Origin of the sequence: Desulfosporosinus lacus DSM 15449 (assembly GCF_900129935.1) — a bacterium.
In the GTDB taxonomy this organism is placed as follows: Bacteria; Bacillota; Desulfitobacteriia; order Desulfitobacteriales; family Desulfitobacteriaceae; genus Desulfosporosinus; species Desulfosporosinus lacus.
Genome location: NZ_FQXJ01000025.1, coordinates 1 through 57,671, shown reverse-complemented (window position 1 = coordinate 57,671; position 57,671 = coordinate 1). Strand labels below are relative to the sequence as shown.

The 57,671-nt window shown below is 42.0% G+C and carries 54 protein-coding genes and 1 riboswitch (1 of these 55 running past the window's edge); of the genes, 29 read left to right on the top strand and 25 right to left on the bottom strand.

Going from position 1 to position 57,671, the window contains the following annotated elements; genetic code table 11:
- Window positions 1-206 carry the 5' portion of a hypothetical protein gene (locus tag BUB11_RS23030; RefSeq protein WP_073032595.1) on the bottom strand. Its footprint begins 139 nt before the window's first position, so 206 of the gene's 345 nt are visible here — the first part of the coding sequence; the start codon lies at window positions 204-206; the stop codon falls past the left edge of the window.
- Between the two features lie 65 nt (window positions 207-271).
- Complete coding sequence (locus tag BUB11_RS23025; RefSeq protein ID WP_073032593.1) at window positions 272-610, bottom strand: hypothetical protein; 339 nt, start codon at window positions 608-610, stop codon at window positions 272-274.
- A gap of 207 nt (window positions 611-817) precedes the next feature.
- On the opposite strand from BUB11_RS23025, the gene BUB11_RS23020 reads away from it, so the two are divergent.
- Window positions 818-1,849 carry a CsxC family protein gene (locus BUB11_RS23020; RefSeq protein WP_073032592.1) on the top strand — a complete coding sequence of 344 codons (1,032 nt, stop codon included), beginning with the start codon at window positions 818-820 and terminating at the stop codon, window positions 1,847-1,849.
- On the opposite strand, the gene BUB11_RS23015 is transcribed toward BUB11_RS23020, so the two are convergent.
- The 7 genes from BUB11_RS23015 to BUB11_RS22985 all read right to left on the bottom strand — a co-directional run bounded on the left by BUB11_RS23015 (window position 1,844) and on the right by BUB11_RS22985 (window position 10,494).
- Complete coding sequence (locus tag BUB11_RS23015; protein WP_073032590.1) at window positions 1,844-5,122, bottom strand: glycosyltransferase; 3,279 nt, start codon at window positions 5,120-5,122, stop codon at window positions 1,844-1,846. The two genes, BUB11_RS23020 and BUB11_RS23015, sit on opposite strands and share 6 nt — an antisense overlap.
- Window positions 5,119-6,183, bottom strand: coding sequence for a polysaccharide biosynthesis protein (locus tag BUB11_RS23010; protein WP_073032588.1), 1,065 nt, complete (start codon window positions 6,181-6,183; stop codon window positions 5,119-5,121). The genes BUB11_RS23015 and BUB11_RS23010 overlap by 4 nt, the downstream gene beginning before the upstream one ends.
- Window positions 6,170-7,084: a dTDP-4-dehydrorhamnose reductase family protein gene (locus BUB11_RS23005; RefSeq protein WP_073032586.1), complete on the bottom strand. Its 915-nt coding sequence runs from the start codon at window positions 7,082-7,084 to the stop codon at window positions 6,170-6,172. Before BUB11_RS23005 ends, BUB11_RS23010 begins: the two co-directional genes overlap by 14 nt.
- A 97-nt stretch (window positions 7,085-7,181) precedes the next feature.
- Window positions 7,182-7,868 (bottom strand): sugar phosphate nucleotidyltransferase, encoded by a 687-nt coding sequence (locus tag BUB11_RS23000; protein WP_073032584.1) that lies wholly within the window; start codon window positions 7,866-7,868, stop codon window positions 7,182-7,184.
- A gap of 17 nt (window positions 7,869-7,885) precedes the next feature.
- Window positions 7,886-8,872, bottom strand: a complete 987-nt coding sequence (locus tag BUB11_RS22995; protein ID WP_073032582.1) for an SDR family NAD(P)-dependent oxidoreductase — start codon at window positions 8,870-8,872, stop codon at window positions 7,886-7,888.
- Window positions 8,873-8,945: 73 nt separating this feature from the next.
- Complete coding sequence (locus tag BUB11_RS22990) at window positions 8,946-10,067, bottom strand: glycosyltransferase family 4 protein (RefSeq protein ID WP_073032581.1); 1,122 nt, start codon at window positions 10,065-10,067, stop codon at window positions 8,946-8,948.
- A 190-nt stretch (window positions 10,068-10,257) separates the two neighbouring features.
- On the bottom strand, window positions 10,258-10,494 hold the full coding sequence (locus BUB11_RS22985) for a hypothetical protein (RefSeq protein ID WP_073032579.1): 237 nt from the start codon (window positions 10,492-10,494) through the stop codon (window positions 10,258-10,260).
- Window positions 10,495-10,658: 164 nt separating this feature from the next.
- On the opposite strand from BUB11_RS22985, the gene BUB11_RS22980 reads away from it, so the two are divergent.
- The 5 genes from BUB11_RS22980 (at window position 10,659) to BUB11_RS22960 (ending at window position 17,564) form a co-directional block, all read left to right on the top strand.
- Window positions 10,659-11,660 (top strand): glycosyltransferase family protein, encoded by a 1,002-nt coding sequence (locus tag BUB11_RS22980; protein ID WP_073032577.1) that lies wholly within the window; start codon window positions 10,659-10,661, stop codon window positions 11,658-11,660.
- A 91-nt stretch (window positions 11,661-11,751) separates the two neighbouring features.
- Window positions 11,752-13,308, top strand: a complete 1,557-nt coding sequence (locus BUB11_RS22975) for a YncE family protein (RefSeq protein ID WP_073032575.1) — start codon at window positions 11,752-11,754, stop codon at window positions 13,306-13,308.
- 130 nt (window positions 13,309-13,438) lie between these two features.
- A complete protein-coding gene (locus BUB11_RS22970) occupies window positions 13,439-15,211 on the top strand; it encodes a hypothetical protein (RefSeq protein WP_073032573.1) in 1,773 nt (590 codons plus the stop codon).
- A 202-nt stretch (window positions 15,212-15,413) separates the two neighbouring features.
- Complete coding sequence (locus BUB11_RS22965; protein WP_242947706.1) at window positions 15,414-16,379, top strand: CgeB family protein; 966 nt, start codon at window positions 15,414-15,416, stop codon at window positions 16,377-16,379.
- Between the two features lie 189 nt (window positions 16,380-16,568).
- A complete protein-coding gene (locus BUB11_RS22960; protein WP_073032570.1) occupies window positions 16,569-17,564 on the top strand; it encodes a glycosyltransferase family 4 protein in 996 nt (331 codons plus the stop codon).
- A 159-nt stretch (window positions 17,565-17,723) separates the two neighbouring features.
- Here BUB11_RS22960 and BUB11_RS22955 read toward each other — a convergent pair whose 3' ends face one another.
- Together BUB11_RS22955 and BUB11_RS22950 are read right to left on the bottom strand one after the other, a co-directional pair.
- Complete coding sequence (locus BUB11_RS22955) at window positions 17,724-17,948, bottom strand: hypothetical protein (RefSeq protein WP_073032568.1); 225 nt, start codon at window positions 17,946-17,948, stop codon at window positions 17,724-17,726.
- 181 nt (window positions 17,949-18,129) lie between these two features.
- A complete protein-coding gene (locus BUB11_RS22950; protein ID WP_073032566.1) occupies window positions 18,130-18,816 on the bottom strand; it encodes a DUF6385 domain-containing protein in 687 nt (228 codons plus the stop codon).
- 147 nt (window positions 18,817-18,963) lie between these two features.
- On the opposite strand from BUB11_RS22950, the gene BUB11_RS22945 reads away from it, so the two are divergent.
- From BUB11_RS22945 to BUB11_RS22905, 9 genes are all read left to right on the top strand, one after another.
- The gene (locus BUB11_RS22945; protein WP_073032564.1) at window positions 18,964-20,952 is read left to right on the top strand and encodes a TPR domain-containing glycosyltransferase; all 1,989 of its coding nucleotides are present in this window, start codon (window positions 18,964-18,966) and stop codon (window positions 20,950-20,952) included.
- Window positions 20,936-22,696 (top strand): tetratricopeptide repeat-containing glycosyltransferase family 2 protein, encoded by a 1,761-nt coding sequence (locus tag BUB11_RS22940; protein ID WP_073032562.1) that lies wholly within the window; start codon window positions 20,936-20,938, stop codon window positions 22,694-22,696. The genes BUB11_RS22945 and BUB11_RS22940 overlap by 17 nt, the downstream gene beginning before the upstream one ends.
- On the top strand, window positions 22,693-24,228 hold the full coding sequence (locus BUB11_RS22935) for a glycosyltransferase (protein WP_073032560.1): 1,536 nt from the start codon (window positions 22,693-22,695) through the stop codon (window positions 24,226-24,228). Before BUB11_RS22940 ends, BUB11_RS22935 begins: the two co-directional genes overlap by 4 nt.
- Window positions 24,228-25,877, top strand: coding sequence for a glycosyltransferase (locus tag BUB11_RS22930; protein ID WP_073032601.1), 1,650 nt, complete (start codon window positions 24,228-24,230; stop codon window positions 25,875-25,877). The genes BUB11_RS22935 and BUB11_RS22930 overlap by 1 nt, the downstream gene beginning before the upstream one ends.
- A gap of 136 nt (window positions 25,878-26,013) precedes the next feature.
- Window positions 26,014-26,208 carry a sulfur carrier protein ThiS gene (gene thiS / locus BUB11_RS22925; RefSeq protein WP_073032558.1) on the top strand — a complete coding sequence of 65 codons (195 nt, stop codon included), beginning with the start codon at window positions 26,014-26,016 and terminating at the stop codon, window positions 26,206-26,208.
- A gap of 3 nt (window positions 26,209-26,211) precedes the next feature.
- Window positions 26,212-27,015, top strand: coding sequence for a sulfur carrier protein ThiS adenylyltransferase ThiF (gene thiF / locus BUB11_RS22920; RefSeq protein ID WP_073032557.1), 804 nt, complete (start codon window positions 26,212-26,214; stop codon window positions 27,013-27,015).
- A 31-nt stretch (window positions 27,016-27,046) separates the two neighbouring features.
- Window positions 27,047-27,799 (top strand): thiazole synthase, encoded by a 753-nt coding sequence (locus BUB11_RS22915; protein WP_200797978.1) that lies wholly within the window; start codon window positions 27,047-27,049, stop codon window positions 27,797-27,799.
- A gap of 2 nt (window positions 27,800-27,801) precedes the next feature.
- Complete coding sequence (gene thiH, locus BUB11_RS22910) at window positions 27,802-28,956, top strand: 2-iminoacetate synthase ThiH (RefSeq protein ID WP_073032553.1); 1,155 nt, start codon at window positions 27,802-27,804, stop codon at window positions 28,954-28,956.
- A 9-nt stretch (window positions 28,957-28,965) separates the two neighbouring features.
- Entirely contained in the window at window positions 28,966-29,547 is a 582-nt protein-coding gene (locus BUB11_RS22905) for a thiamine phosphate synthase (RefSeq protein WP_073032552.1), read from the top strand.
- Between the two features lie 501 nt (window positions 29,548-30,048).
- On the opposite strand, the gene BUB11_RS22900 is transcribed toward BUB11_RS22905, so the two are convergent.
- The 7 genes from BUB11_RS22900 to BUB11_RS22870 form a co-directional block, all read right to left on the bottom strand.
- On the bottom strand, window positions 30,049-30,354 hold the full coding sequence (locus tag BUB11_RS22900) for a hypothetical protein (protein WP_073032599.1): 306 nt from the start codon (window positions 30,352-30,354) through the stop codon (window positions 30,049-30,051).
- A 181-nt stretch (window positions 30,355-30,535) separates the two neighbouring features.
- The gene (locus BUB11_RS22895) at window positions 30,536-31,552 is read right to left on the bottom strand and encodes a DUF6385 domain-containing protein (protein WP_073032550.1); all 1,017 of its coding nucleotides are present in this window, start codon (window positions 31,550-31,552) and stop codon (window positions 30,536-30,538) included.
- Window positions 31,553-31,633: 81 nt separating this feature from the next.
- Window positions 31,634-32,689 carry a DUF6385 domain-containing protein gene (locus BUB11_RS22890; protein ID WP_073032548.1) on the bottom strand — a complete coding sequence of 352 codons (1,056 nt, stop codon included), beginning with the start codon at window positions 32,687-32,689 and terminating at the stop codon, window positions 31,634-31,636.
- Window positions 32,690-32,903: 214 nt separating this feature from the next.
- Entirely contained in the window at window positions 32,904-34,118 is a 1,215-nt protein-coding gene (locus BUB11_RS22885) for a CapA family protein (RefSeq protein ID WP_073032546.1), read from the bottom strand.
- Window positions 34,119-34,613: 495 nt separating this feature from the next.
- Window positions 34,614-35,360, bottom strand: a complete 747-nt coding sequence (locus BUB11_RS22880) for a UPF0280 family protein (RefSeq protein WP_073032545.1) — start codon at window positions 35,358-35,360, stop codon at window positions 34,614-34,616.
- Window positions 35,361-35,762 (bottom strand): NIL domain-containing protein, encoded by a 402-nt coding sequence (locus BUB11_RS22875; RefSeq protein WP_073032544.1) that lies wholly within the window; start codon window positions 35,760-35,762, stop codon window positions 35,361-35,363.
- Between the two features lie 5 nt (window positions 35,763-35,767).
- A complete protein-coding gene (locus BUB11_RS22870) occupies window positions 35,768-36,964 on the bottom strand; it encodes a homocysteine biosynthesis protein (RefSeq protein ID WP_073032543.1) in 1,197 nt (398 codons plus the stop codon).
- A 133-nt stretch (window positions 36,965-37,097) separates the two neighbouring features.
- Window positions 37,098-37,230: riboswitch (SAM riboswitch) on the bottom strand.
- Window positions 37,231-37,539: 309 nt separating this feature from the next.
- Between BUB11_RS22870 and BUB11_RS22865 the strand changes: the two genes are divergently transcribed.
- The 3 genes from BUB11_RS22865 (at window position 37,540) to BUB11_RS22860 (ending at window position 38,900) form a co-directional block, all read left to right on the top strand.
- Window positions 37,540-38,100: a peroxiredoxin gene (locus BUB11_RS22865; protein ID WP_084110481.1), complete on the top strand. Its 561-nt coding sequence runs from the start codon at window positions 37,540-37,542 to the stop codon at window positions 38,098-38,100.
- A 70-nt stretch (window positions 38,101-38,170) separates the two neighbouring features.
- Window positions 38,171-38,302 carry a hypothetical protein gene (locus BUB11_RS28890; protein WP_282434044.1) on the top strand — a complete coding sequence of 44 codons (132 nt, stop codon included), beginning with the start codon at window positions 38,171-38,173 and terminating at the stop codon, window positions 38,300-38,302.
- A gap of 259 nt (window positions 38,303-38,561) precedes the next feature.
- A complete protein-coding gene (locus BUB11_RS22860; protein WP_073032541.1) occupies window positions 38,562-38,900 on the top strand; it encodes a P-II family nitrogen regulator in 339 nt (112 codons plus the stop codon).
- Here BUB11_RS22860 and BUB11_RS22855 read toward each other — a convergent pair.
- The 3 genes from BUB11_RS22855 to BUB11_RS22845 form a co-directional block, all read right to left on the bottom strand.
- The gene (locus tag BUB11_RS22855; protein WP_073032540.1) at window positions 38,897-40,159 is read right to left on the bottom strand and encodes an ammonium transporter; all 1,263 of its coding nucleotides are present in this window, start codon (window positions 40,157-40,159) and stop codon (window positions 38,897-38,899) included. The genes BUB11_RS22860 and BUB11_RS22855 overlap by 4 nt on opposite strands.
- 222 nt (window positions 40,160-40,381) lie before the next feature.
- Complete coding sequence (locus BUB11_RS22850) at window positions 40,382-41,281, bottom strand: DMT family transporter (RefSeq protein WP_073032539.1); 900 nt, start codon at window positions 41,279-41,281, stop codon at window positions 40,382-40,384.
- Window positions 41,282-41,556: 275 nt separating this feature from the next.
- The gene (locus BUB11_RS22845) at window positions 41,557-42,870 is read right to left on the bottom strand and encodes an N-acetylmuramoyl-L-alanine amidase (protein WP_073032538.1); all 1,314 of its coding nucleotides are present in this window, start codon (window positions 42,868-42,870) and stop codon (window positions 41,557-41,559) included.
- Between the two features lie 153 nt (window positions 42,871-43,023).
- Between BUB11_RS22845 and BUB11_RS22840 the strand changes: the two genes are divergently transcribed.
- The 9 genes from BUB11_RS22840 (at window position 43,024) to BUB11_RS28885 (ending at window position 51,991) form a co-directional block, all read left to right on the top strand.
- Window positions 43,024-44,178, top strand: a complete 1,155-nt coding sequence (locus tag BUB11_RS22840; RefSeq protein ID WP_073032537.1) for an ABC transporter substrate-binding protein — start codon at window positions 43,024-43,026, stop codon at window positions 44,176-44,178.
- Window positions 44,179-44,196: 18 nt separating this feature from the next.
- Window positions 44,197-45,078, top strand: coding sequence for a branched-chain amino acid ABC transporter permease (locus BUB11_RS22835; protein WP_073032535.1), 882 nt, complete (start codon window positions 44,197-44,199; stop codon window positions 45,076-45,078).
- Window positions 45,079-46,020, top strand: coding sequence for a branched-chain amino acid ABC transporter permease (locus tag BUB11_RS22830; RefSeq protein ID WP_073032533.1), 942 nt, complete (start codon window positions 45,079-45,081; stop codon window positions 46,018-46,020). It abuts the gene before it with no gap.
- Complete coding sequence (locus tag BUB11_RS22825) at window positions 46,017-46,778, top strand: ABC transporter ATP-binding protein (RefSeq protein ID WP_073032531.1); 762 nt, start codon at window positions 46,017-46,019, stop codon at window positions 46,776-46,778. The genes BUB11_RS22830 and BUB11_RS22825 overlap by 4 nt, the downstream gene beginning before the upstream one ends.
- 2 nt (window positions 46,779-46,780) lie before the next feature.
- The gene (locus BUB11_RS22820; protein WP_073032529.1) at window positions 46,781-47,497 is read left to right on the top strand and encodes an ABC transporter ATP-binding protein; all 717 of its coding nucleotides are present in this window, start codon (window positions 46,781-46,783) and stop codon (window positions 47,495-47,497) included.
- 138 nt (window positions 47,498-47,635) lie between these two features.
- Window positions 47,636-49,798: an LUD domain-containing protein gene (locus BUB11_RS22815; RefSeq protein WP_073032527.1), complete on the top strand. Its 2,163-nt coding sequence runs from the start codon at window positions 47,636-47,638 to the stop codon at window positions 49,796-49,798.
- Window positions 49,799-49,803: 5 nt separating this feature from the next.
- Window positions 49,804-50,820 (top strand): LUD domain-containing protein, encoded by a 1,017-nt coding sequence (locus tag BUB11_RS22810; RefSeq protein ID WP_073032526.1) that lies wholly within the window; start codon window positions 49,804-49,806, stop codon window positions 50,818-50,820.
- 25 nt (window positions 50,821-50,845) lie between these two features.
- Window positions 50,846-51,541, top strand: a complete 696-nt coding sequence (locus tag BUB11_RS22805) for a FadR/GntR family transcriptional regulator (protein WP_073032525.1) — start codon at window positions 50,846-50,848, stop codon at window positions 51,539-51,541.
- Window positions 51,542-51,862: 321 nt separating this feature from the next.
- Entirely contained in the window at window positions 51,863-51,991 is a 129-nt protein-coding gene (locus BUB11_RS28885) for a hypothetical protein (RefSeq protein WP_282434043.1), read from the top strand.
- 101 nt (window positions 51,992-52,092) lie between these two features.
- Here the strand turns inward: BUB11_RS28885 and BUB11_RS22800 are convergent, their stop codons facing one another.
- Entirely contained in the window at window positions 52,093-52,818 is a 726-nt protein-coding gene (locus BUB11_RS22800) for an SGNH/GDSL hydrolase family protein (protein ID WP_073032524.1), read from the bottom strand.
- A gap of 617 nt (window positions 52,819-53,435) precedes the next feature.
- Between BUB11_RS22800 and BUB11_RS22795 the strand changes: the two genes are divergently transcribed.
- A complete protein-coding gene (locus tag BUB11_RS22795; protein WP_084110479.1) occupies window positions 53,436-53,948 on the top strand; it encodes a CBO0543 family protein in 513 nt (170 codons plus the stop codon).
- A gap of 448 nt (window positions 53,949-54,396) precedes the next feature.
- Here BUB11_RS22795 and BUB11_RS22790 read toward each other — a convergent pair whose 3' ends face one another.
- A complete protein-coding gene (locus BUB11_RS22790; protein ID WP_073032523.1) occupies window positions 54,397-54,573 on the bottom strand; it encodes an aspartyl-phosphate phosphatase Spo0E family protein in 177 nt (58 codons plus the stop codon).
- A gap of 163 nt (window positions 54,574-54,736) precedes the next feature.
- Here BUB11_RS22790 and BUB11_RS22785 point away from each other — a divergent pair, with 163 nt between their 5' ends.
- Window positions 54,737-54,931 (top strand): hypothetical protein, encoded by a 195-nt coding sequence (locus BUB11_RS22785; RefSeq protein WP_073032522.1) that lies wholly within the window; start codon window positions 54,737-54,739, stop codon window positions 54,929-54,931.
- A 478-nt stretch (window positions 54,932-55,409) separates the two neighbouring features.
- Here the strand turns inward: BUB11_RS22785 and BUB11_RS22780 are convergent, their stop codons facing one another.
- Together BUB11_RS22780 and BUB11_RS22775 are read right to left on the bottom strand one after the other, a co-directional pair.
- Complete coding sequence (locus tag BUB11_RS22780) at window positions 55,410-56,771, bottom strand: permease prefix domain 1-containing protein (RefSeq protein ID WP_073032521.1); 1,362 nt, start codon at window positions 56,769-56,771, stop codon at window positions 55,410-55,412.
- A complete protein-coding gene (locus tag BUB11_RS22775; RefSeq protein ID WP_073032520.1) occupies window positions 56,764-57,120 on the bottom strand; it encodes a PadR family transcriptional regulator in 357 nt (118 codons plus the stop codon). Before BUB11_RS22775 ends, BUB11_RS22780 begins: the two co-directional genes overlap by 8 nt.
- Window positions 57,121-57,671 lie beyond the last annotated feature (551 nt).

Genomic DNA, 57,671 nt, shown 5'->3' with positions numbered 1-57,671 from the left:
TAGTTTCTCTGAGCAACGCTGCCTGCAGTAAGCGTAAACGCTTCTTGTACATACATCACTTTTGTCGTCCCACTTTGAAAGAATCCTTCAATTAAAACATCCACAGTAACAGTGTCATCATTCGAGATGTTTACCGAGAGTGTGGAACTCGGTCTAACACCCGCAACCGGGGTGTTGTCAAATAAGCCCGTTGTTAAATTAGGCATATTTCTTCTAACCTCCTTGAATATGGTTTATATATTGTATTGTACTTGTCCGGTTTTGTTACCATTTAGGGGAGTGCTTTGGTTACTTCCAAATTAACTGAAGAAAGAATTCCAGTGTCATTTTTACTCCATACAGAGACTTCTACTGCCTGAGAGCTAACAAAAAATATGAACTCAAAGGAATTAAATGGGATAAAATAATTCTTCAAGACCACCGTTCCTGTTGTAAGAGTAAAAAACTCTTCTACATACTTCACTCTTCTGGTTTTGTTCTGGAAGAATCCTTCAATTTGAATTGCTACTGTAGAAGTATCATCATTCGAAATATTTACCGAGAGCGTGGAATTCTGACTAACGCCCTCGACCAAAGCGTTATCCAACAAACCCGTTGTAAAATAAGGCATATATTTTCATACCTCCTAAATTATGGGTTAACTTATTGTATTGTTCATGTCCTAAATTTGTTACCTTTAGTAAGGTTAATCCTGGTACAAATTCGGTTGTTGTACATATTCTATTTGTATAAAATGGATTACCTTGATTAGATAAATTTAGGTCCTGTATAAAAAGTAGATTATGTCCTATTTTGATATCAGAGAGGAAGATGAAAAGTGTCTTATCTGAAAAATTGCTCTCATCAATGGACTCAACACGCTCCTTTTGTCCCTACCTGGGTTCGAGAGACTCCATCTCCAAAGGTGTGCCCTCAACCAATTCCGCCAGTCTCTCCAAATCCGATTTTTCCAAGTACTGCAACACTTCAAATATGTACCCCTTTACAATTTGAGAAATTAGGTCCAAATTCAGTCTTGGTTACGGTATCGATCCCCGCGGAGTCGATCATCACTTTACCCACAAAGGCACTAGAAATTAAAATGATTAGAAAGAACCTAAAAATAACGCAAAGCCGCTTCTTTAATTGCGTCCCATCAGAACCTGGAATACCACGCGATACTCCCAAGTTGTTTCTCGGAGGTCTTGTGCGCAAGGATATTCAATATTCAGAAGTGGTACACCAAACTTCGACCACGGTAGCAGGCGTTATAAAAGATTTCGTAGTGGATATACCCATTTCATGTGTCATCGACCTGGGCAGGCACCTTATTTTTCCGCCTATCCATTATAATCAACAGACAGAATACGGCTTTGCTAAATCCACGCCTCTTCCTTCAGGTTTTTCATCCAAAGACCATATGTTATCAAGCGACCTTACAGAGTTTAATACCTTGAGTCAGCAATTTTATAACCAATTACCAACCTGCGAACTGCTCTACAGTCAAATCAATGAGATGGACGATGCACTTGACCGACTACCGCTTCACGGTGGACCCTTTGAAGAATGTACTTTTACAACTCTGCAAGAAAAGATGATCATTTTGATCCAACTCCGACTCACCTTCCCAACCCGAATTAATCCGCATAATCATTGCGACCATGACAAGGATCATAAACACAATAGAGATGATAAGCATCGTAACCATGACAAAGAATGCAAGTATTGCCATCCTAAGAAAGATAGATGCATCGATTCCAAAGTAGTGTTTAATAGAATAAGTGCTATACTAGCGAAGCTTACTCAAATAATAAAGGGGCCACATGTGGCCCCTTTATTATTTGAGTACAAAAGCATGCTTTTATTATAGTTTTCCCCACTCTTTTCCTTCGTTTCTGACAATTTTACCAATTCTAGAGAAGTACAGATTTTTATTATAGTCCCATTCTGGAGGGCCTCCACCCTTATAATAACCGTCTGCTCTCGGATGGTACAAATGGGCGGTTGTAGCATCTGTCCGACAGTAATGACAACCATTTGCCAATAATCGGTCGATAAAATCCCGGTCATCATAAGCAATTCCTGTAAAATCTTCATCATAGCCCCCGATCTCCATGAATTGAGTGCGATGTAAGGCCATCAGAAACGGCATTCTAGTATCTAAATCTATACAACTGTTAAATGCAGCCATGTCAAAAATTCCGTTATTTTTGTTTATACTCTCCAGAAGATCCCCATTCCGATCATCTTTTCCTACTGGAATGCCCAATAACTTAGGATTATCTAAAATAGGCTTGGTAAGCCTAGCAATAGTATCGTCAACGTGAAGCATCTCTGCACAACACATGACTAAAATATCCCCCGAGGATTGCTTCACCCCAATATTAATTGCAAAGCCGGGTACTCGCCAAACCGGGTCGCCCAGAAGATTCCTTTGTCCTGTAAAAATATACTTCAAATTGAGCTTCTCTTTGAACTCGTCGCAGATTTCCTCAGTTTCATCTTGCAACCCATCATTAACGACAATTGTTTCAAACTCAAAAGGCATTGTCTGCAGAGATAATGAGTAGAGCCCCCACCTTAACAGATGCGTTCTCTGATAAGTCGTTATAATTATTGATACTTTATGCAGCTTTTCTTTTATCGCATTAGTTTTTTTAATCATAAGTTCTTTGAAGACATCTTCCAGTAACTGCTGCCATCTTTGCATCGAATCCTGTGGAGAAAGCTTCTTCTCCATTATAACTTGCCTCGGAGTAAACGTTAGTTTAGGTAACTCTTGAAGAGCCCCTTCGAAATCCTCCCCAAATATACCACAATGAGCCTGATCCTCTGAGCTAAAATCTTTAAAAATACCTATTCTTCTCATAATTAAGGGCACATCACATAAACAAGCTTCAATAGCCGCCTGGCATTGGTTTTCGATTGGTGAAGCATTGATAAGAAAATCGGCACAGTTTAAAAGTTTAACAAGCAGAGTTCGAGGTACTCCAATAAAGAGTCTTACATTGCTGGCGATAAAAGATCCAATGTTTTTAGAAACTAAAATCCAAGTTATTTCAGGATGACCTGCTATGCAAGCCCGAACTTGGCTCCACCCGTTGCTCTCAGAAAAGTCCCCGACAAAAATCCCTATTCGACCTGGGCCAAAACCAAATTCCTGGCGAACCTCCTCTTTATTCATCGGCTTAAAAAGTTCCAAATCAACCCCACCAGAAGTTATCTCAAAATCATACTCTGGATAAGACAGTGCCGTTTGGATAGAATTCGCAACCAATTTATCTGCCTGACGTAAATTTTTCTCTTGCTGTGCATTTGGCATACCCATGGATCTTAAATCGTCCTGCAAGAATGCTATAGTGTAGCGTGATTCATCGACTGTATTCATAAATGTTGCATTTTGAAGAATCACTTCTACGTTTGGATAATGTTCTTTAATATATCTACGAGCATTTTCTGAATAATCTCCCTCGGACCCAACAATATCCCTGTCTATCCTCACTGACGCAGGTAAGAATTCACTGATAAAATCCCAAAATAACGTTGCCTCGATTGATCCTGCGATACGATCATGACAGACCGCAACCTTTATTTCCTTTGCTTGAGTTACTGCGGTTTCCGTACTATCCAGTTCTCCCCACTGAAAATGATAAGCTAGACTGTTAAATACCGTTTGATGCCTTATTCCTATGGTCTGAAGTTTCAGCATCAAGACAGTATCCCCTGATATACACGCTTCTCCCCGTCGGGCAATTACGGGATTATTAAAATCGCTTCCTAGTACAACCTGTCCTTCCGGATAGCCCCCCACCTGTTCAAAATGTTCTTTCCGGATTAAGAGGGGCATAAATAGACCGCCATCTAATAATTTAGGCTCTGCCAGATCATGTGCATACTCTTGAAATTCGCTTTCTCGATAGGACGAATAATTCCTGCCAAAATCTTTTTCCACACCGTATTGACCACTGCGCAACTTCCCGGATTCTACTAATCGGGAGGTAACACAGTTATCCCCGTTATAAGCCTGCCACAGATTATCTAACCACCCTGGCGTAAAGGCCATATCCGAATTTATGAAAACAACAAAATCTCCTTGAGCCTTGCTGGCCGCAAAATTATAAGCACGGTAAACATTATTGACGTACCATTCCTGTTGCTGCTGGGAGGTATTTGTGAAGATATAATGAGGTATATAGTTTTCACTTAAATAACTAAGCACCGTAGGATTGGCATCATTGGCGACAAAGAAAAATTCTTTATCCGTCATATCCGTATATTTATAGACCTGCTCGTAAGCAAATTTCAGCCATTCTACACTCTTATAGACTAAACACACAATGGAAAATCTAGGCCTGAACACTTCTTCCCGGTATTCTTCCACATAAGCTAAGGACTCTGCAAAGGTCAAAGGTTTGGGCTCGTTGTCATCAAGGTAGAGACCCTCAGGAATGAGTTCTTGGCGAACTTTTTCTACAACGAGCTTTTCCTCGCTAATTAAGCGATCAAGCATATCATAACCGCGTTGTCCGTGCGACCTGTAAACTAGATATTTATAAGCTAAACGTTGCTTCGAAGAAAAACCATAGTGCAATACTTGAACATCAAGGGTCCAGATCGCCTTACGAATTGTCGATGGAAAAAGGGGTTGGTGCAGTCCAGGCTTTGTATCATTAAAGCAGATACCGGGCACAACTCGCCAAAATCGGCAAAACCAACCCTTATCATATAAACTGTCTAACCTTTGCCAAGAATAGCTTCGCCAAAGGTTTATTTCATGCATGTTCACAGCATCTGCCTGATTTTGGTCACAAAGTGCGCACAATTCCTGAAGCTTTTCAGCAGCATAAGCTGTTAATACCTCGTCTGCATCCAACCACAAAATAAAATCCGGATTCAACTTTAAAGCTTCTTGGAGCAGAAGTTGCTTATGACTTCGTTCATTGACAAAATCATTTTTGATTCCTCTAAGGACATGCGGGGTTTGTTTAAGCATATATTCATAGCTACCGTCTGTGCTGCCGTCATCATAGACAACTAAATCACTCACTGCGGGTAAAACATGCTTTACGAATCGTTCTAAATTATCTTTAGAAAGCTCATTATAGATTTGACAAATACAAGCAATTCGATATATTTGCTTCATCGTAAAAATTCCTCAGTTTCTCCATTTTCTTGATCTACCATCAAACCATGTTTATGCAACAGGGCTACTGTCTCTTCATAAGTCATGAGCGAATCACCCGAACTATACTCCTTGGACATGGCCTGCAGACCGGGTTCCGCTTCAACCAGTTCTGGAAGCATTGGCTTAATTGCATAATAATCGCCACGATCATAGGTTCTCCAAGCCTCTTCTTCTGAAATCATAATTTCGTGGACCTTTTCTCCAGGGCGAATTCCCGTGTAGGTTATGACAATCTTCCGATCTTCCATCAAGGCTTTCGCGACATCTTCTATCAAAGCTGCAGGAATTTTGGGAATGAATATTTCCCCGGGCTTCGCGCCTTTTAGGACAGCAAAAATGGTATCCACTGCGCTCTCTAAAGGCAACAAAAATCTTGTCATTTCCTTAGTTGTGATAGTAACCGGCCCGCCATGCTTGATTTGTTCATGAAACAAAGGAATTACCGAGCCTCTGGAGGCCAGCACATTACCATACCGTACACAAATAAACCTCGTCTTGGGCAAAGTCACATTGGCTGCGATAAAAATTCGCTCTTGCAAGGCTTTCGATATCCCCATGGCATTAACTGGCTTGCACGCTTTATCTGTAGAGACTCCTACTACGGTTTCAATTTTAAGGTTATTTTCACGAATGGCTCTGATGATATTTTCCGGCCCCACCACATTGGTCTGCACCGCTTCAAAGGGAAAATATTCGCAAGAAGGGACTTGTTTAAGAGCCGCGGCATTAATCACGATATCCGCTTCCCTTAACACAGCGCAGACGGAATGATAATCACGGATATCCCCTATTCTAAACTCGATTAAGCGAGCAAAATTGTCGTAGATCACTTCATCAGTAACGTTTTGTTTATGCTGGTATTCAACCCGCATAGCGTGTTGCTTTGCTTCATCCCGCGAAAAGATAATGATTTTCTTAGGGGAACCTAGTTCCTTACTCAAAAGCCGCCGGGTTAACACCTTGCCGAGCGAACCGGTGCCACCCGTAATTACAATTACTTTGTTATCAAAAATCTTCATTTTTATCCCCCTTGGCCTTACTGTTTTGATAGGGGCCTTGCAAATAGTCCAGATGCATTCCTCGGACTAAGTCTAGCCATGCAGGTGGATTATAGCCCGTTTTGGAGCGGAAGCGCGTTGAATCTAACGATCGATCAAGTCTAATACTGTCCTCTGGTTCTATTTCCACATTTTTTCCGTACTGAACCTTGATTAGTTTGAGCAACTCGTATTTGGAAATCGGATTAGATGATACGTGGTAAAGCCCCATCATTTCTGAATGAGGGATAACATAATCACGAATAATGCGAGCTAATTCAATGGTCGGAAAGCCGGAATAGATGACCTCCCGGAACCCTCTAACCTTTGCTTTTTGACTAAGAAACCATTCAACTAAACCATAGTTTCCTTTTAATTCATGCCCAATAATTGACGTACGCAGGGTAACACAATGGGGATAAGTTACTTCACCGAGAAGTTTTGTTCTGCCGTATAGATCATCGACATTAGAAACATCCCCCTCCAAATATCCACCCTTTACTCCATCAAAGACACAATCTGTACTGACATGAATCAAGCGCGAACCTGCAGTACTGCAAAGCATTGCAATTCTGTGAGGTAAAAGTGCGTTAGTCGTAATCGTCGCCAGCGGTTCTTGGGCCTTTGGCACCTGCTTTATCACTCCGATACAATTCACCACTAGGTCTGGTGAGACATCCGAGAAAACCTTTGTCAGGCTGTCTGAATTCAAAACATCGATATCTTTGTAAACCTTATTTAGCAAATCCGTCGGTAACCAACCGAAAAAGTCCTTTGCCGAGCGGACTGTAGTATAGACATCTAGCCTAGCGTCTTCTGACAGACAACGAAACAAGGTATGCCCTAACATCCCTGACCCTCCCAAGATCAATACCTTTTCCATGCCCCTATTCACACCTTTCAGGGGAAGGCCCCGTTTCTTTTCCTTTTTTTCTTCTTTATCTTAGAACGAAATCTCTAACTGTTACTTCAAACTCCTTTTAAGGGAGCTCCTTAAACACCTCTTTCGCCTTTTCAAGATCAGCAGGTGTCCCAATATCAAACCAAAGATCATCACTTTCATAGCTTACGACATTTGCATGTTTCGAAAGAAGAGATTGGACTAAATCAGGCATATCAAAGCGTTCATTCTCCGGAATTAAGGAAAGAATTCGCTTATTTATAACGTATATCCCCATGCTGGCCCAATAGTTAAGAGTTGGTTTTTCCGAATAAGCGGTCACTTGACCATCCTTTATCTCTAAGACTCCAAATGCTGAATAAACGGCCTTCTTGTGTACAGCGACCGTCATATCTGCTTGCATAGCGACATGGTACTCATACAGCGCTCGAAAATCCAAAGTAGTTAATTCATCACCATTGACCACTAAAAAATCATCTTTTAAATTAGGAACAATTTTCAAAGGACCTGCCGTACCTAAAGGGGCAGTTTCAATAGAATAACGAATATCGAGGCCAAAATGACTGCCATCCTGGAAGTAAAGCTTGATGAAATCTGCAAGATATCCTAAACACATTATTATTTCATTGACTCCCGCGCATTTTAGTTGATGCACAAGAATATCCGCTATCGGTTTATCCCCAATGGGAAATAGGGGCTTGGGCAAAATTCGGGTATAAGGATCTAGTCGTGACCCTCTGCCTCCCGCTAAAATAATAGTTTGCATAATATCCCCCTTACCTTTTAAATCTGGTATTTCCCAATCTGAAAACGATTCATATGGCTGGCAATCCAAGCAACCGTTCTCTTGACCCCTTCTTCCAGAGACACCCGAGGTTCCCACCCGATCGTCTCTTTAGCTAAGCGATTATCGGCTAAAAGACGGTTAACCTCGCTCCGGCTCGGGCGTACTCGCGCCTCATCCACTACGATTTCTGCCGTACTCTGAACAATTTTTATAATAATTTGGGCTAACTGGCCAATCGAAATTTCCCTTCCTGAACCAATATTTATAACTTTTCCAAACCCTTCTTTACTCTGGGCTGCTTTCATAAAGCCATCTGCTGTATCTGCGACAAACGTAAAGTCACGCATGGTTTCTGTGTTGCCAAGACGTATTTCTTTACAGGCCAAGGCCTGAGTAATCAACGTCGGTATGACGGCTCGAGCAGATTGTCGCGGTCCATAACAATTGAATGGCCTTACGGTTACTACCGGCAAATCGAAAGAAGCGTAAAAACTCTCCGCTAACATATCTGCCCCGATCTTGCTTGCCGAATATGGAGACTGACCTTGAAGTGGATGAGACTCGTCAATAGGGACATAGAGTGCAGATCCATAGACTTCACTTGTTGAAGTGTGTACAACTCGCTCCACTCCATGATCGCGTGCTGCTGTCAAAACATTAAAAGTTCCCATAATGTTTGTTTCAACAACCTCGCGAGGATTTTTATAGGAATATGGAATTCCTACTAAAGCACCTAGATGAAAAACAGCGTCACACCCCTTAACCGTTCGTTCGATGACATCTGCATCACGTAAATCTCCGGCAATTATTTCGATTTGGTCCAGTAATTTTGGTTCTAAATCCTCAAGGTTCCCACGTCCATCTCTAGAATTATATCGAATAAAAACACGAACTTTTGCTCCCGCATTGACCAAGGCCTCCGTCAAGTGGCTGCCAATAAATCCTCCTGCTCCTGTGACCAAGACCTGTTTTTGCTCCCACATTGCGCTCTCCCATCCCCTCTTTATCCAGTAATTCATATATGGTATGTCAGTTTTTGTCTATCTGACACCGCATTTATTTTCCCTTAACACGCTCCAAGAGGGTAAGATATCTAGGCGCAAGCTGAGACCACTTAAACCTTAATGCATTCTCACGCCCTCGGATGGAGAGTGATTTTTGAAGCGATGGGTTATCGATAAGGTTTCCTAGAGCCTCTGACAACTGAGAGACATTACCTGCCTCAAAGGTTAAAGCGCAAGCGTTTGGTACAACTTCTGCCAGACCCCCAGCATTTGAGGCTATAATTGGAGTCCCAATCGCCATTCCCTCTAAGGCCACTATTCCATAGGCTTCACGTCGGCTAGGAACGATGAGAGCCTCAGAACTCGCCATCCATCGTCGTACCGCCTCATTTGACTTTCGACCGTGAAAATGAACGTAAGCCTCTAGCCCCAGGGACTGAACAAGTTGCTTTAAATAACTCTCATAAGAATCTGTTCCCTTACCCACAATATTTAATTGAATTTGCCGGCCGCTTCTTTGCCGAATTGCGACGGCCTTGATCAGATCCTCAATTCCTTTATATTCCAACAACCTTCCAACGTACAGAAACTCATTCATACTTCCTGGCCGCCAACGTTCTAAAGGTATGGTTATACCGAGCGGTAAGACCTCTGTTTTGGCAAGATATTGAGGAAGATGGCTTTCTAAATACTGTCTTTCACTCCGACTTATAAGTTGAATGCGTTGACAACGCATGAACAACTCTTCCTGTATCTTAAATTGGGCTTGTAACTCAGGCTCTGGTGAGTCTCCTAACTCTTTGCGTAAAAAGGAATATACCGAATATAAAATCGGAACGACTCCTTGGGACAGGGTATACACTAAGGGAGTAAAATTAATGGCATGGCTGTGAATTATATCCCATCCTTGACAAATCTCCGGAAACTCCTGACAAACTACATCCGCCTTGATCATCCCCAGATAACCAAAATAATGACTGTTACGAGGTAAGCCCAGGACTTTAATCCGTTGTCCCAGTGAAATCCAGCCCGGTATATTCCAATCGCTGCGCGGTACTATTACGGTTTGTTGTACACCCATGCCATCAAGCATATGGACAATTCCTGTAACCGCTGTTCCTGCGCCACCAAAGCTTTCACCTTCAAATTCATTAGTTAATGATAAGACCTTCAAAAAGTCACCCCCATATCTTTTGGTGGTGTCAACAATTCTCAAGGTTGACTATCTGTAATAATTTATGCACAAGCCTCCCGACTTGTTAGAGTTCTGATCTTTAATTCCTTAAATCTTTTCAAAAGCAAAAGAAGTCTGCCAGTTGCTACATCGACAGACTTCTTTTGCTTTTAAGTTCCCTACTATAATACTAATGGCTCCAGAGAACATTCACTATAGTCGCAAATGCTCCTGCCAAGGCTATCACAAAACCTGACCACCAACGACGGCTAGTTTCAGTTCCCTTTTTATAATCCTCAAAGTCCCGTTTTGTAATATAGTTGCCAGCCAGAAGCACACGCATATCGTTTACGACTGCCGATACGTCCTTAACAGCTTCCTTGATTTCTCCAATATCCTTCTTAATCGTCTGGACCTCCTCTTCCATAACCGACCCTCCTACTCAAAATACAGACATCCCTTTCCTTTCACTTTATAATATGATCTCCTTGATCAAATGGTACTAGCCCTTCATTCCCTCTTAATCTCTTTCGACATATCCTAATACTATGTACGGTCATTTTCCGTAAAAGGTCAATGAGGAGGTTACAAATGCCTACGATTATTTACCCTCCCTCAATCCCCTGGAATTGGATGTTTCAGCGCCCGCAACAGTTACTGGGTCGATTTTCTTCATCCGGCCAAACTGTTCTCTATGAAGACCTTGGAAACTTTTCAAACCCTAAAACAAGTCTGTTATCACCATCTCTTCTCATCTGCCAAGGAGTATCAGCAATGGCTGTTCCCCATCCCAGACCACGCATCCTTTGGTTGACTGTTCCCTCTCACATCAATTTAATACCAAACTATGACCCAGACCTCGTTATTTATGATGCAGTGGATGAGCCTAAAGAGGAGTTTGCCAGTTGGGCGCCCTATTATCCCACCATCCAAGAAAAAGCAGATATCATTTTTTGCAGCAGTAGCAGTATTTATGAACATTTCCTTAATAAGCATCCCCATGTCTACCTAGTCCCCAACGGTGTAGACTACGTCCATTTTTCACCCGCTCCTCCTTACCGACCAACAGATCTTCCCTCAGGCAAACCTATCGTTGGGTATAGCGGAGCGATTGCCCCTTGGGTAGATTGGGAGTTGCTTAAAATAGTGATCGCAGATAATCCGGAAATCAACTTTGTTTTTCTGGGGGCTCTCTTTCAACTTAATAAGTTCCCATTAAAATTTAAGAATGTTTTTTATCTCGGACTAAAATCTTATCAGGAACTTCCAACTTATCTCCACCACTTTGATGTGGGACTGATTCCCTTTCGTCAAACAGAAATGACGAAAGGGTGCAATCCAATTAAGCTTTATGAATATTACGCAACGGGAATAAGAGTTCTAGGCACACCGCTTCCCGAGCTGCTTACTATTCCTAAAATCAATCTTGAAAGCAAACCTCACCTGTTCTCTCTGCGACTGCGACATCTATTAGCAGAAGATGACATGAACAAAGCGGAAAGAATGGCCTACGCTCAAGCTAACGATTGGAGTGAAAGGGCCGGTCGAATACTTCACTATATTTTCAATAGGGCTAATACAAATCAAGAATAGCGTGTAACACCCTAATCCACGAGCGAATAGTATACGTTGAAAGCTACTAAGTCTACTCGTTTCTCGAATCAAAAAAGGGGGGAATACACACATGCTATTTGAAACCCATGCATGGGTAACGCTCGACAATGCCGTCGCCATATATAACGTCTACAGCGATGTGCTAGTCGCTACCATTCCTGTGGGGATTGCTCCAGCTTTCCCTAGACGCACGCCGGATGGTACCAAAGTTTTAGTTCCTAATTTCGGAAGCAACACCGTCTCTGTCATTTGCACCGCTGGAAATCTAGTCTTAGCAACGATCCCAGTAGGTCTTGCCCCAACTTCAGTCGCCATCGACCCTACTAGTACTACAGCATATGTGACAAACTCTGGAAGTGGAACTGTTTCCGTTATTAGCATTCCAACTCATACTGTAGTAAGCACCATTACGGTTGGTTCAGGACCAATCGATGTCACTATTGCCCGTGATGGCAGTCGTGTCTACGTAAGCAATAGCGACAGTAATACAGTCTCTGTCATTAATCCAGTAACCAATACCGTCATCGCAACAATCCCAGTAGGTACTTCACCGAATGGTCTGGCTGTTAGTTTAGACAATACAAAGCTCTTCGTTGTTAACAGCGGCAGCAACAACGTTAGTGTTATTAACACAGCCACAAATGCTCTATTGAGCCTTATTACAGTTGGCTCGAATCCGCAAAAGATTGCTGCAAACCCTGTAAATCCCGTCTTTATGTATGTAAGTAACTTCGGATCAAACAGCGTAAGCGTAATCTCGACCACGGGCCTTAACGTTATAACAACTATTCCAGTTGGAGTAAATCCTCTCGGCCTGGATGTTACCGGCGATGGCACACAATTATGGGTTGCTAACGAAGGTGACAGCTCAATAAGTATCATCAATACGCTAACCAATACTATCGCAGCTGCCTTACCAACATCATTCCCGCCAAGAGGTGTTACCGTCGGAAGAGTTGGTTCAGCTCTATCACCTAGTGATCCCATCGATTTGACAGACCCTTATCAACTTGAAGAAATAACCGAATCTGTCTGCATTATCGTTGAAAAAGTGTATGCCAGCTGTTTGCAAAGGGAATGCTTCCCTGCCTTCATCGTTGCCTTACCAGTTGGTGGTGTACCTCCATTTACCTTTGTAAGTATGACCTTTGCTACTGGGGTGATTGTTCCTGGCAGTGTCGTCATTACACCAATCCCTGCACGGCCTAACTTCTCCAGAGTTCAATTCACCATTCAAATTCCCTACACGTTAACTTTAAGGGATTCAACCGGAGTCTTGTTTACAGTCACAGGTACCCTTCCAGATATCAACAAAGATATCGTCATGTACTTCCCACCAACACGACCAGAATTTGACTTTAACTTGCGCGTTGAAACTAGAACAGAAGTGCTAACCAGTCCATTGTTTACGACAACATCGATTCAAATTGCCATTGGAAGCTTTGTCATCACAAAGGTTACAGGCCTTGTTCAACTCCTCGTTCCAGCCTTTGGCTTCTGCCCAGAACCTCCAGTTTGCGAGGAATTCCCGGAAATCCCAGAAAATCCGTGTATCAATTTCTTTGATGTCAATCTCACACCATTCCCAAGTGATTTCTTCCCGCCACAACTGGATACTTGCCAATAACTAATCAACATGTGTTGTTCACCCTCTTATCTTATAAATGGTTGCCCTTCCAGAGAAAGGGCCGTCCAAAAACGGCCCTTTCTTATTACGGAAAGGATCACTTAAATCACGAAAAAAGGAAGTGATCATATTGGCTGTCTTAACTCGAAACACTTTAAGCCCCCTCCTTCTAACCTATGAAAGCGAATCTTCATACTTACATATCGACTCTCAAGGATGTGCGCTGTTTATTGCAAACAATTATGAACCCACTTATCGAATCCAGGAACCGCTTCTATTAGCACATGGGATTATGACTGATTCTAAAACCGTTCATCTTGTCGTACTCAAATCAAGTGGAGATCTCTGTTACACTCTTATTTCTGGAGCAGGTACACCCCAGACAACCCTGATTGCCAAACTTGACGTTCGCGGTACACGATACCGCAGGCTTTTTCTGTTTCCGCAAGGCAAGGTAATACATATCTTTTACGCATCTACTCACAAATCCATCCCTGAACTTTGGCGTATTGAGCACCGATTTTGGAACGGAAACACTTGGCACAGTACCCATATGGGAGAGGTCGTTCATCCGCGAGAACCGCTTTATCATGTTAACTTAGACAGTCAGGGTAATCTTCATCTTTGCAGCGTAACTTTCCAAGGGCGGTATTCTCTTCTATTTACGAACCGTTTTAACGGAACGTTTCATATATGGGGATCTCCAACCGAAACATTGAAAATAGCCGGTGAGGTCATGGATATGGCTGCACTCATGACAACCGACAATGTTCATCATCTCTTTTGGGTCGTTAAAACACCCACTGGACAGTTTGAACTCCGCTCAGCACAACAGCTGGACGCCCACGAATTGTCAAGTATTTGGCATCCGTCACTAGCTCCGATTAAAACGTTTAATACTCCCTGCAAAAATATTGGGGCCCTAGAGATAGGTGGAGTTTTATGGCTCCTTGTTTATACCGGGGAAGAAATCCTCATGCAAAACGATGGCAAAGGATGGAAATTACTTTACTCGCACACTCCTTCTAAGCAGAACCTGCAATGGGTTCATAAAGATAGAAAGTACTTCCATCAAACTTACTGGTTAGAAGATCAAGTAATGAGGCACGCTCCAGCCTATTACCGAGAATTAGGCTTCAACGTTAATTTTCAGACTCCGCCGCCTTCACCCAGCTACCCTGTTCCTAACCAAGTTCGCTCTCCTATTTCCACTCCAACTCCCACCCCTGCTCCGCCTCCCGTGCCGGCCTTCTATCCAGACCAACTGTCATCCAATTGTGACCCTCTTCCGAACATCCCTGCAACCATAAACATCCGCGAATTAAATTCACCAAACCCGCCAGTTATCCCCCCTGAACCTATTATCAAAATGCTAAATACTCCTGGATCAGCTACTGAAATACCCAAAATCTCTGAAGTACATGAAACAGTTGCAACCCCAGAAGTCACTGAAATAGTTGAGCCCCATCAAACTCCAGAAGCTCTTGTTCCCGAGAACCTTACCGAGGAGGTCCTTCATCCAATGCCAAGTAAAGAATCGGATCAACTCCAATCTTTGATCAAAACAGTTGCCCATCTCGAACAAGAAAACAACCTTCTCAGTCTTGCGGTAAAAAATATGCTCTCCAAGTTTGACCAAGTAATAGAAGTAATTTCCGAAAATGCTCTTCAAACCAAACAAGAAGATCCACCACCCTTTGATGAACTTGAACCGGTCAAGGAAGCCATGTCCAATCTAGAAAAGGAAACCCAAAGTCTTTCTCAAGTTATGCGTGTCATGTTGGTCAAACAAGAAGAGCGTGACTCATCACTTGAAAAACTCGAAACCCAGATTTCTCAACTTCAATCAGAAAAGGATGATCTTAAAACTAAAGGAGGTTTTTGGAACAAATGGATCACCTAGATTTAAGCACCAATATCGCTGATATTCTCTGTACGTATCCTCAGACAGCCAAAACATTTCGTAAGTTTGGAATACTCACATCTGGTTGAGGGGCGAAAAGCTTACTCAATATGAGCGTTGAGCAGGCTGCTCAACGATACCGTGTTAACTCCGCAACCTTGATTAAAACCTTGGAAGTTGCTATTGAACAATCTAAACATCAATGGAGACACAATTAATGAACGTTCTCTTTTTAAATAATTCATCTTTATTGTGCCAAGGACTGGCCTCCGGATTTTCTCCATTCGATGACATTCGCTATATTCCAGTTCACCAATCAGGTTGGGAAGATTGCTTAACTAATTTATTAAAGACCTGGAGGCCTAAATTTGCTTTAGCTGAAGGAGTTTCTATCTCCACAGTGGCCCAAAAACTATTTCCACTTTTACGCCGGCACTCCCTTCCCTTAATCTATTGGGCCATTGATGATCCTCCGGACTGGCGCCTTATGTCTCGACCTTTGGCACGTGGGGCCAGTCTGGTTCTTACCCCTGCGAAGGAATGTCTAGCGCTTTATCAGCGGGAGAAAATACAAGCTCACTATTTTCACTTTGCTTGTAATCCCTCTTTTCATCGGCCGACGGAATCGTCAATTAAGTATTCTTGCGATTTACTTCTCGTTGCCAATTACTATACCTCATATCCTCAACGCAGGATTGGTTTAGAAACAATCCTTACTCCCTTGCGATCTGGACCCTTTGATTTAAAGGTTTTCGGGAATGAAGACTGGCTGTCGAACAAGGATAATTACACGTTGGAGCCCGGATCGTATCAAGGATATTTACCCTATGATCAGCTACCGTGTGCTTATTCTTCCGCTAAAATTGTATTAGGCTTAAATTCTGTGACAGACTCTCCCACTATGATGAGCATGCGAACTTTCGAAGCCTTAGGCTGTCGAGCCTTTTTCCTAACCCATTGGACACCTGCCATTGAAAACTACTTTAAAAACCATGTCCATCTCGTCTGGAGCCGTCATCCTGACGAAACATTAGAACTTGTGCGTTTTTACTTAAGCCGAGAAGACCTGCGAGCAAAAATTGCTCGCCAAGGACAAGAAGAAGTGTACCGCAACCATACTTATCAACAACGCATCCAGTCCGTTCATAAGTTTCTACAAAAGTTATAGCCTATCATCTCTTAATAAACATAATTTCTGATTTTCTTCTGAATTCCAGTTGTTTGTAATTTTTCGCAGTTTCGCAGTTTCGCAGTTTCGCAGTTTCGCAGTTTCCCAGTTTCCCAGTTTCCTAATTACATTCCTTGCCAAATCCTTCATTGCCACTTACCCATCGAGAATTTTTCGGGAGGATTCTTTATGAAAGTACTTTTCCAGGCTCGTCCAGACTTTATGAAAAACCCTGCTGGAGATACTGTCCAGATCGTTTCAACCGGGCAAGCACTAAAAGACCTTGGTATCGAAGTGCATTTATCTGCTGATCCTAATATTGATCTTTCCCCTTATGACCTCGTTCACATTTTCAATATCACTCGCATCAAAGAAAGTTATATGTTTTTTCTCAATGCCCAAAAGCAAAAGAAAACAATTATTATATCCCCTATTTATTGGCCCCCCAATGCCTACCTTAAACGTGAAGGTGCAAGTTCTAATGCCCTTGCAGTCTGGAAACACATGCAACCCATGCGGGCTCGCCTCTTGGGGGAATGTGATCTCTTACTCCCGAATAGTCAGATCGAAATGGATGTTCTTCAACAAGACTTCCTCAAACTTGCTTCTTACCAAGTAGCACCCAATGGCTTTCCAGATTCATTCATCGGAGCAACCCCAGAACTTTTTCGGGAACAGTTTCCTGATCTCCCCAAAGAATTCGTTCTCAGTGCTGCGCGAATATCCCCTCGTAAAAATCAACTTTGGTTAGCAAAAACATGTCATGAACTTGGTCTGTCTCTCGTCCTCTTAGGCCCAGTCAATGACCAAAATTATTATAAAATGGTGACAGCTTTTTCAAACGTCACACATATGGGCACTCTGCAGGGAGCACTTCTTGCTTCAGCTTATTCAGCATCTAAAGCCCACGCTTTACCAAGTTGGTTTGAAACCCCAGGCCTATCCAGCCTAGAAGCCAGTGCCTGTGGTACCGTTGTCATCTCTACAGATCAAGGAAGTCCTAAGGAATATTTTCAGGACATGGCCCTATATGTACACCCCCTGGATGACGCGAGCTTACGCACTGCTCTTGAACAATCCTATAATGCCTCTCCTTTGCCTTTGATGCAGCATATTCAAAAACATTATCCTTGGTCGAGAGTCGCAGAGATAACCTTGGAAGCTTATCATAAAGTGCTTAACTAAGACTTTATGTGAAAATAAAACGATAAAGAAGAAGGTACGCCTTTGCCTTCTTCTTTATCTCATTTCAAACTCCCATTGATCCAATAAAAGTTCTTCATAATATTCCAGATGAATAAGAGTCCTCTTTTTGAACAGAGGTGTTCTTTTTGCGGATAGATGTTAAATATCTTTAATATGAACCAATATCTTTTCTGCCAAGGTTCTTAGATCACTTTTCATACGCTCTGCTTTTAGACTAACATTCAAAAAATCCAACACCCCAACCACTGATCCACAGTTGGTGCACTGTACGAAGAGCACAGCTCGAGTGGTTCCTTCTAGATTATTGGCGTGGACAACCTCAAATTGATTGCTTCCACATTTCATGCAGCTGGATTTCGCCATATAAGCACCTCCCTATTTACCGTCTGCCTTCATAGTCGTAATAGTTTATGTGTTTATGGAGGTATTTGCCTCAAAGAGACAAGAAAAGGCCTAATTCATCTAATCGTGAGACTCCCACTTTCACAAGTGGGAGTGGGAGACCAGAATTCTTACTTCCTGATCTCCATTGGGCTTTCATACTCTATAATTCTCCCTGAAAAAAAACATTCAAGGTAACCGCACTAGCTGCATTCACAGCACTATAGTAGACTCGCGCATACTTTAGAAATATTGAAGAAACTAACGTGGTCAAAGAGTTCTGATTAATTGTAACCGGGCCCGCTTCATCTAACCAGTTTACTCCATCCGGGCTAATCTGCATTGTTACCAGTGCTTGGGCGTTTGTTGCTAATGATTCGTTGACGACACCGAAGGTCCAGGTTTCAACACCCAAAACATTGTAAGTTGTATCCCCGCTTCCTGCCGTATCAGTGATATTCGCAAGAGTAGCGGATACATCTGTCGTCGCACTGACCATAGATAGTCCTGCGGCCGTGATAAGCAGACCTCCGCTCGGGGGAGTGATCGCCAAACCTGTTGACGTAATCGCTAAGCCATCCGTCGGCGGAGTAATTGCCAAACCGCCTGTTGGAGGAGTTATCGCCAGCCCTTCTGCCGCCGCAGTTACAGTCAAACCATTCGTCGGTGCGGTGATCGCCAACCCCGTTGACGTAATCGCTAAGCCGTCCGTCGGCGGAGTAATTGCCAAACCTGTAGAAGTGATCGTCAGATTACCTGAGGAATCCGTGTTTAAGGCTGCGTTATTACCTCCAAAAATTTTTACCTTTGCCTGATCGGGATTGTCCTGAAAGATTTTAAAATTCGCCATGCCTCTATTTTCCCTCCCTTTCCCTTGTAATCTATATTTATCCAGATTACATGCTACATGTTATTCTTTTTCTCGCCGGAAAGTTTCTGTTTTTGTATGCATATATTAGTAAAACGAGAAAGAGAAGAGATGAGAGGCAAATAAGCTATGGCCGAAACGATCAGTTTGTGCATGATTGTTAAAAATGAAGGACAAAGTCTAAGGCGATGTTTAAATAGCCTGTCCGGCCTTGCCGATGAGGTTATTGTTGTCGACACAGGGTCTACAGATTCTACGTGTGAAATCGCTCGCCAATATGGTGCTATCCTGCATCATTTCCTTTGGAATGATAACTTTAGTGATGCTCGGAACGCTTCCTTGGAACTTGCTCAGGGAGATTGGATTTTATTTTTAGATGCAGATGAAGAGCTATCGTCCGATAGTCGGGAGACTTTAATCCGCTTAGTTCAAGATGAAACAGTTGAAGGCTACTTTGTTAAAATTAAGAATTACCTTGGCAAAGAAGGTTGGATTGAAACTGTGTCTGACCTAGTGTTTCGACTCTTTCGCAATAAGAAGGAGTATCGCTTCCGTGGAGCAATACATGAACAAATCGCCGATGTGATATTAGAGAACAACTCTAAGGCCCGTTATCAGATTGCAGAGGATCTTACAATCATTCATCACGGTTATTTAGACGAAGTCATTAAGGATAAAGATAAGAAACAGCGTAATCTAATGTTGATTGAGAAGGAACTGATGCTTAACCCCACCAATCGATTACTTCAATATCATTATGGTGTCGAACTGTTTCGGGCTGAACGATATGCAGAGGCGGCCAATGTCTTAATCCAGTCAGCAACTGACATTGATCCAACTACGATCTTTCTTCCCAAACTCATCCGCTATATTGTAATGGCTCAACAGTCTTCAGACCAACTTCAAGGGGCACTTAATACTGCTGCCCTAGGCCTTAAACTCTTCCCCAACTACGCAGATCTTTACTTTTATACCGGTCTTATCTTGCTTGACCTAAAATTATATGCTCAGGCACGAAATGCATTATCTCAAGCACTCTCTATGCCTGAACAACCGCCGCAATATTCCTCCTTTGGCGGGGTTAGGGGGTTTAGAGCTTATTACTATCTTGCACAAATTGCGGAATCCTTTTTAGATGAAGAAGAAGCGCTTAAATACTACCTCTGCAGCCTGCGTGACAACCCCAACTTTACCCATGCTTTAGAACATCTCGTCAGCATACTAAAACCAACCAAAGAACCCCTTTATACAATGGAATGTCTAGAAAAGGTCTGTGACTTCTGCACTCCAGCCGCTAATCGACTAATGGGAGATATCTATTTCAGACATGGAGCCTACGGTCTGGCCCTGCATTATTTAGACCAAGTTGAGGCAGGATTTCCTATTTCACCAGACATCAAACTCAGAAAAGCCATCTGTCTGATTCAGGAACGGCGATTCTTTGAGGCATTAAGACTCCTTGAAGATTTCTCTCTCGACAGCCCTGAATACCCTATAGCCACTGTCAATAGGTTATTTTGCTTCTGGATTCAACACAGACCTCAGAAAGTCCGCCCCCTTTGGCAAGAGTTGCATGCCCTTGGATTAGAGCCTGATACAGAACATGTCATTTCCCTTTTTCCAGCCTTTTCTGAAAAAACTGCATCTTCTCCTCATTTTATTTTGGGACCAGATGGGATGTCGCTATTGCTTGATATTGTCCAGCGTTTGGTCGCTTTAAAAGAGATCAATCGAGCAATGTATTTCTTACATGCTCTTCACCCAAAATGCCTAACCGAATATTACTCAAAAATTGCCCAAATCTTTGTGGATTATGGTGAAGAAACCAGAGCAATCCCATTCATACAATCAGCTATTGAAAGGGTTCCATCAGCTAAAGCCCATTTCCAGCTCGCCGAAATCTTCTCTCACCTGGGACGACTTTCAGAAGCAGAACAACATTATAAACAGGCTCTCCAATTAGATCCGGATACTCCCCGTTACTATGTTCGTCTTATAGAACTGTATACCACCCGGCGACAAGCCATTGTGAATGAAGCTTTACAAAAGTATCCCGGAAACGATATCTTTAAAAAGTTATCGGAGGAGGTTTCGTCCAGCGATGAACCAGCGGATTAGCCTCACCATGATCGTCAGAAATGAATCAGCTCATTTAGCCAATTGTCTGGAAAGTATAAAAAACGAAGTTGACGAAATTGTTATTGTCGATACAGGGTCTATTGACGATACCATCAATATTGCTCAGCGTTATACCTCAAATGTATACTCCTATCCTTGGAACAACGATTTTAGTGCCGCTCGAAATTTTGCCATTGAACATGCTTCAGGTGATTGGATTTTTGCCATGGATGCCGACGAAGAGGTTGAGTGCCCAGATATTAATTGCCTTCATACCTTGTTAAAGCTAGAAAAAGACAAGGAAGCTTTCTTGCTTCCTCTTCTTAACCCCATCACAGATTCCACGCAGGAATACAATACCTTTTACGTGCTTCGGTTGTTTAAAAATAACGGGTGTTATAAGTATGCCGGCAAGATTCATGAACAGGTATTCCTTTCGAATCATGAAAAAGTCGGGTTTACCACACAGCCTATTTTGAAGCATAAATTTCTACCCCTAAAAATACGTCACAAAAAAAGAAACCGTAACCTTAACTTATTGAAAAAAGCCCTAGAAGAAGATCCTCATAACCTTTTTCTACACTACTACCTGGGGGTTGAGTGGCTCATGCTTGGTAAAGCGGGCTATGCTCTGCCTTTCTTACAAAAAGCTTATCACGGTCTAAACGATGACCATTTGCTTTTCCGGGCTCCTGCTCTAAAATATCTCCTTTTATCCTTTAAAGAATTAGGCCGGCTTGATGAGGCTTTCTCCCTTTGTCTTGAAACAAGCCTAGAATATCCAAACTTTCCAGATCTCTTTTATCTTGGTGGACTCCTGCTCGAAGAAAAGGAGGAATACCTTATTGCCCTGAAGTGGTTTAATCATGCTATTTCTTGCGGTCCTCCCTCTGCACTGTTTAGCCATTTCACAGGCACTGAAGGTTTTTTAGCTTACTATCACTTAGGCTTTTGTTATGAAAAGATGGGAAGGATTCTCGAAGCCAGAAACGCTTATGAAACAGCCCTCAAGCTCAATCCTAAGTACCACTTCCCCCTCTATTCACTCTTTTTGAATCTGCTTAGCGAAAAAGGCCCTTCTCTTTGCTATCATCATCTAAAAGAGCTTGGATTCCTAGACGATCCCCTTTTCTGCCTCACTTCAGCCGAGCTATTTTTCCTCTCTAATCATTCAGAGCAGGCTTTTCGCTGTCTGGAAACCCAAAAAGACAGTTTTCCAGATAGTGAACGCTTCCTTTTTTACTACAGTAAATATTGTATCTATTCTGGCAGAGTTAAGGCCGGTTTTGAGTCTTTAGGCCAGATTACCTTGCAAAGTCCTTTTTACGACTCTGCCCAAGCACTCTCTATAGCTGCGCTCATCTTGCTCGGTGATCTTTTAAAGGCTAGATGCTTGGCAATCACGCATTGGAAAAATCATTCGACCCGGGGCGATGCTTACATTTTCCTGTGGTTAATCCGATTTATGCAGAAGCATCCCCTTCCCACATCTCCGCTAAAGGTTCGGGAGAAAGAACTTTTAGTCTTAATTACTGAACTGTTCGTTGATTATAAGCGTTATCAATCCCGTGAGTTCATTTATAACCCACTTGTTGAGGCTTATGGCTTAGGTCTTGAAACACTCCTAAAAACCACTGAAAAAAGTTTCCATTGGCTTCTCAGGGACTATGACCAACGCTTACAGGATCTTAAAAATCGTTTTACTGCTAAATATGGCAACAGACAGTTGATGGTTGATTTATGAAGACTAAAGAAACCGTCAGCTTATGTATGATCGTCAAAGATGAAGAAGACTGCATTCTGACGGCCATTCAAAGCGTTCAATATTTAACGGATGAGCTTATCGTTATTGATACGGGCAGTATAGATAGTACACCACAATTAGCTCTCAGTGCAGGCGCAAAACTATTTCACTTCGATTGGACGAAGAACTTCTCTATGGCCAGAAACTTCGCCCTCAAACAAGCCTCTACGGATTGGATTATTGTCCTAGATGCAGACGAAGTTCTTGAAACAATAAACCCTGAGACCTTTTACGTACTCTTATCAGATAGCCAGGTAGAAGGATACTATCTCCGAATCAGAAACATTCTCGACTCGTCGATGAGTGAGTCCAGTGATCAGGTGGTACGTTTATTTCGGAATAGACCAGATTATCGATTTGAGGGAGCCATTCATGAACAAGTTGCCCCTTCAATTCTTAGAGCTAATAACGGTTGTGGTTTAGCCTCAGTTCCACTCACGGTTCATCACTATGGTTACCTTAAAGACCGTCTGGACTATAAGCATAAATTTTCTCGAAACAGCCAAATCATTACCCAGGAACTTAAGCAAAATCCAGAAAACCCCTTCCTGCTCTACTGCCTTGGGCTGGAATACTATCAACAAGACTCTATCCTTGAGGGGCTAAAACATCTTACAAAATCCCTAACCCTCCTGTCAGGTAACGAGGGTTATTTTGAAGATGTTCTTCTCAATATTGCACTTGGCTATCTCCGCCTTGAAGAAGCGCCGAAATTAATTGACTTCTTAAGTAAGGCTTTGAGTATGTATCCTGATCAAGCGGATTTTCTTTATCTCCGTGGACTTGCTTATCTTCAGGAAACGAGCTACTTTCAAGCGGCTGAAGACTTCCAATTGTCTCTGCATATCGGAACGATGACGCTGGCGACCTTTGACCAGGTATGTTGTCTGCTTGGCGACGTCTATCAATCTTCCGGTGATTTTCCCCAAGCTCACGATGCTTACACTCGTGCCCTCAAATTCGCACCCGCTTCCCCTTATCCCTTGCAACAGTTCATTAGCCTGATTCGGAAAGGCTATTCGATTGATTGTCTATTACAGGGTTCTTTGCAAGTTGAGAACTGGCCGAAAACTGAATCCTGGTCAGAATTGCTTGCAAATGTGACCAGCGAGAGCTTTAAACTCTACCTAGTTATGCTCTTATTAACCCTCTACCGAACGCTTAATACCAAACCTTTTTCTCATCAGGAACTCTTAGCCCTCCTTAGCCATTTTCCTAAAGTTTCGGAGCTTAGAATAACTGAATCCGATCCTGATATGACACAAAATGTTACCCGCGAATACTTGACGCTCGCGCTTAAGGAAATCCTGCTCTGTAGTATGGCCATGATAAAAGACATGGAAGCAACTAATTCCAATGCCAAAAACAGAGTTAATAACCTCTTGAAAAAAGCGCTTTATATTCTTTGCCACGTAATTGAATCAAGGGAAAATCGGTGGTGTAGATTGATTTTCAGGAAGGGGCATAAATGATGAACTATCGTGTTCTCCTAGCCAGTCCTGTCAAACAACAGGAGGAAATTCTCTCTGAATTTTTGGATTCACTTACACGCTTAGATAAAAGCCAAGTTGAGCTTAATTTTATCTTTATTGATGATCATAATGACCATAGTTTGCTCTCTCGCTTTGCCCTTGGGCAAACTAATGTCCGAATTCTCCCTGCCGATACCAAGAGTGAATATCTTTGTGACGAGTCAACCCACTATTGGCGAGAGGAGCTAATCTGGAAAGTTGCTCGTTATAAGGATCGCTTTATAAAAATAGCGCTCGATGAAGGTTATGATTACCTTTTCCTCGTCGACTCCGATCTCAGCCTAGATCCAAAAACCCTAACCCATTTGCTTTCGTTAGGAAAGAAAATTGTGTCTGAAGTCTTTTGGACAAAGTGGAAACCTGAACTCATCCCTCTTCCCCAAGTGTGGATGGAAGATCAGTACACCTTATATAAATCGGGGAGAGAGCCCCTCAGTGAAGTAGAAATAACCCAAAGGACCCAGGAATTTCTTCAAATGCTCTCTCGTCCTGGCACCTATAAAGTAGGGGGCTTAGGAGCCTGTACCCTCATTAGTCAACAAGCCCTCAGTCGAGGAGTCTCCTTTAGCGAAATATACAACCTAGGACTTACTGGAGAAGACCGCCACTTCTGTGTACGTGCGGTAGCTTTGGGACTAGAACTATATGCAGACACCCATTACCCGCCTTTTCATATCTATCGAGAATCAGAACTCGTCAAACTCCAAGAGTATAAAGGAAACCTGGCTTGCGCCAAGCCACAAGTGCCGGTGGAAGCCTTTGGTTGCACTAATTCCACCGATTCCACTTGCACAACTCGAGCTACTGGCGAAAAACCGATCAATAGCGACCTGCCACCAGAGCAATCTCTTTATAACAGATTTCAGCTCCACACTCTCCAAACCGTGAATCCAAGCAAAATCACTTTTTCGATGTTAGTCCACAATGAATCCGGTCGCCACTTAGAAAGAGTCTTAAAACAAGCCGCTGAATACATTGACCATGCCGTTATTTTAGACGATGCCAGCAAGGACAATACTATAGAACTATGCCAGGAAATACTGCAGGGAATTCCCTTAACTCTCCACTCCAACAAGGAACCCCTGTTCCATAATGAAATACTCCTTCGTAAACAACTCTGGGAAATAGCCGTAAGTACCCATTCGGAATGGATAATCATTCTGGACGCTGACGAGATGTTTGAAGATGATGGCCCTAAGCAAATTCGCGAGTTACTAAATCACTCTTCAGCTGTCGATTACATCAGCTTTCGTCTCTTTGACCTTTGGACAGAAAACCATTATCGTGACGATCTACTTTGGCAAGCCCACAAATGGTATCGGCCCTTTATCGTGCGCAATATTCCCGATTTCCAAGCTAAATGGCAAGAAACCCCCCAACATTGTGGGAGGTTTCCTAAAAATATCACGGACTTACGTGGTGGCACCAGCCCTCTCCGAATCAAACACCTAGGTTGGGTCAGACCCCAAGACCGCTTGGCCAAGTATTACCGTTATAAACAGCTTGATCCCAATGGCACATATGGAAATTTAGAACAATATCTCTCGATCTTAGATCCCAGCCCCAATCTAGTCCTATGGGAAAAGTGAAAACAATAGGACTTGACTAAAACAGTAACGCATTATAATATAATCCTAAATAAAAAAAGCACAAAATGGGGTACACCACCGAAAGGGTGTAATTTCATTTTGTGCTTTTTTATATGTTTTTTTAAGGAGGCAGACAATGAAAGTAAACGGAACCCTTATTACATTAGATAAAAGTCAAACCTTATTTGATTTTTTACAATCTCAAAGTATTGATTTTAATACCATTGCTGTAGAAAGAAATGGTGAAATTATTCCAAGGTCGACCTACCAAAACGTTGTTCTTAGCGATGAAGATACTCTGGAAATTGTCCGATTTGTGGGCGGAGGCTAATTAATGATAATAGAAGTCAATGGAAAAAAGCTGGATTTAGTATATCAGACGGCCTTTGAGGCAAGAGACCAAATTGGGAACGAAACTGATATCGTAATTTTAAATGGTTTTCAAATAGAAAAGGACAGCAAATTATCCGAGAATGATACATTAACCCTCATTCGTAAAGGCACCATGCCTAAGCAGGCAGAACTAGAGAGCATGATGATGGCAAGGCATACGCCAAATGTACACAAAAAGGTAAAAGAAGGCAAGGTAGCCATAGCCGGATTAGGCGGCCTCGGGTCCAATATTGCAGTTATTCTTGCCAGAATTGGTGTAGGGCAGTTGTTTCTGGTGGATTTTGATATTGTTGAGCCAAGCAACTTAAATCGTCAAAGTTATTATATAAGTCATTTAGGAATGCCAAAAACTGTGGCACTAAAAAAGCAGCTTAAAGAAATTAACCCCTTTATTAAAATAATAACTCAGAATGTAAAAGTCACAGAAGATAATATTCTAGAGCTTTTCAACGGTTATGACATTATTTGCGAAGCATTTGATCAACCGGAAGCGAAATCAATGCTGGTGAATGTCTCCTTAAATCAGCTTTCTAATATCAAAATAGTTTCTGCCTCCGGCATGGCAGGCTATGAAAGTTCCAATTTAATTAAGACAGTAAAGCCGATGAAACGTCTATATGTGTGTGGTGACCTGGAAAACGGAGCAGAAATTGGAAAAGGGTTAATGGCACCTAGAGTTCAAATTTGTGCCGGGCATCAGGCTAATATGGTTCTTCGACTATTGTTAGATATTGAAGATGTTTAAGAAAGGATGTTTTAGTGTGAGCGAGAAATTAATGATTGGCGGACATGAGTTTCAATCAAGATTTATCCTTGGGTCTGGTAAATTTTCCTTAGAACTGACAAATGCAGTTATCGAAAACGGAGGAGCTGAAATAGTAACTCTGGCGTTGCGACGTGCTAATTTAGACGGTCAAGAAAATATTTTGGATTATATTCCTAAAGGAATTACATTGTTACCAAACACCTCCGGGGCAAGAAATGCCGAGGAAGCCGTTAGAATTGCCCGTCTGGCAAGAGAAATCGGTTGCGGGGATTTTATCAAATTAGAAGTGATTCATGATTCTAAATATTTAATGCCGGATAACTATGAAACAATCAAAGCAACCGAAATTCTTGCTAAAGAAGGATTTATTGTTATGCCCTATATCTATCCGGATTTAAATGTAGCAAGATCATTAGAAAGTGCTGGTGCAGCATCAGTAATGCCTTTAGGTGCACCAATCGGAAGCAACAAAGGGTTGTGCACAAAAGATTTCATACAAATCTTAATCGATGAAATACATTTGCCGATTATCGTAGACGCTGGTATAGGCCGGCCATCCCAAGCCTGTGAAGCTATGGAAATGGGTGTTGATGCTATTATGTGCAACACTGCTGTAGCAACAGCAATAGATGTGGCTTTAATGGCCAAAGCCTTTAAACTGGCGATTGAAGCTGGTCGGGCAGCCTATCTCGCAGGCTTTGGGAGAGTATTAAATTATCGGGCAGAGGCATCAAGTCCTTTGACTGGGTTTTTGGAGGACTAATTATGAAAGCAGAGAATGTAAATCATATGAACTATCTAGATGGCATGGAAGTTACTGATTCGGTTATTATGGAAAAGGTAATGGCATTAGTAAAAAAATATGACTATCACCAATATACAAGTAACGATGTAAAAAAAGCATTAATGAAAGACCATACAACGATAGAAGATTACGCGGCAATATTATCCCCTGCAGCTATGCCCTATTTAGAAGAAATGGCAAGTAAAGCAACAACCAAAACAAAAAAGCATTTTGGTAATTCTGTTTGCCTGTTTACCCCCTTATATATTTCTAACTTCTGTGAAAATCATTGTGTCTACTGTGGATTTAACTGCAAAAACAAAATAAAAAGAGGCATACTTTCCTTCGCGGAAATTGAAGAAGAACTTAAAGAAGTAGCCCGGACAGGTTTGAAAGAACTTTTAATTTTAACTGGGGAGTCTCGACATAAGTCAGGAGTAGAGTATATCGGTGAAGCAGTTAGGTTGGCAGCCAAATACTTTTCTACAGTCGGCATTGAAATATATCCCTTAAATACCGATGAATACGCCTTTATAAAAGACTCTGGTGCAGATTTTGTTTCCGTTTACCAGGAAACTTATAATACGGATAAATATGAACAAGTACATTTAAGAGGGCCAAAAAGAATTTTCCCCTATCGTTTTAATTCACAAGAACGTGCATTAGCAGGTGGAATAAGAGGCGTCGCTTTCGGAGCACTCCTCGGACTGGACGACTTCCGAAAAGATGCCTTCGCAGTAGGATTGCATGCGTTTTTCATTCAACAAAAATATCCCCACGCAGAGATCTCCTTCTCCACCCCGCGTCTAAGGCCTTATATCAATAACGAGAAGAATAACCCTCATGATGTCCATGAAAAACAACTTTTACAGGTGATGCTTGCCTATCGCCTCTTTATGCCCTTTGCAGGCATTACTATTTCCACCAGGGAAAGAGCGGGTTTTCGCGATAATGTAATAGGAATGGTGGCAACAAAAATATCTGCCGGTGTATGTGTCGGTGTTGGAGGGCACAAAGAAGATGAAAAAGGAGATGAACAATTTGAAATCTCCGACTCACGAAGTGTGCGCGAAGTACATCAAATGATTCTCAACAGAGGGCTCCAGCCAGTTTATACAGATTACATAAGGGTTTAGGAAAACCATATGTTAATTTGTGTAACCAATCGAAACGATTGTAAAGACGATTATTTAAGTCGAATAAGTCAATTGGCCAAAGGAAAACCCCATGCCATCATGCTGAGAGAAAAGGACTTAAGCTTGACAGAATATGAATACCTGGCAGCTAAAGTAAGCGAAATCTGCGACTTGCATGAAGTCCCCCTTATTATCAATCAAAATATTACAACCGCCACTAAACTTAAACTCAGAAATATCCATTTATCAATCTCTGACTTAAGACAATATAAAAGTGAAGTCAGTGAATTTACATTTGGCACCTCAGTGCACACAGTGCCTGACGCCAAGGAAGCACAAGCATTAGGTGCTTCCTACATAATAGCAGGGCATATATTCTCTACAGACTGTAAAAAAGGAGTCCCCCCAAGAGGTCTTTCATTTCTTAAAGAAGTTTGCACTTTAGTCACCATCCCTGTCTTTGCTATTGGTGGAATTACAAAAGATAAAATAGAGGTTATTAAAAAAACGGGGGCAAAAGGAGTATGTGTTATGTCCGAATCTATGACTTGCACAAATCCAGTTAACCTTACAAACGACTTTCGATTCTAAGAAAATATCGGAGGTAAGGCAACGTCTCTAAGAAAGTAGCTTAACAAACTTCCAGTTAAGCGCGTTCCCAATATGACATTCATAGACGGTGCACATGAAATGTGCCGTCACCCAACCCTTCCGTTCCCCCAACCCAAGCCCCGGACGCCGTATAACACCGCGACGTCTTTATGAATTAGCTTAGCAATCCAGTTAATCGTTCCCAATAAGACATCCATTGACGACGCACATGAAATGTGCCGTCACCCAAAACCCTTCCGTTCTCAGGACCCAAGCCTGGGACGCAGTATGACACGAGCGCGACGTCTTTACGTAAGCAGCTTAGCAAACTTCCGTTTAAGCGACCGACCCGAAACACGGGGCAGTGTACAGGGATGTACACTGCCGCCAGTGAGCCACGGATTGCTCATCTGGCGGGCACCCCGCTCCCCAAAGCCAGTCGCTTAAACGGTTAGTTTGCTCTGCGTCGTATGACCGAGCGCTGTGTCATACAAATCCCCTCTATCGCTTATTATTCTTACTAAACGAATGGAAAAAATCATGCGCGAAATTTGCTCCCTTTCCTATAACAAGTCCGGTAATCACAATACCTACCCCAGGGTTAGAGATCTTAACAGCTAATAATTCTAAGGCATTAATACCACTCTGAAATGCAAGAAGAACCCCACATGCTAAACTCAAAAGTTCCAAAGTAAGGGGCCTAAACTTATCTGGAAAAAAGGGAATAGCATAAACTATATCTTTAAAAATCTCAACGACTTTCTCCACTAGAACCGCTAACATAAAAACCAAAGCTAGTCCGTCCATAAAAATCTCTCCTCTGAAATCAGCTCCCCTTTCATGTTCCATAATATTCCTGAACTCTTATAATGTTCTTATTCAAGGGAAGAGAGCAGGAAGGGGACGGTTCTTTTGCTTCTTTAATATTTTTCCAAGTATGTCCTGAGTGTACTAAACAAAGCGTGAACGGCCTAAGATTCCCCCCCCCCTATCCTTGGGCCTGGAACCATACACTCAAAGGGTTGGGCGATTGAGAGTGATAAATAAGGCGGACGTAACGAAGAAAACGATTTGGAGTAAAAACCGAAAGCGCTCCCGGTAATATTTTGCATTCCAAATCATCTGCTGTCCAGATTGCCCCATCTGGGCTTATTTGTAATTGTACCACGACGACTTCTGTTCCCGTATTATGAACCGCATAGGAAAAGACAGTTACCTCAGACACATCCTTTGGCATGGTTGCAATAGAAATATTAGTTGAAGTCACTGATTCAACACTTTGAAGATACTTTCTTCCAGACATTTTAACTTGCAGGGAACCATCCAAGGTTGAGTCAATAGAGTTTCCATTACTGCTGTAAATTTTTATACCATCACGGGAAGGTGTCAAATCACGTACATCAGCTTTAATAGGAGTTCTTATATCTACAGGCATGGGAAGCGGACTAACAAGTCTCACGGAGACCGGGGCTTGGATTTTCCCTATAGAATCGATGTGCCGGACATATACTTGCCCCTTTTCATCAAGCCGTAATTCTCGCTTCGGGTAGAGCCTCCAGCCTTGAATCTCATGAATAGAAATGATTCCCTCACCTAGGATTCCAACCTCAACTCGAAGTCCCGTTACACCTGTTGGCGTGGAAAAAACCCGTGTAAATTCCTCCAGCTCTGAACTAGGGCGCACGGTAAATAAATATTGGCTGACAGCACCAAGGTACACTCGAATATAACAAGAAACCTCTGCTGGCTCCGTTTGCAGGACTGCCCTGAATTCCCATCGTTGCCCCTCTCCAGCAGGTATCACAACATTATTCTCAAGAATAATACCCGCTCTCGGTCCCGACGGATGCATAATCTTTATAGCTCTTGAACCATTCGGGGTGCAAACCCACTCCCACTTAGTTGCACCGTCTCCACCGGTTTGAGCCCATCCATCTGGAAAATAGAGATTACTCTCTTGTTCTAATAGGAAATGACTATTATAAACTTGGTTTTTATCAGTCATTTCCGTCCCACCTTCATAGCATTTATAATCTACAAATTAGAATCTGATAATATGACATATTAACAGGTTATGTGAATATTGTTAGTTTTGAGCTTGAACCCAAATCCTCAAGGAAGTTAAATTCTCTGCCTTGTATGTTAGTCTTGTATATCGCAAAAACTTCTTTGGAGAAATGATCACAAGTTTTCCGGGGCCGACCTCGTGTGGGTTATCCTCTGCAGTCCAATGGATTCCGTCAGGGCTAAGCTCTGTATCTACATATGCGAGGTTGCATCCGAAATTGCAAACAGCAAAGGAGCAACGAAGAAGTGCTGAAATATCGCGAGTAATGGTTGAGGATATTGTTTCACTAGCGGTAACCTCTTCGAGGCTTTCATGAAATCCATGTCCGTTAATCTCCACCTGAACTCGTCCGGATACTGATGTCGCTATTGGAACTTGGCTATTTCCGAAAATCTGCACTTTGTCTCGAATCGGCGTCAGGTTTCGTACATCAGCATTCACATGTGCTTGGACATTGACTGGAATCTTCAGGGGAATTGGGGTTGCAAGTTGAATCGGTTTAATTATTTCTCCTATCGTCTGTATAGAATTTATATAAAGAATCTCTTGTTTAGGCTTCTTCACGCGCCTTTTCATACGGTTCGGAGAGAGAGAATATGCAATTATTTTGTATATACAGAGAGACCCTGCCCCTAAAATCCCTGTCTCCAGACGTAAGAAATCCACGTCATAATCAGCACTAATGACTTGCTGAAACTGTTCCTGCTCCAACCCGGCTCCAAAGCGATACTCCCAAGGCTTAGCTACATCCCCTTGTGAAGAGATGGGATAAATACGTAAATAAGCTTGTGCATTAGGCCTATCTGCTTTTAGGATAATTTTAATGATCCATTCCTTAACGTTATCAATCCCTAGAGAAGCCTCCGGACTTTGGATGATTCCAGCGCGAATGGCAGTATTATTACTAATCTTCAAAGCTGACATATCCCAAGGCTCATGCTTGAAATTCCAGCTAGATTCCTTATTTCCACCGATTTGAAACCAAGCTTCCGGAAAATCGTCTTTAGTTTCGCTTTTTTTTAGAAAATTACCATTAGGTACTCTATTGAATGTCCCTTTTATATTTCGTTTCATCCTTAACCCTCCTATGATTGGACGATTAATAAAGTACTGTCAACTTAATCCTATAGGGTAAAGTTTAAAAATATCACTAAACTGGAAAACCCAGAAAACAATAAACCTTAACCTCCTACGCTCAATAAGGCAAAAAGTTGCTTTTGAACATAAGTTAAAGGGATTAGCTTAGAATCGCTAATCCCTTTAACTTATGTTATGTTGGGGCTTATGATTAAGTATTACTGGAATTCAATACCTCTGTTCGATTAAACGGCGTACCCAGTTGCTTTTGCGTCTGCGCCAGAACTTGTTTCAAAACCGCCAAATCTGAACTTTTAAGATAAGGCTCCTTACCCTCCTGCACCTTGCGAATTGCATCTTCGACCGCTACAACGCGAAAACGACGACGGCGCCCTTTATCCAGATAGCTATGTGAATAGGTTGGAGTATACGATACATTTTTCAGAACGGTTTGTCCTCTCGACATGTCCTTTTGAAAGTTTAAGTTTAAAATAACTCCGCTGTTCCTTTCGACTCCACGTTGATCTCCAATGAAATTGCCCATTGAGTAAATAACAAACTTATCTTGATTATTAATTTTCATAACTTCCATAGGCTGAATTACATGTGGATGACTGCCAAGGATGACATCCACTCCGGCCTCTAGAAATATCCGTGCCAATTCTCGCTGTTCCTCAGTGGGCTGGAGGCTATACTCAACTCCCCAGTGCAATACGAGAACGAGAACATCCACTTTCGGTCTTAATTGATTAATTTCCTTTAAAACAGTCTCTTTATTGAGGAAATTAAAAAAATAGGGATGTTCTTTTGGTACAGGGATACCATTGGTCCCATAACTATACGCTAAATAACCGACGCGAATTCCGTCTAGATCCTTAATTAAAAAGCTTTCCTTCTCTTCTTGACATTGATATGTCCCAACGATGTCTAAACCTGCATCTCTTAATACGCCCATGGTCCGGATTGCTCCCAAGTAACCCCTGTCTAATATATGGTTATTCGAAGTAATAACCACGTCATATCCTGCTTCTTTAAGAGTCGCAGCCATTTCATCAGGACTATTGAACTTAGGATATCCAGTGTACCCAGAACCTCCACCAGCCATTGCCGCTTCAAAGTTAGTTGAAGCATAATCTCCATACTCAATCAAGGATCTAACAGGTTTAAAAAAAGAATCGAATTGGAATGATCCATCAGCCTGTTGCCCTGATGCAATTTGAGTATTATGCATCAGAATGTCCCCAGTCGCTACTAGGGTAACCGTTTTTTTGACAGGGGGTTTGGCTTTTGTTGCGTCGGATAACTCTCCGACTTCATCAGCGCCTTGCTTTGAATTTTGAATTGGAGTTGATGATATAACCGATTGGACCCCACATCCCATTGATGCTAAACATAAAAATCCTATAATAAGAAGAATAAGTCTCATGCGTTTCAGAAAATATCACTCCTTTACAATAATTTCTATATGCAACAGACTGTCTCCTTCCTTATTTCTAGAATTTATATAAAAAAGTCTTTAAAGCTTCCCTTAACCAACAAATTAACTGCTTTTATTAAAAACTCCTAAAAACTGGGCATTGATTCCTCCTTCAATTCGTGCTAAATTTGTATTGTACCAATTATATAAAAGAAATTTAAGACATTAGCGCAAAAACTTAAACCTCCCGACGGGGAGGTTTCTTTCTATGTGTCTTTAAATTTTAATTTAGAAATTTTGTTTAGACACCAAGCCATTGGGGCCGGTCATGACTCAGAAAGGAATGATCGAGATTAGCGATCTATGGCTGGCTATATAAGATGCTGACTTAGTGTCCCAGTAGCCAAGGATTGCGTGACGAGACCTTCCAGAAAATCATCACTGATTAGCACAGTCAGTTTATACTTCTAACTAAAATAAATGGTATTGGTATTATTTTGAAATTCAGGCCTTGATTGGCAACAGCTTTACACTTCCCCAGACCGCTAAACGGTCATCTTTGATGACCAAGATACCCGTAACTCCTTCAATCTGAGAAGCAAATGCAATGGCCCTTTCTAAATCATCCGTCGTCTGAACAAGGTTCCCAGTTGCAGTAGCAACAGCATCCGCTAAAGGCACCGAGGGAGAAAGCACGACTACGGCGTCAGCTTTGCCATAGCTCAAGGAATGACCGACTTTACCAGATGAAGTGCATATTCCTAGCGGAGTTTGGTTCGGTCTGATTTCAATTGCAACAAGATTAGACAGCGGTGAATCCCCTGCAAAAATCCCGACTTTGCGAATCCGGCTTGTACGCATGAAGATATCCCCACCGTTTTCTACGATCACATCCCGGGAGCGCTTCGCAATAGATTTCCCAACCCACTCTGCCACCGCTCCTGCAACCGCGGCCATCGGCCCAACTCCAGCAAGTCTCCCGGCCTCCGCCATCCTCTTAACAATTATAGGAGCATCTGGCAAAACTGTATATGGAGTTAAAGAGCTTGCAAAACCAGGATCCTTTTGAATATAGTCTTCTAGCGGTCTGCGACAGTCTCGAATGATTTCCGCTGCCCACTCAACCAGTTCGGAAGTAAATCGTTCTTTCCGTATACCAATATCCAAATCAGTTTCTCTTACGGCAAGCTGGAAATGAACTAAATCCTCTTGACGATGATCTTGGCGATAACTGCGTTCCGTAAAATCCAATTACAGACGGACCTCCATAGCCCACATTGGGCAGACTTTCACACATAGTTGGCAAAAAACACATTGATCCCCATCAAAGCGTACTTCCATAGATGGGCGTTCCATATATAAGGCACCTGTTGGGCAAACCCCTGTACATGCTCCGCACATGACACATTTTTCGTCATTTCGCACGATTTCCTGAGTGAGATTCTGTACCGAAACTCCTAAATTGCGCAAATAGTTAAGCCCGTCTTCACTTTGATCTCCGGTAACCTCTAAGATCATCGTACCTTCTTTTTGAGGGTTGACGTCTGCTTTCACAATATTAACCACTAAATCATAATCCTTAACCAAACGATAAACGATGGGTTTTACCGAGATATCTGTTCCAAAACGCAACACTATTCTCTTTGGCGACATAATAATCAATCCTCCTTTATACTGTGAGCGGTAAAGCCGTCAGCGGGTGAGGGAAGAGTTTTGACTGGTTCAGTCAACTGAAATTCCCCTTTCAGAATCCACCCTTTTAAGGTTGCAGCGATTTCACGAGCCCGAGGCATACTTGACAAAGGAGCAGTAGATATTTCCTTGCCATTGACAGTGATCTTCCCACTCTTAAGGTCTGCATAACTGACATATCCCAGATTACCCGGTGTAAACGAAGGATACGCTTCTCCATAGTCGACAACGGGTGCAAATAGCTCTTCATCCTTCTTAGCGGCATACCGAGCAATTTCTTTATTTAGAATCGGTATGGGTATGCCAATTCCAACACTGAGCGTTGCACCATATCCTAGATAACTTGTACCCACAAGCCATCGCGGGCTCATCTGTTTTAGATCCCCAGTGACAGCCAGTGTCCCTCCTGCACTGCCAAGTTCTTTTCCCTCAACATCAATCATTGATGGAAAATGTTGAGTGCCATTCCACGCAACATATCCGATCCCGCCGCCGAGAAAGATCTTAGTTCCCACTCCAATTGTCTTAAAATGTGGATCTTTCAAAAGTGGACTCAGTTGTCCGGCGGTAGAATAATTGGCGTTTCCCATATGAGGTTTGATCATTCCCATATATGTGTAAATGGTACGATCAGTTAAATTTACCGCACAGTTATAGTTCTGATAGGCATTTCGAGGATTAAATAGAATAGCCTCATTTATATCATCAAGGGTTATGGTTGTTTCGAGATTTCTACGCGGGTAACAGTCTGTACCATATGCCAGCGCTTTTAGTTTGACTGGCTTACGAGCAACGAGGTCCGCAATTACATGACCCCCGCCATATCTAAATTCACCTGGATAGTTGCTGTTTAGCGGGTCATCTTCGTGCATCTCAGTTGCTCCGATATAAGCGTCAACAGCAGCAATCCCCGTATAAGCGGCAACACCGTTCAGCCAAACTTTTTGCATTTTCATCCGTGGTTTCGTGTGCCCGAAACTTAAAAAGGCACCTGAAGAACACATTGGAGCAAAAGTTCCGGTTGTTACCACATCAACTTCTTGAGCTGCTTTGGTAAGGCCTTTTTCTTCCACCAGGGTGATAAGCTCTTCTGCAGTCACAACAATTGCTTTGCCTGCTTTGATTTTAGTATTGATTTCTGCGTAAGTCTTTTCAACACTCATAATTATCTCCACCTCCAGATTTGTTGAGCCAGTAGATTAACTGTTAATAATCTCATTAATATATTTGGAATTTTTCCACTAGAAAAGACCTCTTCTGTGATAGAAGAGGCCAAAATTTCATTATTCGACACTCCTCTTATCTGCCAGGAAAATCTTCTCCTGCAAGAATTAGCACCATGCTTTCTCCACGCTAAGACATAAATCGCGCGTATCAAGCTGGTTGCCGGGTTTCATAGGGCTAGTCCCTCCACCACTCCGGATAAGAGCCTATTAATTCAATTCATTATGCTGAGTCTAACATTTAAGCTAATGTCCTGTCAATATGATTTCTAGATGTTTCTCCAGATCTTAAATCAAATTAACTGTAAATTATTACATATACTAAACATAATATAATCGACATATTCCTACATATAATAGTGTTAAGTTTATTCTCATTTTCTTCATGTAGTTAGTCCTCTTCTTTGATCTCCTTAAAATTTAGGGAGATCTCTTTTCTATTGTGTTAGATTCATGTCAAGGCGCCCTGGGAAAGCATATTTTAAAAGAGAGTATTTTTCAGGGAGGTTAAAGCGATGATTAGTCCAACCCAACATGCGCCAGATTTTGAAGCAGAAGCATACGCCGGTGGCAACAAAGTGACGATCCGACTCAGTGATTTTCAAAACCAATGGGTTCTCTTATTCTTCTATTCGAGTGATTTCACCTTTGTCTGACCGACTGAATTGGCAGCCGTGGCTGCTCAGCAAAAAACATTTCAAAAACTTGGTGTTCAAGTTTTAGCCATTAGCACTGACAGCGTTTATTCTCATAAAATCTTCGCAGAAACATCCCCCTCTGCACGCACCATAAATTATCCGTTATTATCCGACCGTTCTCATTTCATAACTAATCAATACGGAGTCCTTAGAACAGACTTAGGAATTTCCTACCGAGCAACTTTTATTATTTCTCCTGATCGCCAAGTAAAGTACACCAGCCTCTATCCACCCGAAGTTGGTCGTAACGTCGCTGAAATTATTCGCGTTATTCAGGGACTGATGTATGAAGAAACTACCGGGCTGGGTGTACCCGCTTACTGGCAACCTGGAATGACTGGAATCTTAAAAGATTTTAAATTCATTGGAAAAATCTAATTCAAAGCTCAACATAAATACCTGTTCATAGGGTATCCTAAACGTATTCGAACGTTAAGGGAGGCATTCTATGGAGCAGGATCAATCCCCCAAAAACAAACGAAGGTTTCCAAAACGTGAAGATCTGCCCTACAGTCATCAACCAGATCAAGATGGCAGAACTGATTATGGCAAAGATCAAGAGACAAACCAAAAAGGATAAAGGCATCTCAAAAACTTGATATTTCCTTAAATATCTAATGTGAAAGGAGGAAACACATGTCTAATCGAGCAACCGATAAAGCGCAGACAGGTAAACCTGATCGAGGTAAAAACTCTCCTTTCAAGAAAAAAACTCCTCAAAGCCGGGCATAAGCCCGGCTTTTCGTTTAAAAGAGATATAATCTAAAAAAGCATTCTGATATAATGGAGTAGCCTAGACCCTTTTCTGTCCAAGAATAAACAATTAAGGTGGTGGTAATATGAAAAAAATTGAAGCAATCATTAGACCAGAAAAACTTAATGACGTAAAGATCGCTCTATCGGACCTGGGTGTTAATGGGATGACTGTCTCTAACGTTTCGGGGTTTGGAAATCAAAAGGGCTACACCCAAATTTACCGCGGTCAAGAAATCGTCACAAAGCTCTTAGTAAAGATAAAACTGGAAGTAGTGGTTTCATCTAAGAAAATCGATGAAGTCATCGAAGCCATTGTTAAAACATCGAAAACCGGTGAATTTGGAGATGGTAAAATCTTTGTTTATGACGTAGTGGATTCAGTCCGCATTCGAACAGGCGAACACGGTGAGGCGGCTCTTTAGATATACACATTTTCGCTAAGTTCAAAGTCTGGATAGGCCTTTTCTCTATGTTGAGTTAAATCCAATCCATTAACTTGTTCGTCATCGCTTGCTCTAAGGGGGGTAATCAAGGCTATTCCCTTTAGAATGAGAAACGTCATCATTCCAGCAAATATATATGTAGCTAACACCGCAAGTAATTGTATTAAAACCGGTTCAAATCCGCCTCCATTAATCCAACCGTTTTTTCCTTGTGGATTAAGGCTTAAATCAGCAAAAATTCCAGTAGCAATTGTTCCCCAAGTTCCTCCAATTCCATGAATTCCGAAGACATCCAAGGCATCGTCATATCCTAGCTTAGCTTTAAGAATGCTGACTGCTAAATAACAGACTCCTCCCGCGATAAATCCAATAAGCAGCGCACTAACCGTCGAGACATATCCCGCTGCTGGTGTGATGGCTACCAGAGCAGAAATAATCCCACTGACCGCACCGAAGACGGTTATTTGGCGACGATGAAGCCATTCAACCAGCGCCCATCCGATCATGCCGGTTGCTCCGGCTATTTGAGTTGTAGCAAGCGCAAGTACCGCGACGCCATTTGCTCCCATTGCACCTCCGGCATTAAATCCAAACCAACCAAACCATAATAGCCCGCCTCCAAAAAGAACGTTGGGCATATGATGGGGAATATTCCACTCATACCCTACCTTTAAACGCTTACCTACAACAAATGCTGCTACTAATCCGGATACACCAGAAGCTACCTCAACGACCGTACCTCCCGCAAAATCCAATACTCCCAGATTGCGCATCCATCCGCCGATTCCCCACACCCAATGGGCCAGAGGTATATATACGAACGTGCTCCAAAGAATGATAAACAGTAAAAATGCTGTGAAACGCAATCTTTCTGCAGTTGCTCCACTTATCACAGCTGGTGTGATAATCGCAAACATTAGTTGGAATAGGAAGAATAATAAATGCGGAATAGTCGGAGCATAATCAGGGTTGGGAGAAAGCCCCACTCCTCTAAGTCCTATCCAATCAAGGCCACCTATTATATGACCGTGATCCGGTCCGAAGGCTAATGAGTATCCAAATAATACCCAAATAACGGTGACTACCCCCATGGCAGCATAACTTTGCATCATAATGGAAAGCACATTGCGTTTTCTAACCATTCCCCCATAGAATAATGCCAGACCAGGCGTCATTAGAAAAACTAGCAGAGTACATATAACCAGGAAAGCAATATCCCCAGTATTTAATGCTGTCATTATTAATCCTCCTCGTCTCTTTAAACTTACTGAATAATACCCTAGTGAACAATGATTGGCTCAGAATAAAAAAGAGGCTCTAAAAGAGCGTTTTAATAAACGCCGTTTTAGAGCCTCTTTGCTCTCTAGATCCTGCCATTTGCTGTTAACTTTATTATAGTTGCCAAAAATAAAAGTGTCTATAGATTTTTTAGATTTATAAATATTCACAAAGTATAATGCTTACTTGATAAATAAAAGGGAGACTCCTCCCAGAGTTATTATTGCTCCAAAAATCTCTCTTGGCAATACCTTTTCTTTAAAGATAAAGATTGCCATTGGGATAATAAGTATAGGCGTAATTGAAGTAATTGTCGATACAATTCCTGTTGGTGCATGCTGTACAGCCAACAGTCCCAATGACACTCCGATAAACGGACCAAAAAGCGACCCTATCGAGATATATTTCATCGCCTGCATATCTTTCAGTGCTGAATACACATTTTTCCAATTTTTGGTTATCGTAATTACGATAGCAAATCCTATAATAGCTGAGATAATGCGAATTTGAGTTGCTGCAAAAGCATTGTAAGAGCCCATGCCAAATTTACTAAAAACAAGTCCGAAAGCTTGTCCTAAAGCACCAATAAAGGCGTATACTAACCCTTTTATCGGATAAGAAAACTTAACCATCCTGTTCTCTGGATTTCTAGTCAAGATGACCAAGGCGATCCCACAAATCGTCAGCATCATACCAGTTAAACCCAATAATGAAATTCTTTCCCCCATCATTATAAAACCAGTTAAGGCTGTGATAGGTGGTACAGCTGACATAATTAACATCGACAGACGCGAACCAATTAATACAAACGCCTGAAATAAAAACAAATCTCCGATCACAAAGCCAATTGTTCCCGAAATGAATAACCAGAACCAGGTTGAACCTGAGGCATCCAGTGGAAGCATCATTCCTCGAGTAAATAAATTAAAGACGGAAATTAGGAGTAAGGCTATGACAAGTCGAATTAGATTTACTGATATTGAACCCACTCTTTTTCCCGCTGATTCAAATGCAACCGCTGTAATAGTCCAACACAGAGCAGTTACAAGTGCAGCAATTTCTCCTAAATGTGATTGGAGCATTTCTCTTCCTCTATTCCATTTCAGCTCAATTGTTAGCCTCTTTAACTCAGCAATTATAACATAGTTAGTTATATATTAAACCCCCCACTCAGTAGCAAATTTAATTTTTCCACATCGTTTTACACACCTTTTCATAGAACTTTTATCCAAAAAATCATTCAATTCAATTACTATAAGAAAATATTAAAGGCTTTCGGCATTTGTCATTGCCTAAGCCTTGCTTTACTTCATAGAATTAAATTCTCTGTTAAATAATTCCGATTACTTATATCAAGCTATTTCCCATAAAAATAATTCGAAATAATTTGGGATATCTTCCTCAATATAGATGTTTCCTCACTGTCTGATATCGTCTCCTTAGCCATTTCACCGTAGATTCTGACTACGTCCTGGCCATACCCATTCCCTGGAACTGCCCAACGGCCGTTAAGCTCTTCCCAGTTTGGACAACTTCCTCTCTCAACCAAATCAAAGCGAGGATCTACCTTCTGTACTCCTGCTGGCAAAGGTTGCGTTGTGGCGTATGCAAAAAGGTGTTCTAAGTGGGCCAACACGCCTTCTTCCTGTGACGAAAACGACGCACCTTGAACCCCATTTCCAACAGCTCCGATTCCACCGAAGTTGTTTTGATCAGCCTTCACAACCCCAGTATATCTTAGGTAGCCAGTTTCTCTTATCATTTGTGCTACTGCGTAACCCCATCTTATGCCAAGAATTTCTCCATTCTTCTTGTAGAAGGGGATAATATCTGGTGCATTAGAATTATTCTTCAACAAAAACTGTCTACACTGCTCAATTGTAATGGTTTCTTCACCCATAATGGGAGTTCTCGAAACATTTGAGTTAGCCGAATACTCAAAGACGTTTATATTATCGGTTGTTCGCTGTACCACCCCACCTAAAGCCTGCCCGCTGTCAACTGCTTTTTTCACCTCAGTAATTGCACTCTCTTGAGAACTTAAAGCCATAGTCTGCTTGCCATCTAAAATGACACGATACATAACACTAGGGGTTGGTTGAGTTGAAATTGCTTCCTTGTATATAATCCCAAAGTAATCACAGATCCCTTTAGCGTGAGCTATTGCAAGCGCCTGACGAAAATTGGGTTCCTTTAATTTTGCCGCATCGGTTGCTGTATCGATAAACCCATTTTCCGTTAAAATTGCAGGCATACTCGTTTCCCTAAGCACCATGACATTCTGAGTTTTTACTCCACGATTTGCCCAGCCACCAACCTGAACAAGATATGGCAACACCTTGTTGGCTGCTATTTCCGCTCGTCCACCGGTACTTATAACGAGTACCTCAACCCCTGTGCCCCCACCAGCATTTATATGGACCCCAACAAATAGGTCTGCTTTTCCTAATTCCGCGCTATTAACTCGCGCTCCCAAATCTCCTTTTTGGTCATTCTCATAATGCCCTGGAGCATAATCTCCGTCACGAGTCAGAATAACACTTATACCGTTGAACTCAAGCAATGGCTTTAATTTAAGGCATACGTCCAGTGTTAAGTCCTTCTCTTTCAGTCCGTTTCCGATACCCCCTGGATCATAACCGCCATGCCCTGGATCAATACATACTTTCATGTCAAAACCTCCCCTTTCACTCTATTCAACGAGATTGGGAAGTGTTACAAACTTCGTGGTTTTTTTTGCTACAAGCAGGTATTCCATAAGATATGACGAATAGTTAATTCTATTATAAAACACAATCAAATTAAGGACGGTGTATTTGTAACAATGAAAAAAGGGCTTACAAAATGGTTTACTGGAATGATGATTGGAACACTGCTTTTGACAACAGCGGGATGTGGAGGGGGTTCCGCTCCGGCTGCGAATTCTGTGTCAGAAGGTGCAGGGACTGCTAAGATCGGTGTCGTTGCCTATCTGTCTGGGGGGGGAGCCGCCTATGGTCAGTCACAGAAGGAAGGTCTGGACCTCGCTAAGGATGAAATTAATGCCCTAGGAAAGGTCAAAATCGAGCTCGTCTACGAAGATTCCCGTGGGAACAATACTGAAGCAATTAATGCGGTCAATAAATTAATTAACAAAGATAATGTCGTAGCACTTATTGGGCCGACCCTGAGTGGAGAAATGTTTGCGAGTGGGCCGATTGCTAATCAGTCAGAAGTTCCAATCATGGGAACCTCAACCACGGCTGAAGGGATAACTGATATCGGGGAGTTTGTCTTCCGGAATGCTTTACCAGAGTCTTCAGCAGTTCCCCAGGCCGTCAAGATGGCTGTTGAAAAGTATAACCTAAAAAAAGTAGCTATCATGTACTCCAGCAATAACGACTGGGCTGTGTCCGGTTATAAGACGATGGCGCAAGCCCTCAAGGATAACGGAGTGGAAGTGTTAGCTACCGAGACCTTTGCCGATAAGGATACGGATTTCTCCGCTCAGCTGACAAAGATTTCCTCATTAAAGCCAGATGCCGTCATGGTATCAAGCCTCTATCAGGAAGCAGCCCTCGTTTTAAAGAAAGCCCGAGAAATTGGGATTACTGTCCCCTTTGTAGGTACGAATGGATTTAACTCTCCAGAGTTAATCAAGATCGCCGGACAAGCAGCAGATGGGGCGATTGTTGCGAGCCCTTGGTACCCAGGGAAGGAAAGTGAAAAAATCACAAAGTTTGTAACAGATTATAAAGCAAAATACAATAAAGTGCCCGACCAGTTTGCTGCCCAATCTTATGATGCGCTATACATCTATGCCAGCGCTTTGGAGAAAGCCGGGTCAAGCACGGATCGCGCAAAGCTGCGTGACAGCCTTGCAACCATTAAAGATTTCCAAGGTGTAACAGGAAAGTTTGCTTTTGATGAAAAACGAAATCCCTTGATGGACGCTACTGTTTTGATCGTTAAGGACGGTCAGTTTACGGAACTAAAATAAACTTTGGGAGTGAACGTCTTGTTCTGGCAACAATTGGTCAATGGCTTAACATTGGGAAGCACATATTCATTAGTCGCTTTAGGATATACCCTGATTATGGGGGTCCTAAATATTATCAATATGGCTCACGGAGAGGTATTTATGTTCGGAGCTTTCGTCGGATTATTTCTGGTGAATTATCTGAAGGTAAATATCTTTGTAGCCATGGCTGGTGCCATGGTGGCCAGTGCGTTGCTAGGTATTCTTCTGGAAATGCTGGCCCTGCGTCCCTTGAGACGCCGGGCCGTTTCCGATCTGGCTCCTTTAATTAGCACAATTGGGGTATCGATCTTTCTGGAAAATCTAGCTTTAAAGATCTTTGGGCCGCAATCACAGGCCTTTCCTGCGGGAGCATTATCAGGAGTTCAGTTGCAACTGGGGCCGATTCGAATTACCCTTGTCCAAATTGTAATTCTTGGGATATCCTTCGGCTTGATGTTTGTTCTTCGTTTTTGGCTGTCTAAAACTCGTGTTGGCAAAGCCATCCGGACAACTGCTGAGAGTATCGAGACTGCCAACCTGCTCGGTATAAACACTAACAAAATTATCTTATTGACCGTTGCACTCGCTTCAGCATTAGGTGGAATTGCAGGAGTTCTTGTTGGACTCTCTATTAATGCTGTGGAACCTACTATGGGATTAAGCATGGGCTTGAAAGGGCTCGCTGTGCTGATCCTTGGTGGAATGGGAAATATCACCGGAGCGATGCTGGGAGGTCTGATTCTAGGAATCGCCGAAGTATTCACTGTAGCTTACGGTGCATCTTCCTATAGAGATGCCGTAGCCTTTGGTATAATTATTTTGATTTTATTCATTCGTCCTCAAGGACTTTTTGGGAAACGACAAGGGGGACGATTTTAAATGGATATCATACTAAACCAATATTATCTTCAAATTGTTATATTTGTGTTGGTGAATGCCATCCTCGGGGTGAGCATTTATATGACGCTCTCAACCGGACAGTTATCTTTAGGAAATGCCGGCTTTATGAGCATTGGGGCTTATACTTGTGCGATTCTGACTGTAAAAGCAGGCTTTCCCGTCTATCTGGCCATCCCTATCGGTGGTGCTGCAGCAAGTTTCATTTCACTTATCATTGGATATCCGGCTTTACGGCTCACTGGGATTTACCTGGCTATCGCCACGCTCGGATTTGGAGAAGTTGTTCGAGTCATCATTTTGAACTTAAAAATCACTAATGGTGCCTTAGGGATATCCGGAATTCCAACCCTTGGAACAAAGATCAGCAAAATGTTGTCTTCCTTTGGTTTATCGCGGTTTGGAGGATTAACTGCTCAGCAGACCAGTAACTTGCTGGTTTTAGTTGTTCTGATTTTCATTCTCGCTTTTCTGGTATTTTTCTGTACAAGACTTAACCGTTCACGGGTCGGTCGAGCTTTTGCATCTATTAAAGCCGATGAGTCGGCAGCCGAAGCTATGGGAATCAATACGACCTATTATAAACTGCTTGCCTTTGCTTTAGGAGCTTTCATCGCTGGGATGGCCGGCGGTCTGTCTGCCCATTTAACCTTTTTCATCGGGCCAAAGGATTTTGCCTACCACCGTACCGTTGAAATCCTTTCTTTTGCTGTCTTAGGTGGAAGCGACCTAATTATTGGTCCAATTGTCGGTGCATTACTGCTAACCATGTTGCCTGAACTGTTGCGTTCGGCATCTGAATACCGCCTGATGATTTACGGCGCACTAATGGTCATTATGATGGCCTTTCGTCCTCAGGGACTCATTAGTGAGGAGACGGTTCGTTTCTGGAAACGCAAGCTTGGAAGGAGGATTAAGCAATGACATTAGTCCTTGATCAAGTGAGTAAAAGCTTTGGAGGTTTGGCGGCCTTAAGTGACATTAGTTTTAAGGTCAATGACGGAGAAATTATAGGAATTATTGGACCTAATGGTGCTGGAAAGACGACGCTCTTTAATCTAATTACTGGGATTTTCCCTCCTAGTGAGGGGAAAATAAGCTACCACGGTAAAAACTTGTTAGGATTACGGCCGTATAAGGTTACAGCGTTGGGCTTAGCTCGGACATTCCAGAATATCCGTCTGTTTGGCCATATGAGTCCGCTGGACAATGTCATGGTCGGGGCACACTGCAGAACTAAAGCAGGCGTATGGAGAGGATTATGGCGTACTCCCGCTCAGCGCAAGGAAGAGAAATCAACCAGAGAACGAGCCCAGGCTCTGCTGCAGTTGGTAGGGATTGAAAATGACACAGATTCTCCCGCGGGGTCGCTCCCTTATGGGCAACAACGCCGCTTAGAAATTGCCAGGGCACTCGCAACAGAACCCCAGTTAATTCTTCTCGATGAACCCGCTGCAGGGATGAATGAGAGTGAAACCGAAGACCTGCGTCTTCTAATAAAGAAAATACAAATGATGGGGAAAACCGTCGTTTTAATTGAACATGATATGAACCTAGTAATGAACGTCTGCGACCGACTCGTGGTGATTAATTTCGGACAAAAGATTGCCGAAGGTACTCCGGCCGAAATTCAGAAAAACCCATTGGTCATTGAGGCGTATTTAGGCCGGGAGGAGGCGTAGAGATGCTGAACATTAGCGGTTTGTCAACGAGTTATGGCAGTATTAAAGCAATCAAAGGGATAGACCTGGACGTTCCCCAAGGCTCGATTGTGTCCCTCATCGGGGCGAATGGAGCTGGAAAAACGACTACAATGAACTCTCTTGTTGGGCTTCTCAAACCTCAAGCTGGGCAAATTAAGTTCCTAGGCCAGGAAATTCGAGGTTTGGCCCCCCACAAAATCGTAAACTTGGGAATGTCTCTGGTGCCGGAGGGACGTAAGATTCTAGCAGGGATGACGGTTCTGGAAAACTTGGAAATGGGAGCCTATCAGCGAAAAGATAAAGAAGTTCAGGCTGATTTAGCGAAGGTTTTTAGGCGTTTTCCAATCTTAGAGGAACGTAAACAACAATTAGGAGGAACGCTTTCTGGCGGACAGCAACAAATGCTGGCGATCGGCCGTGCTCTCATGGCCAGACCTAAGCTTCTATTGCTCGATGAACCCTCCATGGGCTTGGCACCTCTAGTAGTTTCAGATATTTTCAAAGTTATTCAAGAGATCAATCAGGAAGGTACAACCATACTTCTCGTTGAACAAAATGTCCGTCAAGCCTTAAAGATTGCTCACTATGCCTATGTTCTGGAAACAGGAAAGATCGTCCTGCATGGAAAAGCTGAAGAGGTTGCCAAAAATCCTCGTGTTATGGAAGCCTACTTGGGCGGAGCGAAGGCAGATACCTAGGAAATCAAGTTATTTCGTTTTATTCATTGTTTTAATCCCCCCCTTATATCCATAGGCGTGGGGATTATTCTTTACAAAGGATTTTTTATTTATGCCCGCCGGTCCAACCAGTAAACCGAAGAGAGGAGAAAGTTTACCATGGGAAATAAAACCTATAAAATCGTAAAAAGCAAAGTCGCCGAAGGGCTCCATGATATGGAATCTCGGAAGGGTAGATTTAGAGCTTTTGATGCGATTCGCCCAGCCATGTTGAAGATGGTCCCCAATTATCCCGAGCTTTCTAACCGTTTGCGCAAAATCAAAGAATACAGTATGGAGCATTTGGATGAAGTGATCGCAAAAGCACAACGATCATTGGAAGAAAAGGGCTGTAAAGTATATCTAGCTGAAACTGCCGAAGATGCTCAGAAGTATATTGCAAGCCTCATTCCGGATCAAGGCTTGGTCGTCAAGTCCAAGTCAAATGCCGGTAAAGAGATCAATATTTCACATTACCTCGAAGATCGTGGCGTGAAGGTCGTAGAAACTGATCTTGGAGATCGAATTAATCAGCTGGCAAAGTGTGAAGCGAGTCATTCACTGGCACCAGCTATACATATTCCTATTGAAAAGATAACCAAACTCTTTTCTGACGAGGAGGGAACCCAATTAGAATGCACTCCCGAAGCGCTGGTCGTTTCTGCCCGTAAAGGACTCCGTGATTTTTTGGTTAAAGCTGATGTGGGGATCTCCGGAGCGAATGCGATTGCAGCAGATACGGGGAGTGTTTTCGTAACTGAGAATGAAGGCAATATTCGGGCGGTTTCAATGATGCCTAAAGTTCACATTGTGATCGCAGGTGTGGAAAAAATCGTCTCTTCCCTTGAAGATGCTATGCAAGTTGTGCGAGCCGCAGCGGTTTACGGCGTAGGACAGGACATAGGAACCTATGTTTCCGTGATCTCAGGAGTGAGCGAAGCTCTTGATCCTGATCTTGAGGAATATACGCACGGTCAAGGCCCTAAAGAAGTGCACATCGTTTTATTGAAAAATGGACGTAAGCAAGCGATTGATGCAGGATTTGAAGAGTCCCTTTATTGTATCAATTGTGGAAGTTGCTTGAACTTTTGTCCAGTCTATGCGGAAGTTGGCGGCAAATACGGATATAAGTATCTTGGGGGACGCGGCTTAGTCTTTGCTGCCTTCCATGGTGACTTGGAAAAGTCTGAAGAAAATGGCTTATCTCTCTGTATCGGTTGTCAAAAGTGTCAAACTGCCTGTCCCGTACAGATGGCGACCCCAGCAATGTTATGGAAACTTCGGCAAGATGCTGTTGCAAAAGAAGGGGTAGGTTGGAAGAAGGATTTAGTCTTCTCGATGTTAACCAAACCCCGAACACTGCCGGTAGTAAGTAAACTAGCAACAACCTTCGGGAAGCTGGCTTTAAAAGAGTCTGATACGGGGATGACTTCCCGTTTGACGTTCAATTCATTCGGGTTACCGCAAGAGCGCGTGATTCCTCGATTCTCAGACAAGTCCTTTATGGAAATCGCTAAACCTAAAACGATTGCTAAACCAATTAAAAAGGTTGGTTTTTATCCCGGTTGCGTCGTAAATTACACGGAGATAGACCTTGGAGAAGCACTCCTTCATGTTTTAGGTGAAAATAACGTTGAGGTTAAACTCCCCAAAGAGGATGTTTGTTGTGGAATTCCTAGTATAGTGAGTGGAGATTTAGATCATGCCAAAACCATGGCTCTAAAAAACATCGAGACTTATAGTTCTTTTGATATGGATGCTTTGGTTTTTGTTTGCCCGAGTTGTGCTGTCGCTTTTAAAGAAGAGTACCCTAAACTGTTTGCGGAGGATTCCCCTGAGCTTCAGGAAAAGGTAAAAAGACTTGCTCTGAAAGTGAAAGATATCAATGAATTTCTTATCCAAGATATTGACTTAAAGCTTCCTGAACAGGGCGTTATGGAAAAAGTAACCTACCATGATCCTTGTCATCTCGCTCGAAGTATGGGTGTGAAAAAGGAACCCCGGAAAATCATCCAGATGATCCCTGGGGTGGATTATGTGGAAATGCAGGATGCCGATACGTGTTGTGGGTTCGGTGGTTCGTTTAGCTTAAGTTTCTATGAACTCTCGCAACGGATTAACGAAGGAAAGTTAAAGACCGTCACTGACACCCAGGCTACCACCCTGGCGACGAGTTGTCCCGGATGTATGGTTCATTTCCGTGATGGGATTGCTCAGAGCAAAATGAAGCAAAAAGTTTCTCACGTGGTTCAGATTCTTAGCCGCGCCTATGGGAGGAGATAAGCAGAATGAGCAGTACGAAAGTTCGAACTATCTTAAAGCAAATCAGTTCTCGCCGCGACACACTTCTTAAAGAGTATCCGAATTTGGCTAGCCAAGTACAGGAGATCAAAAGCACGACTGCGGCTAATCTTAAAGAGTATGTGAAAAAAGCAACTTCTTCCCTCAAAGGTAAAGGATGTCATGTGATCTTTGCTAAAAACTCCACCGAAGCTCAAGAGCAAATCCTGAAAATCCTGGCGGGTCATCAGAGCGTAGCCATGAGTAAAAACTCTGTTTTCACCGAAATTGCTCTGAGAGAGTATTTAAAATCAAATAATGTTGAGATTCTCGATACCGACCTGGGGGAAAGAGTTGCCGGAACTAAGGTCGAAGCACACCCTTGGATTGCCAGTATCAATACACCAATCTCCAATAAAGAGTGGGTAGCCCAAATTAAGAATGAGATCAAACAGCAGGCGGCCCATATGCAATATGGTATTACAGGTGCAGAGGCTATCATTGAACAAAATGGAACCCTGGCCCTGTTAGAAAGTGAGGGAAACGTACGATTTACCTCGAATCTTCCATATAACCATATCGTGGTGGCAGGAATCGATAAAATCGTCCCCTCTCTCGAAGATGCTTTGAGCGTTTGTCGGGCGATCAGTGTATATGGATTAGGTAGAGATATTCTTAAGTATATTTCCTTTATCAGTGGCCCCAGCAGAACAGCCGATATTGAGTTTAGAATGGTCCAAGGTATGCATGGTCCCAAAGAGGTGTATGTCATTTTACTGGATAATGGACGTTTGGCAACATCTGAAAATCAGCAGTGGGATTTACTTAAATGCCTTCACTGTGGAGGATGTCTCGTCGATTGTCCAAAATATCTTGAAGAGGGATTAGAGAGGGGCTACTATTACTCCGGCAAAAGAGCAAACGTCTTAGCAGCTTTTTTGGAGGGCTTCAAACAAGCTGAAGATCCGGATTGTGGAGACTGTTCATTGTGTAATGAAAACTGTCCTGCAGGTATTCAAGTTTAGCTCCGTGCGCTTATGGGAGGTTCCAATGCAGTTTAAAAAGATTACGAAACCTCTGCGAACGTCTCAAGAGGTTTTAAAACAAATCAATAACTTGATTATCGAAGAAAAGCTCCGTCCCGGCGACCGACTGATGGGTGAAAGGGAAATGGCTGGCGAGTTGGGAGTTAGCCGGACCACTTTGCGTGAAGCGCTAAGAACTATGGAGTTCTTAGGATGGGTTGAAATTAAGCCTGGAGGCGGCACTTTCATACGGAATGCACAGTTAAATGACGTTATTAGCCCTTTAGCTTTAGCTTTATCGGTAGAGCCGACACGAATAGATGAACTGTGGGAAACGCGTATTACCCTTGAAGTCGAATGTGCCGGTTTAGCAGCATCGCGCGCCTCGGAAGAAGATTTGCAAATAATTTCCCATGCCCTTCGTGATATGAAGTCATCATTAGAAGATCTGGACGCTTATGCTAAAGCTGATATGCGGTTTCACTTTCTGATTACGCAAGCTTCCCAGAATTCGATGATGAATCGACTGTTGCAGACGTTTGTAGTCCATATTTTAGAACTCATTAAGAAAGCCGGACCGCTCCGTTTTAGTCATGACATCGGGGGACTATGCACGATTCAAGAACATATCTCGATCTATGATGCTATTGTCAGTCACAACGCGGAACAATCAAAGATTCTTATGAGAAAGCATCTTGAGAGCTCAAGGAGCGAGGGCTAGTCCCCACGAACATTCTCAGGACAAGCTGAATAGAATATAGAAATACACCCCTTCACTCTTATGACTAAACCGTAAGGGGGTGAATTGACTTGATTCTAGGAGTGTTATTCCTAATTATTATATTGATTATAATAATTAGCAGGCTCAGAGAACCAGCTTAGTTTTACAGTTCGGGCTTAGGTATTAAACCTAAGCCTCTTTTTTTATCCTATGCATTGCTCTTTTAAAAACCATTCATGCCTACAAATTTTTGCCAGTATTCTTTAGACTGAAATAACAAAAAATAGATTTGTTTACAAAGTTAAAAGGAGGTTCATATAAATGATGGGAATGATGAAACGCAAAAGCAGTTTATTCAGTCCTCGCTCTTTAGTTATCCATGCTATTGGTATTAGTGCAGCGGTTTGGTTAGGCAAAGTCTGGGGAGATAATGATCGTATGTTTGATTGAGACAGAGCCGTCCGAAAGGGCGGCCATTTTTATTTACACCTGAAGAACAAAAAGGAGAGCGATTAGGCTCCCCTTTACTGCTTCTCTACGTTTTACAATTTTCAGGTTGTCTTTATCACCTTAACTAATCGATCATACATGTAGTTTGACATTAGCTTATACCCCTTGTCATTTGGATGAAGTCCATCTTTCATCAATGCGTCCAAGTCAACTAGATCTTTAGGAAATGCACTCCAGACATCTAATAAGTTTGACCCAGTCTTAGCCGACACATTAATAATTGCTGTTCTGATACCCATAAATGAAGATTCATCTAATGAAACCATTGGAGGTTCCACAATGCAAAATATATCTGCCTTAGGAGCTTTGCTTTTAATAATACGGATTAACTGAGTATATTTTCTACTAAACTGGGATGGGGTATAAAAATTTCTATCATTTCTCCCTATACATATAAATACAACGTCTGTACTACTTTCTATTTCTGTTGCTCTCGTTAAGCAATAATCAATAAGAACTCCTGATAAAGCTTTGTTATCCCACACAATGTTGTTTGAATACGTCTTGTACAAAGATCTTCTTAGATCTTTATACCAACCATTTTTTATGGGATCTGTAGCACCTTGACTAACAGCAATTGAATCCCCAAGAATTACGGCTTTAACTCTATCGTTTTTTAACTTTCTAATCCCTTTCAAGGTCTGAACTTTAGCGACCGTCGCAGTACTCACTGCTCTCTCTGCTGCCTGTACTGTTTCTGAAATACCGAAACTTAAAGTAGTGAACACCAGTGTTGCGGATAATACATACATAATTATCTTCTTCATTGTCTTTACTCACTTTCTTGTGTGCATAATACTACAATTTTCTAAATTACTTCGTCATAAACCAAGCATTACAGAACCACAAATATTCGCTACTAATTTGAAATTGCCGAAGGACTAACTAATGAATACTCTCAAATCCTTTAACTTTCCAGTCCCAATCATCTCATAACTTTCTCGAGAAGTAAGGGGAAACTTGTCGAATTATAGCAAAAAACTCCCATCGTAACCGACGAGAGTCATAAGTACGCATTGTTCAGTCGATCCTACGTATCAGATTTGAGATGAACCGACCGGAAATGGAGCGCTTTCCGTTTTCCAAAGACATCACAAATTTTTAGGTACTATTTTTTTTATTTCCAAAATAATTATGTAACCTTTTCCCACCTTTTTACACTCAATATATTAAATCATTACCCATGCTTATTATAACAACAGCCTCCGCCTCCTTGAGAATTTATTAACAATCCCTTTTTAAATACCACCATGTTCAAGGCATTAATAAATGCCAGTAAAATTCCCGGGATGATATGTTGTATTGTTTTAAGGCTGGGTTTTCATCAAGCGCCGTTTATAAATTAGATTTGTACGATAGATAAAACGAATTAGGAGTGATAATTTTGCTGAGAATAGTGAAGGGAATATTGTATATATTAGCGGCCTATAAATGGGGGGATTGGAAAAATTGGAAAATATACTATCCAACTATCCTCTTTTGGATATTAGGCGATTATATTTATGGATACCTGACTTATAACTATCCCCTGTGGGAACTGATTTCTCCTGGAGGAAAGGTTACCTTTAATACGATGTTTGTTGATTTTATCACCTTTCCTGCAACAGTCCTACTTTTTTTGGGACGTTTCCCCGAAAAAGGAAGTATAGCTAAAAAAGGCATTTTTATATTAGCCTGGGTAGCACTATTTAGTACTATTGAATTTATCGCACTCAAAATAGGACACTTCAGATATTATCATGGATGGAATTTATATTGGTCTATCGGCTTTAATATCTATTCATTTCTGCTTTTAAGAATTCATTTTAAAAATCCTCTATTAGCATGGTTTTTTGCGGCTTTATTGGGCATCTCCATAATATTCTATTTCAAGATACCGATCAGCAGCATGAAATGAATTTATTCATTCGCGCATTCAGTTTAAGGCATAAAAATAACGCCCCCTTTTCCAAGGCGTTTGTCACTTTTGCAAATGCCTAAGCCAAAAAACAAGCGTGACTCCAATCGCCCTTGTTCCTCAATCTTCATCGTTCATGTGAGCTCCGTGATTAAACAATAATAGTAACCCAACTACAACTAAGTAGGGGATTAACCATTTCATAAAGATTCCTCTTTCACCATTTTATGACTTATTCCGTTAATATAGTGTTAAATAAGTATATTTCCTTTGATCATTTTCTACAAGGTCCGTTAGTCCTATCTTTGTAAAATGAGTCTAACAAACCCCCGCGATCGCTTGAAGTGATCTTATCATGTAAACTTGTAGGAAACTGTTTGCATAACTAATCTGGTAAGAATTATCATCACGATGGCTTTAAATTTTATTTAGTAATAAAAATTTCTAATCATTTATCCTCTTCTTCGACTCTCATCAGTATTCCTTGGTATCTATCTAAGGCGGTATGCAACTCATGACATGCAGCCATGACTTCTGGATTTGTACAGCATTTATCCTCTTTTACCTTGATCGTGCTTGAACGTAATTCTTCGATTTGATTTACTATTTTATCTAGTTCAGGCAAAGTAATCCCTCCCAATTAGTTAGGTTATTAGTATGCCCGCCTTTGAAAATAAAAGTGGTAAATACAATTCAAATTTCTTAGTGCAAATTCGAAGGAAATAAACATCATTCCTGTAATTCAGGGGATACTGTTTAAATAATAAGTTAAATAAGGAGGGGTCTTTTTGAGCCATAAAGATGAGGCTACAAGAGAAGCTTTAGCCAGTGAATTAGGAGAACTTAAGGACAAATACTCCCATTTGCAACAGGCTTATACTAAGTTAAGGCACCAAACTTCTGCATCACAACACGGACAACCTGAGGATAAACTTTATCGGGGAACAAATCTTGAGGCCGTCAGTGAACTAGGCCATTCTTGATAAAACAGAAGCCCTGTCTATCAACCGTTCATCATGACCTGCTGATAGACAGGGCTTCGCTCTGCTGATTACCTAGCGACTTCCACTGCCAATTTTAAGAGATTGTTTAGGGGCTATCTTCTAAAATCGTAGGCCATTAACACTTAATGGACATGTCGCATAGTATACATCAGAGCCTTCTCATCTTATGGAATCCCCAAGTGAGGAGGTGAACAAATAATGTTTATCTTTGGATTCCTAGGGTTTTTAGCGTTTTTAATTGTATTATTACTATTGATTTCTCCATGGTTTGGGCTCATAACAACAAGAATGATAGCAACTACAACAGCATAAAGGTTGGCCTAGGGTAATACCTGGGCCTTTTACCTTGGCACTTGTTCCCGATCATACCTACCAAGAACAACCAATGGACATCAAGGGGGTGGCGTCTGGTACTGCCGAAATCATGGTGAGGACCGAGGATGGAGGTTTGAACGAATTAATTAAACCTAAAAACAATGGGAAATATAAATGCAACAATTGCTGTCCAAATGAAATAAACATAGAGATAATCTGTCTGCCATTTTATTATCTTAGTGAAATCAAATTTCTTCTTGAAGTACCCAATATATAACCAGGCAAGTCCGGCCAGGTTGCCCAGCAAAGCCAAATTCTCCCCTAGCGCGGCCAGCTTATTGGGGGTAATGCCAAAGGCTGACAAACGGAAAAGTATGGCCGATAAAGCAACCCCGTCGATAACCAGTGCCGCCATGATCAAGGCTAGATTCAAGTAATCAAACAGATTGGCTGGCTGGCGAATATCTCTCGCCGAAATGACGTACAATACCAACCCCAGTACTAAAGCCAGCATAAAATCGAATCCAATTAGGAAATTTCTTTCCATAAATGGACTATTACCAGTAATAATCATAACTATTAAGAAAGCAACCATAATTATCAGGAAGAGCGGACTGAATATTTTGGCCAAAATGGGTGCAAAATTCTCCACCACGCTTTTTTTGGCCTCTACTAAATATACAGTAATCATTGCTGCCGCACACCCTCCATAAATCAGTAAATACTCTGCAAGAAATTTTTGGACGTCAATTTGGATTGCTTCGAAAATTACTAGCGTGAACAGGAATAACACCATTACACCTGCCATAACTAATACACCATAGATAAAGGCTTCACCTGTGAAGCGTATAAAATTCATTCTCCCTTTGCTGCCTTGCCACTCCCTGCCTATATAAGTTGCTCCGACGACCAACCACAAAAACAAAGGAAGATGAACAATGGTAAGAACTTCTGTATGGTGAGGATCAAATGACGGATACACATTGATAATCACCGCTGCTAGGATAAAAATCCCCAGTATCGTCGCCCATGTTTTTAACTCTGATTTCCTCTTGATTAAGAAAAATGCCGCAATAAAAGGTAAAATAAAGAAACTCAAGTTTTTAATGAAGAATATTTTAATTTCACCGTCTTGATCGAGTAATCCGAAACCAAAAAGTTCGGGAATTTTGAACAGTGTCCCGGCTAGCAATGCAAAAATCACCACCAGGGTAATATCGCGCCGATTCAGCTGCTTGGCCAGTGAATCTATCGGATCTACCAATAAATGTTTCCATAGGCTTTCAGTATTTACTTTGGCAAACTCATGTGAGATCGCATCGACATTTCCTAAACGTTTGACACTAATTAAGAATGCTTCATCTGGCGTGAGTCCTGCTACAATTAAGTCCTCGATTTCGTCCCTCAAATGATTTTCCAATTCATGAATATCGGCATCGCTCAAATTACCATGGGCTCTTAAATGATCACTCCACGAATGAACCTCTGTTTCCAAATCAAACATCTTGATCCTCCTTACAATTACTTTCTTCATTCCATGTCCTGGCAAGAGCATTATTAACTATTTCCCACTGCTTTTTTTGCAGTTCCAACTCGGTTAACCCACTCTCTTTAATCCTGTAATATTTACGCTGCCGGCCTGCCTCCGATTTACTCAAGTAAGATTCAATTAACAGATGTTCTTCCAGACGATGTAATACCGGATACAACATACCTTCCGTCCAAATTAGTTGATTCTCAGACATCTCTTTCACGCGCTTGATAATCGCATAACCATAACTGTCATTTTCCTTGAGAATGGCCAAAATGAGTGGGGTAGCAGAGGCGGCTACCAAGTCTTTAGATACATTCATTCAATCCCCCCGCTATACCTAATACTTCTATGCATAGTATACCTAGATGTTCTATGTGTGTCAATTGTAAGACCAAAAAATTAAATGCGTTGTTGAGAGAATTTCTATCATCTCAACCAACGAAGAAAAGCGGCCTCGAGAATTCATAGACACTAGAGACCAAAGACAAAGAAAAAAGGCGTTGCAACAACGAAAAAAACTGGGTTGCAACGCTATTGCAACGATAAGCAAAAAATTAGCCTATTCCGTAAAAATCGAGTAGGAGGGGGTGACTAACCCCCGTCCTCTCACACCACCGTGCATACCGTTCGGTACACGGCGGTTCAGTTGATAATGAGATGTGCTTGTGCCTTGTATTGCCTATCTATCTCCACTAAGCGTTCTTACTGTTTGTTTTCGATTTCCAATCTATCTTCAAGTAAGTAACCTCTTTCGAGCAACTGCTATTCTCGTGTTTCAAGTAAACAACCTCTGTCTCATTTCAACCGTCGAGCCCTTTTCTCCGTCTACTTTTATAGATTTCTTCGATACTACGGCTCGAACTGACTTCT

Bases quoted from the DNA above. Each gene is read 5' to 3' on its own strand.
- BUB11_RS23025 (WP_073032593.1), bottom strand. From the start codon at position 610: ATGCCTTATTTTACAACGGGTTTGTTGGATAACGCTTTGGTCGAGGGC.
- BUB11_RS23015 (WP_073032590.1), bottom strand. From the start codon at position 5,122: ATGAAGCAAATATATCGAATTGCTTGTATTTGTCAAATCTATAATGAG.
- BUB11_RS23010 (WP_073032588.1), bottom strand. From the start codon at position 6,183: ATGAAGATTTTTGATAACAAAGTAATTGTAATTACGGGTGGCACCGGT.
- BUB11_RS23005 (WP_073032586.1), bottom strand. From the start codon at position 7,084: ATGGAAAAGGTATTGATCTTGGGAGGGTCAGGGATGTTAGGGCATACC.
- BUB11_RS23000 (WP_073032584.1), bottom strand. From the start codon at position 7,868: ATGCAAACTATTATTTTAGCGGGAGGCAGAGGGTCACGACTAGATCCT.
- BUB11_RS22995 (WP_073032582.1), bottom strand. From the start codon at position 8,872: ATGTGGGAGCAAAAACAGGTCTTGGTCACAGGAGCAGGAGGATTTATT.
- BUB11_RS22985 (WP_073032579.1), bottom strand. From the start codon at position 10,494: ATGGAAGAGGAGGTCCAGACGATTAAGAAGGATATTGGAGAAATCAAG.
- BUB11_RS22980 (WP_073032577.1), top strand. From the start codon at position 10,659: ATGCCTACGATTATTTACCCTCCCTCAATCCCCTGGAATTGGATGTTT.
- BUB11_RS22975 (WP_073032575.1), top strand. From the start codon at position 11,752: ATGCTATTTGAAACCCATGCATGGGTAACGCTCGACAATGCCGTCGCC.
- BUB11_RS22965 (WP_242947706.1), top strand. From the start codon at position 15,414: ATGGAGACACAATTAATGAACGTTCTCTTTTTAAATAATTCATCTTTA.
- BUB11_RS22960 (WP_073032570.1), top strand. From the start codon at position 16,569: ATGAAAGTACTTTTCCAGGCTCGTCCAGACTTTATGAAAAACCCTGCT.
- BUB11_RS22955 (WP_073032568.1), bottom strand. From the start codon at position 17,948: ATGGCGAAATCCAGCTGCATGAAATGTGGAAGCAATCAATTTGAGGTT.
- BUB11_RS22950 (WP_073032566.1), bottom strand. From the start codon at position 18,816: ATGGCGAATTTTAAAATCTTTCAGGACAATCCCGATCAGGCAAAGGTA.
- BUB11_RS22945 (WP_073032564.1), top strand. From the start codon at position 18,964: ATGGCCGAAACGATCAGTTTGTGCATGATTGTTAAAAATGAAGGACAA.
- BUB11_RS22940 (WP_073032562.1), top strand. From the start codon at position 20,936: ATGAACCAGCGGATTAGCCTCACCATGATCGTCAGAAATGAATCAGCT.
- BUB11_RS22935 (WP_073032560.1), top strand. From the start codon at position 22,693: ATGAAGACTAAAGAAACCGTCAGCTTATGTATGATCGTCAAAGATGAA.
- BUB11_RS22930 (WP_073032601.1), top strand. From the start codon at position 24,228: ATGAACTATCGTGTTCTCCTAGCCAGTCCTGTCAAACAACAGGAGGAA.
- thiS (WP_073032558.1), top strand. From the start codon at position 26,014: ATGAAAGTAAACGGAACCCTTATTACATTAGATAAAAGTCAAACCTTA.
- thiF (WP_073032557.1), top strand. From the start codon at position 26,212: ATGATAATAGAAGTCAATGGAAAAAAGCTGGATTTAGTATATCAGACG.
- BUB11_RS22915 (WP_200797978.1), top strand. From the start codon at position 27,047: ATGATTGGCGGACATGAGTTTCAATCAAGATTTATCCTTGGGTCTGGT.
- thiH (WP_073032553.1), top strand. From the start codon at position 27,802: ATGAAAGCAGAGAATGTAAATCATATGAACTATCTAGATGGCATGGAA.
- BUB11_RS22905 (WP_073032552.1), top strand. From the start codon at position 28,966: ATGTTAATTTGTGTAACCAATCGAAACGATTGTAAAGACGATTATTTA.
- BUB11_RS22900 (WP_073032599.1), bottom strand. From the start codon at position 30,354: ATGGACGGACTAGCTTTGGTTTTTATGTTAGCGGTTCTAGTGGAGAAA.
- BUB11_RS22895 (WP_073032550.1), bottom strand. From the start codon at position 31,552: ATGACTGATAAAAACCAAGTTTATAATAGTCATTTCCTATTAGAACAA.
- BUB11_RS22890 (WP_073032548.1), bottom strand. From the start codon at position 32,689: ATGAAACGAAATATAAAAGGGACATTCAATAGAGTACCTAATGGTAAT.
- BUB11_RS22885 (WP_073032546.1), bottom strand. From the start codon at position 34,118: ATGAGACTTATTCTTCTTATTATAGGATTTTTATGTTTAGCATCAATG.
- BUB11_RS22875 (WP_073032544.1), bottom strand. From the start codon at position 35,762: ATGTCGCCAAAGAGAATAGTGTTGCGTTTTGGAACAGATATCTCGGTA.
- BUB11_RS22870 (WP_073032543.1), bottom strand. From the start codon at position 36,964: ATGAGTGTTGAAAAGACTTACGCAGAAATCAATACTAAAATCAAAGCA.
- BUB11_RS28890 (WP_282434044.1), top strand. From the start codon at position 38,171: ATGGAGCAGGATCAATCCCCCAAAAACAAACGAAGGTTTCCAAAACGT.
- BUB11_RS22860 (WP_073032541.1), top strand. From the start codon at position 38,562: ATGAAAAAAATTGAAGCAATCATTAGACCAGAAAAACTTAATGACGTA.
- BUB11_RS22855 (WP_073032540.1), bottom strand. From the start codon at position 40,159: ATGACAGCATTAAATACTGGGGATATTGCTTTCCTGGTTATATGTACT.
- BUB11_RS22850 (WP_073032539.1), bottom strand. From the start codon at position 41,281: ATGCTCCAATCACATTTAGGAGAAATTGCTGCACTTGTAACTGCTCTG.
- BUB11_RS22845 (WP_073032538.1), bottom strand. From the start codon at position 42,870: ATGAAAGTATGTATTGATCCAGGGCATGGCGGTTATGATCCAGGGGGT.
- BUB11_RS22840 (WP_073032537.1), top strand. From the start codon at position 43,024: ATGAAAAAAGGGCTTACAAAATGGTTTACTGGAATGATGATTGGAACA.
- BUB11_RS22830 (WP_073032533.1), top strand. From the start codon at position 45,079: ATGGATATCATACTAAACCAATATTATCTTCAAATTGTTATATTTGTG.
- BUB11_RS22825 (WP_073032531.1), top strand. From the start codon at position 46,017: ATGACATTAGTCCTTGATCAAGTGAGTAAAAGCTTTGGAGGTTTGGCG.
- BUB11_RS22820 (WP_073032529.1), top strand. From the start codon at position 46,781: ATGCTGAACATTAGCGGTTTGTCAACGAGTTATGGCAGTATTAAAGCA.
- BUB11_RS22815 (WP_073032527.1), top strand. From the start codon at position 47,636: ATGGGAAATAAAACCTATAAAATCGTAAAAAGCAAAGTCGCCGAAGGG.
- BUB11_RS22810 (WP_073032526.1), top strand. From the start codon at position 49,804: ATGAGCAGTACGAAAGTTCGAACTATCTTAAAGCAAATCAGTTCTCGC.
- BUB11_RS22805 (WP_073032525.1), top strand. From the start codon at position 50,846: ATGCAGTTTAAAAAGATTACGAAACCTCTGCGAACGTCTCAAGAGGTT.
- BUB11_RS28885 (WP_282434043.1), top strand. From the start codon at position 51,863: ATGATGGGAATGATGAAACGCAAAAGCAGTTTATTCAGTCCTCGCTCT.
- BUB11_RS22800 (WP_073032524.1), bottom strand. From the start codon at position 52,818: ATGAAGAAGATAATTATGTATGTATTATCCGCAACACTGGTGTTCACT.
- BUB11_RS22780 (WP_073032521.1), bottom strand. From the start codon at position 56,771: ATGTTTGATTTGGAAACAGAGGTTCATTCGTGGAGTGATCATTTAAGA.
- BUB11_RS22775 (WP_073032520.1), bottom strand. From the start codon at position 57,120: ATGAATGTATCTAAAGACTTGGTAGCCGCCTCTGCTACCCCACTCATT.